We start from the raw sequence: 42,447 nt of genomic DNA on the forward strand, positions 1-42,447 counted from the left end.
AGGTCGAGTACGGCGTGCCGATCCACGAACTCGCCAAGGAGATCCGCGCGCGTGCCGTCGAGGCGGTCGAGTCGATGACCGGGCTCGACGTGACCGAGATCGACATCAACGTCTTCGACGTGCATGTACCGGACGACGACGAGGACGACGCTGGCAGTGGGGGCGGCAGCGGCGCCGGTGCACGTCTGCGCTGACGGGGCGGGCGGTCAGGCGGCTGCCTGCCCGACGGCGTGGGCGCGGACCTGGGCGCAGCTCCGGTTGATGAGCCGGGAGACGTGCATCTGGGAGATGCCGACCCGCTCGGCTATGCCGGCCTGCGTCATGTCCTCGAAGTAGCGCAGGTAAAGGATGGTGCGTTCGCGTTCGGGCAGGGCCCGCAGGCCCTCCTTGGCGGCCTCGCGGTCGGTGATGACGTCGTAGCGGGTCTCCGTGTGGCCGAGGGTGTCGGCGAGGCTGAGTCCGTCGCCGTCGCCCGCGGACCCGGCGGCCGCGGCGTCGAGCGACAGGGAGCAGTAGCTCTCCAGGGCCTCCATGCCGTCGCGTACCTCGTCGAGGGTGAGGCCGGCCTGCGCGGCGATCTCCTCCAGGCCCGCCTCACCCGCGAACCCGGGGCGGTTCATGACCTCTCGGCGTGCGACGCGGACCTTGTTGCGCAGGTCCTGGACCCGGCGCGGGACGCGGACGTCCCAGGTGTGGTCGCGGAAGTGGCGGCGCAGTTCGCCGGTGATGGTGGGGACCGCGTAGGACTCGAAGGCCCCGCGGCCCGGCTCGTAGCGGTCGACGGCCTTGACCAGGCCCATGGCGGCGACCTGCTTCAGGTCGTCCATGTTCTCGCCCCGGTTGCGGAACTTGGCGGCGAGGCGGTGCGCCATGGGCAGCCACGCCTCCACCACCTCCTGGAAGAGCCGGTCGCGTTCGGGTCCGGCGGGAGCGGCGGCGAGGCGGTGGAAGGCCTCAGTGGTCTCGGGCGCGTCGTCGTGCAGGCGGCGTACGGCCATGTGGATGTCCTCCTGTCGCTGCTTCCGGCTGAAGTGACCGTGAGGGAGGCAGCGGGACCGGCTCTGCGGGCACAGCGCCCCTCACAGAGGCCTGTGGTCCCAAGCACTCACGCCCACGTGCCCGAGGCCCCCGGACGCAAACAAGGCCGCCTGCCACGGATCGCGGGAATGCTGAGATCATGGCCGGCATGGACATCCTCCACAGGAACAACGTCACGGTGACCGGGGACCCGGACGGGCGGGCCGTGGTCCTCGCGCACGGGTTCGGGTGCGACCAGAACATGTGGCGGCTGACCGTGCCCGCGCTGGAGCGCGACCACCGGGTGGTGCTGTTCGACTACGTCGGCGCGGGCCGCTCCGACCTGTCGGCGTTCTCGGAGGAGCGCTACGGCTCGCTGGACGGGTACGCCCGTGACGTCGTGGAGGTGTGCGACCGGCTGGAGCTGCGCGACGCGGTGTTCGTCGGCCACTCGGTCAGCTCGATGACCGGTGTGCTGGCCGCGCAGCGCGCCCCCGAGCGGATCGGGGCGCTGGTGATGGTGGCGCCGTCCCCGCGCTCCATCGACGACGAGGGGTACCGGGCGGGTTCAGCGAGAGCGACATCGAGGAGCTCCTTGAGTCCCTGGAGGCGAACTACCTGGGCTGGTCGGCGGCGATGACACCGCTGATCATGGGCAACGCGGACCGGCCGGAACTCGGCGAGGAGCTGCGAAACAGCCCCGAGATGGCGCGGGTGTTCGCGCGGACCACGTTTCTCTCCGACGCCCGCGACGACCTCAAGGGCATAGGTGTGCCGACGCTGATCCTGGAGTGCTCCGAGCACGCGGGCCCCGCCGCGTCCGTCATCGCCGCGCTGAGCGGTCTGCTGAGCGGACTCGGGGAAGGCCTCGACGACGACACCGCCCTGCTCGCGCTGGGCGTGCCCACCACCGCCGCGACCACGAAGGGCGCGCCATGAGCCCGTTGAAGATCACCACGAGGGAGAGCGCCAGGGGACCGGTGGTGGAGGTCGTCGGCGACCTCGATCACGACAGCTCCCCGACGTTGCGCTCGTACCTGCCCACGGTCGTCCTGCGGCCGGGGTCGCTGCTCGTCCTGGACCTGGCCGGGATGCCGTTCTGCGACTCCAGCGGCATCAGCGCGCTGATCGCCGCCCGCAACCACGCCGAGGCCGCGGGCGCCGACATCGCGCTCGCCGCCGTCCCGGCCAACACGCTGCGCATCCTGCGCATCGTCGGCCTCGACCAGGTCTTCGCGCTCCACCCGGACAGCGCGAGCGCGACCCGCGCCTCGTAGAGCCGTTCAGGAGTACGGGGAGAACGGGTCGGGGTCGACCGCGAACATCCCCTCGAACGGGCTGTCCAGCTGGTGGATGAGGAGCACCGTGAAGGTGATGAGCGCGGACAGGCCCATCACCATGACGACGTGGCTGAAGCTGCGCTTCACCCCGAACATGAACATGAACGCGATGGTGAGGACGCCGCCGACGATCAGGCCGAGCCAGATCACCGGTGACAGCTCCTCCCCCGCGTCGGACTCCCGGCCCCGGCGCGCCTCGCTCAGGGTGCTCAGTTGCGCCAGCGTCTCCTGGCCCGTCGCCTGCTGGGCCGGGGTGGCGTCCGCCGGTACCTGACCGGCCGCCCGTACCTGGTCCAGGATCCGCCAGCCGGTGGGGCCGAGCGAGGCGCGCCGGGCCATCGCGGGCCACTCGGTCTCGCTGACGTACCGCATGTACGTGTCGATCTCGCCGCGCATCCGCCGGGCCTGCTCGGGGGGCAGTCCCGCGGCGAGCAGGTGGATCTGGTGGGCGGCGCTCGCCTCCGTGGCGGTGTGGTCCTCGGCGCCGGAGTGGGTGTCCCAGACGGACACCAGAGCGAGGCCGAGGACGAGGGCGTACAGGACGCCGACCATCATCGAGATGTACTCGGCGACGTCCTCGCGGGGTTCGTCGTCGGGGCCGAGCGGCCGGAAGCGGTGTTTGACGAGGACGACCACCCCGGCGAGCAGGGCGACGCCCAGGACGATGGCGAGGGTCTCGATCATCGGTGGTCCCGGTGGAGTGGGGGCGCGGTCAGAGTCGGCGGGAGCCGAAGACGGCGGCCGCGATGGCGGCGGGCAGCAGGATGAGGAAGAGGGCGGTGAGCACGCCCAGGTCGGTGGGGGTGTGGTCCTCGCGCATGAAGCGGCCGAGCAGGGAGCGCTGCGACGGCGTCGTGCTCGGGACGTCGCTGGGGGGCTGGTTCGGCTGCTGGGCGGTCGGCGGCACCGCGGGCGGCTGCTCGGCGGTCGGCTTCTCGGCCGGCGACCTCCCGGCAGGTGATTTCCCAGCAGGTGATTTCCCGGCGGGTGTTTTCCCGGCAGGCGGCTTGGCGGGCGTCGCGGCGGGCCGCTCGGCAGGGGGATTCGCGGGGCGGTCGGCGGACGGGGGCAGCGCGGCCGCGTCGTGTCCCGCCGCGTCCGGGGCGACGGGTCCGGGCGGGACCGCGCCGGGCACGGTTCCCCTCTGAGTCGCGGGCAGGCCCGGGGCGAGGCCCGGCGCGGTGAAGCCGCGCCCGGCCGTGCCCGCAGCCGCGTTGCCGGGCGGCACCTGGGGCGCGAGCGGCGAGCCGGTCAGCGACCCCGCCTGGTGCGGGGCGGTCGCTCCGGAGAGTGGGCCCTTCCCCGGGGACGCGGGAGGCGCGGGCGCGGGCTTCGGCGGCCTCGGCGGCCTGGGCTTCGCGGGGGCGGCCGGGACGGCGGGGGCCGTCGGGGCCGTGGCGCGGATCGTGAAGCGGGCCGCCGCGCGCGCCGTGAGGAGCGGGGCCGGGACCAGTCCGCCGCGCGGGCCGAGGGTGCGGATGCGGTCGCTGCCGTCGGCCCGTCCCCGGCTCTCGTACGTGCCCGGCGCGCGCCGCACCACGGCGGTGCAGGCCGCTCGCGCCCCGGCGGCGAGACGGGCGACGACGGGTGGCCCGCCGGGGCAGACGATGCGGTCGGGGGCGAGCACGGGGTCGGTGAGCCGGACGCCGAGCACGGTGCGGTTGCCGGTGTTGGCGACGACGTAGCGGATCTCGGCCCGCCGGTCCCCGGTGACGCGCGCCGTCTCGGTGAGGCTCAGTCCGGCGCCGACCCCGGCGTAGCCGGCCCGGGCGCTCGCCTGCACGAGGGCGCGCAGGTTGGCCCGGCCCACCGCTCGTACGTCGCCGGTGTGGTTCCCGGGGCGCGCGGTGCCGGTGGCCGTGCAGCGGGCCGAGTGCAGCCCGACGAGCAGCGGGACGCGGCCCGTGGCGCCGGGGCAGTGGATCCGGGCGCCCGGCAGCAGGGGGTCCGACAGGCGTACGTCGTGGAGGTCGGCGCTGCCCCGGTTGACCAGGTGGTACGAGACGACGACGGGGTGGCCGACGCGGATGCCGGGGCGCAGCGCGCCGACGCCGGGCCGGGTGTTCACGGTGACGGTGAGGGTGAGCCCGCGCGTCCCCGCGCCGTCGGCGGCGGAGGGCCCGGCGGACCAGCAGCTTCCGGCGAGCAGGAGACCGGCGAGCAGCCAGCGCGCCGCCCGCCGCGGCCGCCGCCACCTCACCCACTCCGCTCCGATGATCACACCGGCCATGCTGTGCGCGGACGGAGGCCGCCGCGCGGCCCCGCGCGCGTACACGCTCGGTGATTCACCCGAGCAGCGGCAGCGACCCTGCCGAGTGGCGCGGCGCCGGGTCTACTGCTTGCAGATGACGGGCCGGGCGCCGTGCGCCGTGCGGCCTCGCCGGAACGGAGCGGAACGAGGTGGCGGGATGACGGCCGGAACCGTCGACATCGTGGGCGGACAGCGGCCCGCGGGACAGCACCAGCACACGGAGACCGACGCCGAGCTGCTGCTCGCGGCGTCGGTGCTGCTCGCGGACGCCGCGCTCGCCGCCCGGCGCACGGGCGCCGAGCTGACGGCCGCCGCCGGGAGCTGGCGGGTCGGGCTGCAGGCGCTGCGCCGCCCCGCGTGGGCGTTCGGCACCGCGCTCGCGGCGGTCCGCGCGCTGACCAACCCCAGCGGTCTCGGCATCGCCGCCAACGGGGGCATGGTCGGTGAGACGGTCCGCTCCCTCGGCGCCGTGGCGCGCCGCAGGCCCGCCGCCGTGGCGATGGCGGTGGACGCGTTCGCGCTGCGCATCGAGGCGGCGGCCCGCGAGCACCCGAACCTGGCGGCGCCCCTCGCCAAGCGGCTCACCGACGCCGTCGTCGCGGGCCGCAGGATCGAGGTGGTGCGCGCCGCGCGGGACCTGGTGGAGCTGCTCGGCGTCACCCGCACCCTCACCACCATCAGCCCCGTGATCATGGAGCTGCTGGCGCTCGGCGGGCTGCTCGACGAGAACCCGACCAACGACAGCTTCGCGTGGGTGACCCTGGCGGGCGGCGTGCCCACCACCGACCCGCTGTTCGGGCTGCCCGCGGGGCTGATCCGGCATCTGAACCCGGGCGCGGGCCGCGCCGAGCGCACCGAGCCCGACGCGATGCTCTCCCGTGTCCTCGCCCGCTCCGCCAACGACATCGTCCGCTACATCGACGACATCTCGGCGCTCGGCAACCACGGGCTCGCGCTGCTGCGCCGCGTCGCCTGCGCGGACGGCACCGAGCGCTACGTGGTCCTGCTCCCCGGCACCAGCTTCGGCCGCCTCAGCAACTCCACGCCGCAGGACCTCGTCGGCGCGTTCGACGCGCTGCTGCGCACCGACACCACGTACAGCAGGTCCGCGAAGCAGATGCTGCTGCGGGCGGGCGTGCCCGAGGGCGCGGAGCTGATGATCGTCGGGCACAGCCTCGGCGGCATCACCGCCATGAACCTCGCCTCCGACCTGGACTTCGTCTCCCGGTACCGGCTGACGCACGTGGTCACGGTCGGCTCCCCCATCGACACCAAGCGCCCCGCCGACCCCACGACCCGGGTGATCAGCCTCGTCAACCAGCACGACGTCATCCCGGGCCTCGACGGGCGCGGGCCCGCCTCCGCCAACGACATCCCGGAGAGCTGGGTCGAACTGTCCTGGCTCGACGAGACGTACGACTATCCGCTCTCCCACGCCCCGCAGGCGTACGCCGACACCCTGCGCGGCGGCGACGTCCCGCACCGCGCCCGGGTCAACGAGCTGATCACCCGCTACGACGGCGAGATCGTCGCCAACCAGCCCTACCTGCTGCGCGACAAGTGACGCCGCCAGCCCGCACCCGCACGAGAGGGACCGGCGCATGACCGCCACCGACACCACCACGACCGCTCCCCGCCCGCCCGTGACGGCCTGGCCCCTGGAGAACGCGCTGATCAGCGCCGCGCTCGCGGCCCAGCGTGTCTCCTGGATCGACGCCCCGGCGCGCGCCCTCGGCCTGAAGCCGTTCACCCGGCAGCAACTCACCCGGCAGGCCCTCGTGGCGCTGCGACGCACCAAGTCGGGCCGCCCGACGCGGCTGCGCACCGCGTTCGGCACCTTCCTGATGCCGCTCACCGCCGACGACGCGACGAGCCTGGTCGGCCACGCCGACGAGGCCGGGGCGCGCGGCACCGTCACCGCGCTGACCTCGCAGGGCCGCCGTCTGCGGCTCACCCCGCACGCCGGGCTGCCCGTCACGCTCGGCGCGCTGCACGCCCAGGTGCGTACGGCGGCGGAGGAGACGGCCGACGCCCTGCACGCCGCGCGCCGCCCGGACGGCGCCCTCGACCGCGCCGACTGGCGCGACCTCACCGCGCGCCTCGCCCGGCAGCTCGTCCTCGGCGCGGAGGGCGCCCAGGACGCGCTGGTCAGCGGCATCCTCGACGCCGTCGCGCGGGCCGAGGACAGCACCGAGCACGCCGCGCGCGTCGCCGCCCTGCGCCGCAGGCTCGACCCGTACGTGCACGGGGAGCGGCCGGGGCCGCTCGCCGCGGGCCTCGCCGACGACGCCAGGGACACGGTCGTCGAGCACGCCCTGGAGGTCTGCACCCGGGCGCTCGCCGACACGGCGGCGCAGGCGCTGGCGCTGCTGACGGTCGACACCGAGCCGGCCGTGGGCGACCGCGCCGAGCGGGCCGTGAGCGAGGCGCTGCGCCGCTATCCCCCGCTGGCCGCCACCGTGCACGAGGTGACCGCGCCGTTCACCTGGCACGGCATGACCGTCGACGCGGGCACCGACCTGCTGTGCGCGACCGCCTGGCTGCGCGACCTGGACGAAGGCCGCGGGCACGGCGGCGACCCGTCGGTGTCGTTGTGCGCGGCGCCCGCGCCCTGCGCGGCGGCCGAACTGGGCGCGCTCGCCGCCACCGCACTCGTCCGCGCCCTCACCCGGCACGCCGAACCGGTCGTCCTCGTCCCGCGCCTCGACGCCGACGCGCTCCCGGCCGACCTGCCCCCGGACTCGCTGCGCCTCGCGCTCACGGACGCCCGGCACACCCCGGGCTCCGCCGAGGCCCGCCCGACGGCCGACGGGTACGTGCCGCCCGCCGCCGGACAGTCCCCGGCCCGCTACGCCGCGCTCCTCACGGCCGGCGCGCGCGGCCTCGAACAGCACGCCCGCAAGCTCGCCGAGTGCGCGCGCCTGGACGGCTGGAACCACGACGCGTTCGGCGAGCACTGCCGGATGACGCTGCTCGCCCACGCCGAGCGGTGCGCCCGTGCGGCGGGCGACGCGCGGCGCGCCGCCGACTGGCTGGCCAACTGAGCCGCTGTCACCAGAAGGGGGAGGCCCGGCGTTCGCGGTCCCGGTCGACCATGGACTGGACCGTGAACCAGACCTCGTCGCACAGCCGCCGCGCCGCCGCCGAGCGGGCGGCGTAGGACGCGGCGGCGTCCGGCGCGGGGATCGGCTCGCCGACGGCGACGCGCCACTTCGCCGGGAACGGCAGCGGCGTGGTCAGCGGGAAGTAGGGCAGGTCGAACCGGCGGGCCAGCGCCCGTACCTCGCCGAGCTTCGGGTACGACTCCTCGGCGCCCACGATCGACACGGGCACGACCGGCGCCCCGGTCCGTACGGCGGTGGCGGCGAAGCCGGGGTTGAAGGGCCGCAGCCGGTAGCGCCGGGAGAACGGTTTGCCGAGCCCGTCGAGCCCCTCGGGGAAGACGGCGACGAGGTGCCCGGCGCCGAGCCGGTCCCGGCCGAGCGTCGGGTCGTCGCAGAACACCTCGTGCCGACGCGCGTACGCGGCGAGCGGCGGCCACCGGAAGACGAGCGCGGAGGCGTAGACGTGCACCGGCCGTCCGAGGGCCCGGTGCAGCAGCTTGTGCAGGACGAACGCGTCGAGGCCCAGGGCGCCCGAGTGGTTGGCGACGAGCAGCGCGGGCCCGCTCCGTGGCACATGCGCGAGGCCCGTCACCTCCGTGCGGAACCAGGCGTCGGCCAGCCAGCCGAAGAGGCCGTCGAGCAGATCGGTGGCGGTCTCGTCCAGCGGGCTGCGCGGCTCCGCGTTCGCTTCGGTCACGAGATCCCACTTTCTGCTGAACATGGGGGACCGCAAGCCTAAAGATGCCATTGCGGTGGTCTTACTCCCTTGCGCCCGCGTCGCGGGTGCCGCTCGCGCCGTTCACGCCGTTCAGGAAGGGCCCGCCATGAGTACCTCCGCCTCACCCGCGACCACGGAACTGATCACCGGTCTGCTTATTGACCGGTTCGACGTCGATCCGGCCGCCGTCCGCCCGGCCGCCCGGATGACGGACCTGCTGGTCGACTCGCTGATGGTCGTCGAGATGGCGATCACGCTCAAGGACGAACTGGGCGTCGTCGTCTCCGAGGACACGCTGCGGGAACTCACCTTCGCGGAGTTCGCGGCCCGCGTCGACGCGCACCGCGCCGCATGACGCGGGACGTCTCCGCCGTGGTGACCGGCGTCGGCCTGGTCACCGCGGCCGGGCCGGACGCGGCGCGCACCTGGGCGGCGGTCCGCGCGGGCCGCGCCACCGCCGCGCCCGACCCGGAGCTGCGGGACCTCCCGACCTCGCTGAGCTGCCGGGTGGCGGACGTGGCCGCCCTGCGCCCCCGGGTGCCCGGCGCGGCGCACCTCGACCCCTGCGCGCGCATGGGCCTCGCGGCCGTCGCGGAGGCGCTCGACGCGGCCAAGCTGGACCCGGCGGAGTGGGAAGGGGACCGCGTCGCCGTCGTCACCGGCTGCTCCGCCGGCGGGGCGGGCAGTCTGCGGACCGCCGCCGGACGGCTCGCCGCCGACGGGCCGCGCAGCGTCTCCCCGTACTTCCTGACCGGCTATCTGGCCAACATGGTGTGCGGCTCCCTCACCCAGCACTTCGGTGTGACCGGCCCGGCCCTGAACGTGGCGACCGCGTGCGCGTCCGGCGCCACCGCGCTCGGCACGGCCCGCGATCTGCTCGCCTCCGGCCGGTGCGACATCGCCGTGGTCTGCGGCGCGGACGCGGCCGTCACCCCGCTCATGGTCACCGGCTTCTCGCAGCTCCGGGCCTTGTCCGACACGGGCTCGCGCCCCTTCGACAAGGCCCGCGACGGCTTCGTCATCGCCGAGGGCGCGGGCGCGCTGGTCCTGGAGCGCCCCGAGCACGCGGCGGCCCGCTCCGCGCCGCGTTTCGCCCGTCTCCTCGGGTACGGGGCGACGAGCGACGCCCACCACCTGGTGGCCCCGCACCCCGAGGGCCGCCACGCGGAGCGGGCCCTGCGCGCGGCGCTCGCCGAGGCCGGGCTCGCCCCGGCCGAGATCGGCCACGTCAACGCGCACGGCACGTCCACGCCGCGCGGCGACGCGGTGGAGGCGGCGGTCCTCTCCCGCGTCTTCCCCCACCACCCGCCGGTCACCTCCGCGAAGGGAACGCTCGGCCACACCCTGGGCGCGGCCGGAGCGATCGAGGCCGCGCTGACGGCCCTGGCCCTGCAGGCCGAACTCGTCCCGCCAACAGCGGGCTTGAGCGACCTGGACCCGGCGTGCCCCATCGACGCCGTCACCGGCACCCCGCGCCCCGTCTCCTCCCCGTACGCGGTCAGCAACTCCTTCGGCTTCGGCGGGCACAACGCGGTGGTGGTCCTGGCCCGGGACTGAACAGACGGTCGATACTGGCGTCGGACCAGCACGCGGGAGCCGCTCCGCGCGTGCCAAGCCTTGCCCACGTCACCCGGAGGCACCCGTGAAAATGTTGATCAATGTGGCCGAGTCCGTCGTCGCCGACGCGCTGCGCGGGATGGCTGCGGCCCACCCGGAGCTGACCGTGGACGTCGACAACCGGGTCATCGTGCGCAGGGACGCGCCGGTCGCCGGGAAGGTGGCGCTGGTGTCGGGCGGCGGCTCGGGGCACGAGCCGTTGCACGGCGGGTTCGTGGGGCCCGGGATGCTCTCCGCGGCCTGTCCCGGTGAGGTGTTCACGTCGCCGGTGCCGGACCAGATGGTGCGGGCGGCGGCGGCCGTGGACAGCGGCGCGGGCGTCCTGTTCATCGTGAAGAACTACACCGGCGACGTGCTCAACTTCGACATGGCGGCCGAACTCGCCGAGGACGAGGGCATCCAGGTCGCCAAGGTGCTCGTCAACGACGACATCGCCGTGGTCGACAGCCTCTACACCGCCGGGCGGCGCGGCACCGGCGCGACCCTGTTCGTGGAGAAGATCGCGGGCGCCGCCGCCGAGGAGGGCCAGCCCCTGGAGCGGGTCGAGGCGCTGGCCCGGCAGGTCAACGAGAGTTCGCGGAGCTTCGGCGTGGCACTCAGCGCGTGCACGACCCCGGCGAAGGGCTCGCCGACGTTCGACCTGCCGCCCGGCGAACTGGAGCTGGGCATCGGCATCCACGGCGAGCCGGGCCGCGAGCGGCGCCCCATGATGACGTCCGGGGAGATCGCGGACTTCGCCGTCGACGCGATTCTGGAGGACTTGAACCCGACGAGCCCAGTGCTCGCGCTCGTCAACGGCATGGGCGCGACGCCCCTGTTGGAGCTGTACGGGTTCAACGCCGAGGTGCAGCGGGTGCTCGCCGAGCGCGGGGTGCCCGTCGCCCGCACCCTCGTCGGCAACTACGTCACCTCCCTCGACATGGCCGGCGCCTCCGTCACGCTCTGCCAGGCCGACGAGGAGCTGCTGCGCCTGTGGGACGCGCCGGTCAGCACGGCGGGCCTGCGCTGGGGCATGTGACCGGCCCCGCCCCGCTTCCCGTACCTCTCACGCAAGGAGACCCTGTGCTCGACGCCGACTTCTTCCGGCGCTGGATGGCGGCGGCCGCCGCCGCCGTGGACCGCGAGGCCGCCCGCCTCACCGACCTCGACTCCCCCATCGGCGACGCCGACCACGGCAGCAACCTTCAGCGCGGCTTCACCGCCGTGCGGACCGCCCTCGACAAGGACGCGCCGGACACGCCCGGCGCCGTACTGGCCCTCGCCGGGCGGCAGTTGATCTCGACGGTGGGCGGTGCGTCCGGACCGCTGTACGGAACCCTGCTGCGCCGCACCGGCAAGGCGCTCGGCGACGCGGCTGAGGTCAGCGAGGCCGAGTTCGCGCAGGCGTTGCGCGCCGGGGTGGACGCCGTGGCGGCGCTCGGCGGGGCCGCGCCCGGCGACAAGACGATGCTGGACGCGCTGGTCCCGGCGGTGGACGCGCTGAACGGCGGCGACTTCGGCGCGGCGCGGACCGCCGCCGAGCAGGGCGCGGAGGCGACGACGCCGCTCCAGGCCCGCAAGGGCCGGGCGAGTTACCTGGGCGAGCGCAGCATCGGCCACCAGGACCCGGGGGCCACGTCGTCGGCGCTGCTGATCGGCGCGCTGGCCGAGACCGCGGAGGCCGCCGCGTGAGCGCCCCGGACCAGCCCGTCGGCGTCGTGCTCGTGTCGCACAGCCGGGAGGTCGCGGAGTCCGTGGCGCGCCTGGCGGCAGGGCTCGCCGGGGGCGGCGCCACGGCGCCCGTGGCCCCGGCGGGCGGCACGGAGGACGGCGGTCTCGGGACGAGCGCGGAGCGGATCTCGGCGGCCGCTGCCCAGGTCGACCGCGGCTCGGGCGTCGCGGTCCTCGTCGACCTGGGCAGCGCGGTGCTCACCGTGAAGGCGCTGCTCGCCGAGGGCGACGAACTCCCCGAGAACACCCGGCTCGTGGACGCCCCGTTCGTGGAGGGCGCGGTCGCCGCCGTGGTCTCCGCGTCGGCGGGGGCGGACCTGGAGGCGGTGGTGGCGTCGGCGCAGGAGGCGTACACGTATCGCAAGCAGTGAGCACGGCAAGAGGTGGACCCCTGCCTCTTGATGGGGGCGCGTCACTCGTGCCATACAGGTTCCGTACAGGTCTGTACCAATGCGGTCCCGAGTGGAAGGCATGCCCGTGCGACGCGTCCCCCCACGCACCCTGCTCCCCCAGGCGGTCTGGGCCGCCGCGCTGGCGGCGGCCCTGACCGGCTGCGGGCCGTTCTCGGGCGACGACGCCGAGGCCGGCGGGCCCGCCCTGACCGCGCCGGCCGGCGTCACGGCGCAGGCGGGCAGCGCCACCTCCGTGCACGTCATGTGGAACCGGCCCGCGTCCACCACGGACGTCACCGGGTACGAGGTGTACCGGGGCTCGGTGCGGGTCAAGGAGCTGACCGCCGAGCAGCACATGGTGGACGTCACCGGGCTGCGCGCCAGGACGCGCTACGAGTTCACGGTCCGGGCGCGCGGAAAGGACGGCTCCCTCGGCCCGGCGAGCCGCCGCGTCAGCGTGCGGACCCCGGCCGCCGTCGCGGCGGACCGCTCGGCGCCCGGGCGGCCCGAGGGCTTGCGCGGGCACGTGGACGGCGCCCGGGCGGTCACCCTGACGTGGCGGAAGGCGGCCGATGACAAGGGCGTCGTCTCGTACGACGTCTACCAGGGCACGACGAAGATCCACAGCGTCGACGGGACCCGGACGCGGGCCCTGCTCACGGGGTTGCGGCCCGGCACCGACTACCGGTTCAGCGTCCGGGCGCGGGACGCCGCCGACAACGTCTCCCCCGCGAGCGACGCGGTGCCGCTGACCACGGCGCGGGGCAAGGACGAGGGGCCGGGGACCGCGCCGGGCGACTTCCGTGCCGCGACGCGACGGGCGGACGGCGCGTACTACATCGACCTGAGGTGGACGCCGCCCGAGACCGGCGGCGAGGTCCCCGCGTACCAGGTGTACCTCGACGGGGAGCAGGCGACGACCGTGATGTGGGGCGAGAGCGCGCCCCGGGACGGGTCCGCGTACAGCTTCTACATCGGCAAGGAGGCGGGCACCCGGCACCGGGTGAAGCTCCGCGCCCAGTTGCCGGACGGCACATGGGGCGCCTTCTCGCCGGAGCGGACGGTGACGACCGGCCGGTGACCGCGCGGGCGGGGCCGGACGGCGGAGCCCGTCACCTGCCCGGCGGCGGTGCGCATGCGTCGGCCCGCGTCCGCGCGGTTGGCTGGGCCTCATGCGCACCGCCTCCCTTCTCGTCCGCCGCGTCCTCGCCGTCGCGGCGCCGGCCGCGCTGTCCTGGACGCTCGCCGCTGCCGCCCCCGCCCTCGCGGACGGGGTCGACGTCACCGCCGAGGGTCGGGCGGTGACGGCCGCCACGGACGCCTGCCCGCGCGACGGCACCGCCGTGCTCCTGTCCTCGGGCCAGGCCGACGCCGCCCGGGGCCGCCGGGCGCCGCTCCGCGCGGGCAAGGCGGTCTGGCGCGGCCTCGCCCCGGGGACGTACCAGGTGGTGATCGTCTGCCCCGACGGGACGACCCAGGGCCCGGTCCCGGTGACCGTCACGGCGGCCCCGGCCGCCACCACGCCCTCCTCCCCCGCGTCGTCCACCGCGCCCTCGGCCGCGCCCTCGGCCCCGGCCGCCGCCACGCCCTCCGCGTTCGCGACGCCGCGCCCCGTCGGTGGCGTCCGGGGCGGGCTCGGTGGCTCCCTCAGGGACCCCCTGCCCTACCGGTACGCGGTCGGCGGCGCGCTGCTGGTCACCGCCGCGGCGGCCGGGGCCCTCTACCTGCGCGGCCGGTAGCCCTCCCGCCGCTGCCGGGCGCCCTCTTGTGGGCGCGGGCCGCCCCGGCTTACCGTCCCCGGAGCCGAGTGATCGTCCGCGAACATCCGTGGGGGCAGCGTGGGTGCAGGTCCGGTGGGGGTCGCCGTCGTCGGGGCGGGCGTGATCAGCAAGCAGTACCTCGGCGCCCTGTCCGGCTTCCCGGACGTACGGGTCCTCGCCGTCGCCGATCTCGACGTGCGCCGCGCCGAGGCCGCCGCGCGGACCCACGGCGTTCCGCTCGCCGGGGACGTGGACACCGTCCTCGCCGTGCCCGAGGTGGAGATCGTCGTCAACCTGACCGTTCCGGCCGCGCATGTCGAGGTGGCTCGGGCGGCGCTGGGCGCGGGCAAGCACGTGTACGGCGAGAAGCCGCTCGCGCTGCTCCCGGCCGAGGGCGAGAAGCTGCTCGCGGAGGCGTCGGAGCGGGGGCTGCTGGTGGGCAGCGCGCCCGACACGTTCCTCGGGGCGGGCCTTCAGTCGGCGCTGCGGGCGGTCGCCGCCGGGCGGATCGGCGCGCCGGTCGCCGCGTCGACGGCGCTGCGCAGCCTGGGCCCGAGCGCTGGCACCCGGACCCGGCGTTCTTCTACCAGCCGGGAGCCGGGCCGCTGTTCGACCTCGGCCCGTACTACCTGACGGCCCTGGTCGCGCTGTTCGGCGGCGTGGAGCGGGTCGCGGCGTCGGTGCGCCGGGCCCGCGACATCCGCTCGGCCGGGTCGGGGCCGACCGCCGGGCCGGCGTTCCCCGTCGCCGTGCCCACCCATGTCTCGGCGCTGCTCGACTTCGCCTCCGGGCCGACCGCGACGTCCGTGTTCAGCTGGGACTCGGCGCATCCGCACATCCACTTCGAGATAGTCGGCACGGAGGGCACCCTGTCGGTGCCGGACCCCAACACGTTCGGCGGGCCGCTGCGGGTGCGCCGCAACGAGGCGTCCGACTGGGCCGAACTGCCCGTGACCGGCCGCACCGACGGGCGCGGTCTCGGCGTCGTCGACATGGCGCGGGCGCTCCGCTCCGGGGCCCTGCCCCGGGCCTCAGGGGCGCTCGCGCTGCATGTCCTGCGGACGATGGCGGCGGTCACGGACTCCGCGTCGCGCGGGGAGTTCACGCGCCCCGCGGAGCAGGTGGTGCGGCCGGCCGCGCTCCCGGCCGACTGGGACCCGACCCGTCCGACGCTGTAGCGGTCCGGACCGCTCAGGGCCGGAGATCGGCGAGCGTCCGCTCCAGCCACTCCACCCAGAACGTCTCCAGGTCGATCCCGGCGCGCAGGACCGCGTGCTGGAGCCGGTCCGGCATCGTGTCCTTCCCGGGCGGGAAGTCCCGCTTCTCGATCTCCCGGTACGTCGCCAACTGCCGCTGGTGCAGGTCGAGGTGGCGCCGCAGTTCGGCCTCGATCCCGGCCGTGCCGACGACCGCGGCGGAGCGCAGCCGCAGCAGGAGCGGGTCCCGCATGGCCTTGGGGTCCTGCGGCGTGGCCGTCCAGCGGGCGAGTTCGGCGCGGCCGCCGGGCAGGACCTCGTACTCCTTCTTCTGTCCGCGCGCGGGGAGCGGCGCGGGCAGGACGCGGATGAGACCGTCGCGTTCCAGTCTGCCCAGCTCACGGTAGATCTGCTGGTGCGTGGCCGACCAGAAGTAGCCGAACGACTTGTCGAAGCGACGGGTCAGTTCGAGCCCCGACGACGGCTTCTCCAGGAGGGCCGTGAGGATCGCGTGCGGCAGTGACATGAAGGAAGCGTAGTGGCAGGAGGATGGTCACGCGGCCGGCGGGCCCGGCCACGTGACCACCCGGTTCAGAGGGCCGCGGCGATCTCGGTGCCCTGCTTGATGGCGCGCTTCGCGTCCAGTTCGGCGGCGACGTCGGCGCCGCCGATCAGGTGCGGGGTGCGGCCCGCCGCGACGAGGTCGTCGTAGAGGGAGCGCTCCGGCTCCTGACCCGCGCACAGGACCACCGTGTCGACGGGGATCAGCGTGGGCTCGCCGTCGAGCGTGAGGTGCAGGCCCGCGTCGTCGATCCGGTCGTACGTGGCGCCCGCGATCATGGTGACGCCCCGGTGGCGCAGCTCGGTGCGGTGGATCCAGCCGGTGGTCTTGCCGAGGCCCGCGCCGACCTTGGAGGTCTTGCGCTGGACGAGGTGGACCTGGCGCGGCGGCGCGGGCCGCTCGGGGCGGGTGAGGCCGCCTCGGTCGGCGTAGTCCATGTCGACGCCCCAGAGCCGGAAGTACGTGGCCGGGTCCTGGCTCGCCTTCTCGCCGCCGTCGGTGAGGTACTCGGCGACGTCGAAGCCGATGCCGCCCGCCCCGATGATCGCCACGCGGTCGCCGACGGGCGCGCCGTCGCGCAGCACGTCGAGGTAGCCGACGACGCTCGGGTGGTCGATGCCGTCGATGGCCGGGGTGCGCGGCCCGACCCCGGTGGCGACGACGACCTCGTCGTATCCGTCCAGGTCGGCGGCGCTCACGCGGGTGCCCAGCTCGACCCGTACGCCGTGCAGGGCGAGCTGTGTGCGGAAGTAGCGGAGCGTCTCGTCGAACTCCTCCTTGCCGGGGACGCGGCGGGCGACGTTCAGCTGGCCGCCGATCTCGGCGGCGCCGTCGTAGAGGGTGACGTCGTGGCCGCGTTCGGCGGCGGTGGTGGCGCAGGCGAGACCGGCCGGGCCCGCGCCGACGACGGCGACGCGCTTGCGCAGCCGGGTCGGCGAGAGGACCAGCTCGGTCTCGTGGCAGGCGCGCGGGTTGACGAGGCAGGAGGTGATCTTGCCGCTGAACGTGTGGTCGAGGCAGGCCTGGTTGCAGCCGATGCAGGTGTTGATCCGCTCGGGGTGCCCGGCGGCGGCCTTGTTCACGAAGTCCGGGTCGGCGAGCATCGGCCGCGCGAGCGAGACCATGTCGGCGGCGCCGTCGGCCAGCAGCTCCTCGGCCAGCTCGGGGGTGTTGATGCGGTTGGTGGTGACGAGGGGCACGGAGACCTCGCCCATGACCTTCTTGGTGACCCAGGTGTAGGCGCCGCGCGGCACCGACGTGGCGATGGTGGGGATGCGGGCCTCGTGCCAGCCGATGCCGGTGTTGATGATCGTCGCGCCCGCCGCCTCAATCGCCTTGGCGAGGTGCACGACCTCCTCCAGGGTCGAGCCGCCGGGCACCAGGTCCAGCATGGAGAGCCGGTAGATGACGATGAAGTCGGTGCCGACGCGCTCGCGGACGCGGCGCACGATCTCGACGGGGAAGCGGATGCGGTTCTCGTAGGAGCCGCCCCAGCGGTCGGTGCGCCGGTTGGTGGGGGCGGCGATGAACTCGTTGATGAGGTAGCCCTCGGAGCCCATCACCTCGACGCCGTCGTACCCGGCCGCCTTGGCCAGTTCGGCGGCGCGCGCGAAGTCCTCGATGGTCTGCTCGACCTCGGCGTCGGTCAGCTCGTGCGGGACGAACGGGCTGATGGGCGCCTGGAGCGGGCTCGGCGCGACGAGGTTCTCGTGGTAGGCGTAGCGGCCGAAGTGCAGGATCTGCATCGCGATCCTGCCGCCCGCCGCGTGCACGGCGTCGGTGACCTCGCGGTGCTGCTCGGCCTCCGCCTCGGTGGTGAGCTTGGCGCCGCCGTCGTAGGGGCGTCCGGCCTCGTTCGGGGCGATGCCGCCGGTGACCATGAGGCCGACGCCGCCGCGGGCGCGGGTCGCGTAGAACTCGGCCATGCGGGCGAAGCCGTTCTCCGCCTCCTCCAGACCCACGTGCATCGAGCCCATCAGGACGCGGTTGGGCAGGGTGGTGAAGCCCAGGTCGAGCGGGGCGAGCAGGTGCGGGTAACGGGTCATGGGGCCCTCCGAGCGCGGCGAACGTCGTCACTGTTGTAGACGACACCGCGCTTCTTTTGCAACAAGTTGCATGAGAGAGCTGCGCCACGGAAGGCGACCCTTACCCGGGCCTGCCCTGCCCTGCCCTGCCCTGCCCTGCGGCCGCCTACGCGTCCGCGACCTCCGCCACCCATCCGATCGGCAGCTCCTCGCCGTCGACGGTCACCGCCTCGACCGTGCGGGTGCGCGGGTCGATGTCGGCCTGGACGCCCTCGCCCGCGTACCGCGGGTAGCCGGACGCGCCCTCCTCGCCCGTGGCGGTCACCGGCACGGTCCGCAGCGGGTTGCCGTGGTCGGGGCGGCCCTCTTCGTCGGCGACCCTCGGCTTGAGCACGACGGTGTACCGGGTGGGCGCTTCGGACGTCTCGCTGATGTGACTCATGCTCCGGAGGCTAGTGCGCGGGGCACCGCCGCGCCCGCCGTCCGGGCCGGAACCCGTCTGGGTTGTAGAGTGCAACCAGCGCCCCGCGCCGTGAGCGTCTGAAAGGAACCGCACGTGGCAGACCCCGACCGTGGAGCCGACCGCGCGTCGGCCGTGGAGACCATCCAGCGGGAGCTGACGTCCTTCGCCCGCCGCGCCCGCGCGACGGCGGCCCGGATGCACCCCGAGCTGTCCCTCGTCTCGTTCACGCTGCTCAGCCATCTCGACGAGCGGGGCGGCTGCCGCGCCACCGACCTCGCCGCGCACTACGCGCTCGACAAGTCCACCGTCAGCCGGCAGGTCGCGGCCCTGGAGCGGGCCGGGCTCGTCATGCGCCGCGTCGACCCGGACGACCACCGCGTCCAGGTCCTGCTCCCGACCCCCGCGGGCGCGGAGATCCTGGAACAGGTGACGGTCAGCCGCCGGAAGATGTTCGGCGAACGGCTCGCGGACTGGTCGGAGGAGGACCTGACCCGGTTCGCGGCGTACCTCACGCGCTACAACGAGGCGTCGCGCGAGGACTGAACTCTCAGCCCTGGCTCACGAGCCGGGGCACGCGCGCCGCGCGGAAGCGGGTCCTGCGGCGCAGCGCGAAGCCGAGGGACTCGTAGAGGCGGATCGCCGTCGTGTTGCCCTCGCCGGTGTGCAGGAACGGGGTCTCGCCGCGCTCCCTGATCCCGGCGGCGACGGCCCGCACGAGCCGCCCGGCGAGCCCCTGGCCGCGCTGGCCCGCGTCGGTGCAGACGGCGCTGATCTCGGTCCAGCCCGGCGGGTGCAGCCGCTCCCCCGCCATCGCCACGAGGACGCCGTCGCGCCGGATGCCGAGGTAGGTGCCCAGCTCGATGGTGCGCGGCAGGAACGGTCCCGGCCGGGTGCGGGCGACCAGGTCGAGCATCTCCGGCACGTCGGCCGGGGTCAGCCGGACCGCCTCGGGGTCGTGCGCCGCGTCCACCGCCACGTCGACGAGCTGCACGCCGGGGATGTCCTGCGTCAGCTCCCAGCGGTCCGGCAGGTCACGGGTGGTGCCGGGCAGCGGCACCTCCGCGCCGGGTCCGGCGAACGCGGCGAGGTCCGCCCAGTCCCCGGGGCCCGGGTCGTCGGGCAGCGCCAGCCACGGCGAGACGTCGAGGGGGTAGCGCAGCACCCGGCCGCGCCGCTCGGCGAAGCGGGCGTGCGGTCCGGTGAGCGACGCGTACGCCGGATTGTCGAGCGGGTGCGGCGCGCTGTCCGCCGTACCCGGCCCGTCGTAGGTCTGCGTCTCGGTCATCCGGACCCTTCTCCCATATCCTCGGCCTCGCTGTACCGAGCCATGAAACCCCCAGGTCAGGGCCGACATTCCCGGGCACACGCAGTGTTCATGAGGCCGCAACGTGTTCACACGTGCGCAACACACCCGTACGCGTCCGGCGGCGGGCCCGCGTTGCCGGGCGACGCCCGCTGTTGGCATGCTGGCGCGATGCCGTCCACGTCACTGACCGACCACGTCGAGGCCCTGCTCGCCGACGAGGCCCCGCTGCCGATCGTCTTCGCGGGCGACCCCGTCCTGCGCCGCCCCGCCGAGCCGTACGACGGCCAGCTCCCCGACGCCCTCCTCGACCGCCTGGTCGAGGCGATGCGGCGCACCATGCACGCCGCGCCCGGCGTCGGGCTCGCCGCGCCGCAGATCGGCCTGCCGCTGCGGATCGCGGTGATCGAGGACGCGGCGACCGTGCCGGACGAGGTGCGCGAGGCGCGCGGCCGCACCCCGCAGCCGTTCCGGGTGCTGGTCAATCCGGTGTACGAGGACGCGGGCGGACGCCAGGTCGCATTCTACGAGGGGTGTTTGAGCGTGCCGGGCTACCAGGCCGTGGCCGCCCGGCACGAGCGCGTGCGGCTGCGCGCCCTCGACGAGCGGGGGCGCGCGGTGGACGAGGAGGTCACCGGCTGGCCGGCCCGGATCGTCCAGCACGAGACCGACCATCTGAACGGCACGCTCTACCTGGATCGCGCCGAGCTGCGCTCCCTGTCGCACACCTTGACCCAGGAGGCGGTGGAGCGCTGGGCGCAGCCCACGCCCGCGCTCGCCGCGAAGGAACTGGGTTTCGCCCTGCCCGGCCAGGACTGACGGCGGCCGTCAGCCGTCACGCCTGGGCGAGCTGCGGTTCCGGGAGCGGGGCGGGGGCGGTCTTCGGCTGCCACCGCCTGGTCGTCCGGACGTAGCCGTAGATCACGGAGCCCATCGCGAGCAGGAGCAGCGGGCCGAAGATCCAGCGGTGCTCGGCCATCCGCAGCGGCAGATAGCGGTACGCGGCCAGGAGCAGCGCGAAGACGAGTGTGCCGTGGCAGACCAGGCGGACGGCGCCGGCGTCCCAGCCGCGTTCGAAGGCCCGCATCGCCGCCTCGATGGTGAGGGCGAAGACGACGCCGGCGACGAGGTCCGCGCCGTAGTGGTAGCCGAAGCCGAGGGTGGCGGTGAGCGTGGCGACCAGCCAGAACGTGCCGGCGTACCGCAGCCGGCGGGAGCCCTGGCGGGAGTGGATGAAGAGGGTGACGGCCCAGGCGGTGTGCAGGCTGGGCATGCAGTTGCGCGGGGTGACCGTGTCGAACGGGATCGGGTGCGGGGCGGCGATCGTCGTCACCGTGCCCGGCCACAGGTCGGCGACGGCCCACCGCCCGCCTTCGGCACCGTAGGCGAAGACCGGGCCGACCACGGGGAAGAGCATGTAGACGGCGGGGCCGAGCAGGCCGATGACCAGGAACGTACGGACGAGGTGGTGGCCCGGGAAGCGGCGCTCGACCGCCACGTTGCGCAGTTGGTACAGGGCGATGAGCGCCGCCGCGAGCGGGAGCTGTCCGTAGACCAGGTGCAGGGCGACCGACCCGACGGGGCCCGTGGCGTCGACGAACTGCCCGACGAGCCAGGACGGATTGCCGAGGGCGTGGTCGGCGGTGGCCACGTACGGGTCGAGGACCGTCGGGCGCTCCTTCGACGTGATCAGCAGCCAGGTGTCGCCGGTCTTGTGCCCGGCGATGAGGAGCAGGCCGAGGCCGACGCCCTTGAGGAGCAGGGTGCGTTCCGGGCCCGTGCGGCGGGTGACGGCGATGACGGCGCAGCCGAGGATCACCCACAGCGCGCCGTTGCCGAACTCCAGGCTGGCGCCCGCCAGCCACCGTACGAGGAGGAAGACCAGGTCGATGCCGACGGCCGCGCCGACGGCGATGAACCGCTGCCGCCAGGTGAGCACCACCAGCATCAGCGCCATACCGGCGTACAGCAGCGGCCCCGACTGGGGGGCGAAGATCACTTCGCGGGCCTGGTGGGTGAGCGGGCCCGTCATGCCGTAGCGGCGGGCGGCGATCTCCAGGGCGACGAGGAAGGCGATGGTCACCGCGCCCGCCGCGCTCCACAGCAGGACCCGCGGCCGGTGCCACCTGGACGGCGAGGGTGTCTCTTTCGGACGCGAAGGTATTCGCGGGGTCTTCGTGTTCACGTGTCTGGCCGTCTGGTGAGAGGTGGCTTGGCGTAGCCTGTGCGGCCGATCATGCTATCCGAGCGGTTCGGTCACCCCTGCCGGACGGTCGACGACGGCCTTGTCGCCCGGCCGAGGAGGCGCCACACCGGTCCGGTTCCGGCGCTCACCGACGGCACCGGGGCGCGTTAGTCTGCAAAGGTGCAGACAGGCGCGTCAGAGAAGACCGGGGACCCGTGCGCGGCGGTCCTGATCGCGTCGTCGGCCGGCGGTGTCCAGGGCCTCACCGCACTCCTGCGCGGCCTCGACGCCACCCTTCCGGTGCCGGTCCTGGTCGCCCAGCACCTCAACCGGTCCCGCGAGACGAGCATCGTGGCCATCCTGTCCCGCGCCACCTGTCTGAAGGTCAAGCTCGCCGAGGACGGGGAGCGCCCCCGTCCCGCGACCGTGTACATCGCCCCGCCCGACCGGCATCTGTGCGTGCGCGACGACAGGACGCTGGTCCTCACCCGCGAGGACCGGGTCAACTTCGCGCGCCCCGCCGCCGACCCCCTCTTCGAGTCGGCGGCCGAGGCGTTCGGGCCGGTCGTCGGCTGCGTGCTCACCGGTTCGGACAGTGACGGCGCGCGGGGCGTCGAGGCCGTCAAGGCGCGCGGCGGGACGGTCCTCGTGCAGGACCCGGAGACCGCGGAGTTCCGCGGCATGCCCAAGTCGGCGATCAGCACCGGCAAGGCGGACCTCGTCCTCACCCTGGAGGCCATGGGGTCGGCCATCGACCGTCTGGTCCGCGGCCGCCCCCTCCCCCGTCACCGGTGAGGGTGGCCCTGGTCGGGGTCGTCCCCGGGGGTCTGCCAGGTGGTGCCGCGCTGCGCCTCCGCGCCCTCGGCCGGTGTCCCCGGCGCGGGCCTGCTGGGCTGTGTGCGCCGGGCCGCGCGGCGGCGTCCCGTGATGAACATGGCGAGCAGGCCGAGGACCACGACGAGGCCGACGACGATGAAGACGAGCGAGCCCCCGCCCTCGGCGGCCAGAACGATTTGGCTGTGAGTGTGCATGCGGCTCCTTTACCCCGTTCCGCGCCGAAACCGCACACGGGCAGTGATCGTTTCGTGTGGCCGCCCGCGGGAACCTGACGCAGGGTGATCATCATGAACGTACGCGACAAGGCCCAGCGGTGACGGCCCCGGCCGGCGCGTCCACGGACGCGGGCGCGAGACAGGGCGGCGGACTGAAGAAGAGGCTGACGACGTCGCTGCTCTACTTCTTCATCCTCGGCGACGTGCTCGGGGCGGGCGTCTACGTGCTCGTCGGGCAGGTCGCCGCGAAGTCCGGCGGCGCCGTGTGGGTGCCGCTGGTCTGCGCGCTGCTGCTGTCGCTGCTCACTGCGGCCTCCTACGCCGAACTCGCCACCAAGTACCCGAGGGCCGGAGGCGCCTCCCACTACACGACGCTCGCCTACGGGCCCTTCGCCGGGTTCCTCGCCGGGTTCTGCATGCTGGCCGCCGGGATCGTCTCGGTGGCCGCGCTGGCCCGCGGCTTCGCCGGTGACTATCTGACGGCCTTCGTCAGCCTGCCCGTCGTCCTCGTCGCCGCCGTCTTCCTGTGCGCGCTCGCCCTGCTCAACGCGCGCGGGATCAGCGAGTCCACCCGCGCCAACGTCGCCGCGACCGTCATCGAGGTGGGCGGGCTCCTCATCGTGGTCGCGCTCGGCGTGGTGCTCTTCGTGCGCGGCGACGGTGACGCGGGGCGGCTCGTGCACCTCGGCACCTCCGAGACCGGCGCCGCCGCCGGGGTCCTCAGCGGGACCGTGCTCGCCTACTACTCCTTCGTCGGCTTCGAGACCTCCGTCAACGTCGCCGAGGAGACCCGCGACCCGCGCCGCTCCTACCCGCGCGCCCTGTTCGGCGCGCTGATCACGGCGGGCGCCGTCTACGCCCTCGTCGGGATCGTCGCCTCGGCCGCCGTCCCCACCGACACCCTCGCCCACTCCAGCGGGCCGCTGCTCGAAGTGGTGAAGGAGGCGGGCGGGGTGCCGCCGAAGCTGTTCAGCGCGATCGCGCTGGTCGCCGTCGCCAACGGGGCGCTGCTCACCGGGATCATGAGTTCGCGGCTCGCCTTCGGCATGGCGCGGGACGGTCTGCTGCCGCGGGTCCTCACCCATGTGCTGCCCGGCCGCGGCACCCCGTGGGTCGCGATCGCCGTGACGACCCTGCTGTCCTTCCTCCTCGCCCTCACCGGCGACGTGGAGACCCTCGCCTCCACCCTCGTCCTGCTGCTGCTCGTGGTGTTCTTCCTCGTCAACACGGCCGTGCTCGTCCTGCGGCGCGACACCTCGACACCGCCCCACTTCCGCGCGTGGACGGTGATCCCCGTGCTCGGCGCGGCCTCCTGCGTGGTCCTCGCCACCCAGGTCGAGGGCGAGGTCTGGATCCGCGGCCTGATCGTCCTCGCGGTCGGCGTGGTGCTCGGGGCGGTCGCCGCGACGCACCGCCGCCGGGACACCCGGTCCAAAGCCAACTGAACAGCCGCGTGGTATCTGTGCGGATTCGGGTACTCCTGTTCCGTTCGCCCACGCAGTCCGGCCCCGCATCAGCACGCGCGGCGCAATCGAAGGAGAGACCCAGATGGACGACGGCCACCCGTTCCGGGACGCGGCGGAGAAGGTGAAGGAGACGGTGACCGGCGCGATGGCCCCCGAGGGCCCCGAGGACGGCGTCCCCGGCAAGCCCAACGTCGAGTCGCCGACGCTCGCCGAGCCGACCGAGCCCCGCGGCCCCCTGCCGCCCAAGCCGGACCAGAGCGGACCCCGGCCGACCAGCCCCACCGGCGCCCCCTCGCGCGACAGCCAGGACGCCGCCGCCCAGCAGGGTGAATACCTCACCACCGCCCAGGGCGACCGCCTCTACGACACGGACCACTCGCTGAAGGCGGGCCCGCGCGGGCCGGTCCTGCTCCAGGACCACCACTTCCGGGAGAAGATCACCCACTTCGACCACGAGCGGATCCCGGAGCGCGTCGTCCACGCGCGCGGCGCCGCCGCCCACGGCGTGTTCAAGGGCTACGGCAACGCGGCGAGCGTCACCAAGGCGGCGTTCCTCGGCAAGGACGTCGAGACCGACGTCTTCGTGCGGTTCTCCACCGTGCTCGGCTCGCGCGGCTCGGCGGACACGGTCCGCGACACCCGCGGCTTCGCGACGAAGTTCTACACCTCCGAGGGCACCTTCGACCTCGTCGGCAACAACATCCCGGTCTTCTTCATCCAGGACGCCATCAAGTTCCCGGACGTCATCCACGCGGGCAAGCCGCACCCGGACCGGGAGATCCCGCAGGCGCAGAGCGCCCACGACACGTTCTGGGACTTCGTCACCCTGCACACCGAGGCCACGCACCACACGCTGTGGAACATGTCCGACCGCGGCATCCCGCGCTCCTACCGGATGATGGAGGGCTTCGGCGTCCACACCTTCCGCCTGGAGAACGCGGCCGGTGAGACGACGCTGGTGAAGTTCCACTGGAAGCCGAAGCTCGGCGTGCACTCCCTCGTCTGGGAGGAGGCGCAGATCGCGGGCGGCGTCGACCCCGACTTCCACCGCCGCGACCTCGCCGACGCGATCGAGGCGGGCGCCTACCCGCAGTGGGAGCTGGGCATCCAGACCTTCCCCGACAACCCCGAGCAGACCTTCATGGGCATCGACCTGCTCGACTCGACGAAGATCGTGCCGGAGGAGCTGGCCCCGGTGCAGCCGATCGGGCTGCTCACCCTCAACCGCAACCCGTCGAACTACTTCGCCGAGACCGAGCAGGTCGCCTTCCACCTCGGGCACCTCGTCCCCGGCATCGACGTCACCGACGACCCGCTGTTCCAGGGCCGCCTCTTCTCCTACCTGGACACCCAGATCAGCCGGCTCGGCGGCCCCAACTTCCACCAGCTCCCGATCAACCGGCCGCACGCCCCCGTCAACGACATGCTGCGCGACGGCATGCACCAGACGGCCGTGCACCGGGGCGTCGCGCCCTACCAGCCGAACTCGCTCGACGGCGGCTGCCCGTTCATGGCGGGCGCGGCGAACGGCGCGGACATCGAGGTCCCCGTCGAGCTGCCCGCGTCCCGCAAGGTCCGCGAGGCGCCCGCCTCCTACGACGACCACTTCAGCCAGGCGCGGCTGTTCTGGCTGAGCATGACGCCGCCCGAGCGCGAGCACATCGTCAACGCCTACTCGTTCGAGCTGGGCAAGTGCTACGAGCAGGCGGTCAAGGAGCGCGGCCTCCAGGTCCTCGCCAACATCGACCCGGAGCTGTGCGCGCAGGTCGCCGCCTCGCTCGGCCTGCCCGCGCCCCAGCCGACCGTGCCGCTCACGGACCCGGAGCCGAGCCCCGCGCTCTCCCAGATCGGGCAGGCGTGGCCGACGGACGGCCGGCTCATCGGCATCGTGACCGACGGGACGGGCGACCTGGAGGGTGTGCGCACGGTCCGTCAGACGCTGCTCGACGGCGGGATGGTGCCGCTGGTCATCGCCCCGGCGGGCGGCAAGCTCGACCCGGACGGCGACCCCGTCACCGTCCAGCGGACCTTCGCCACGGCCCGCTCCATCGAGTTCGACGCCCTCCTGGTGGTCGGCGTGCCCGCCGCGGGCGCCGACGCCATCCCGGCGCGCGACGCCAAGGCCGACAGCGCCACCGCGACGCTCGACCCGCGCGTGCGGCTCCTCCTTGAGGAGGCGTACCGCCACGGCAAGGCCATCGGTGGCTGGGCGGGCGCCGAGCAGACCATCGAGGCCGCTGGCCTGCCGGCCGCCGACCCGGGCATCGTGCTCGGTGACAGCGGCCCGGCGGTCCTCACCCAGATGAAGGAACTGCTCTCCAAGCACCGCGTCTGGGAGCGGTTCGGCACCACCGTGTGACGGTGCGCCGCCCATGACAGGGGCCGGGCCCCGCGGATCGGATTCCGCGGGGCCCGGCCCCTGTACGCCCGGCGTCGACGGCTCAGCGGCCGACGGCCTTCGCCAGCTGCTCCTTGTTCATCGAGGAGCGGCCCTCGATGTTCTTCTTCTTCGCCTCCGCGTAGAGCTGGTCCTTCGTCGGCCCCTGGGACCCGCTGTGGGAACGCTCGCCGCCCCGCTGCGGCGCGGACTTCTTGTCCTGGGTCGAGACCTTGCTCGCCTGCTTCGACTCGCCGGAACGCGCCCGCTCCTTGTTGACGGTGCGCGCCGCGATCTCCTTCGCGCGCCCCTCGGAGGTGCCGCGCTTCTCCGCGCCCTCCTTGATGTGCTCGTACTGGCGCTCACGCTTCGGGCTGGAACCTCGGGGCATTGCTGCTCTCCTTTCCCTCCGGACCGGGCACGGCCCACTCGGCCGCCCCGCTTCTGCGATGACCTTCCGCGTACCCTCCGGCGGGTTTCCCACCCGGATCCGGATTGCTCTCATCTGACGCGCGGCACGGCAACTGTGCGAGCGGACGGTGACCGAAAGGATGACCCCCAGCGGAGGCGGGAGAGCGAGCCGCCAGTGTCTAATGGATGTGGTCCGGGTGGCCGCGCGCGGGGCGCCGGTGGCCGGAGCACGGGTGGGGGCCTCCTTCGACCTCGGAACGGTACGTACATGAGCAGCGAGAACACACCCGTGAGCGAGATCCCGGCCAGCAGGTCGGTGTTCGGCGCCCCCTGCTGGGTCAGCCTCTCCACCTACGACCTGCGGGTCGCCGAGGACTTCTACAGCGCCGTGCTCGACTGGGAGTGGCACACCGGGGACATGGGCGAGAACTACCGGTTCGCGAGCGTGCGCGGGGTGCCGGTGGCGGGCGTGTCCGAGGCGAGCAGCATGGGGCAGACGTCCGTCGCCTGGACCCCGTTCTTCGCCTCGGCCAGCGCCGACGAGACCGTCGCGCGCAGCCACGAGCGCGGCGGGACCACGGCGATCGGGCCGATCTCCTTCCCGCCGGGCCGCGCCGCGCTGCTCGCCGACCGGGACGGGGCGGTCTTCGGCGTCTGGGAGGGCGCGCTCCTCGCGGGCTGGGAGGAGTGGCGCCGCGTCGCGCCCGCCTTCGTGGCGCTCTACACCCGCAACGCCTTCGACGCGGCGATCTTCTACGGCGAGGTGCTCGGCTGGGCCTCCGACGCCCCGGACTCCTGCGACGTGCGGTACGAGGACGAGGAGGTCGTCCTGCGCAGCCGGGGCGACGTCGTGGCCCGGATCCACTCGGGGGCCGTGGAGGCCGCGCCCGACCCCTCGATCCGGCCGCGCTGGCAGGTCCACTTCTCGGTGCCCGACGTGGCCGCGTGCGCCGAGGCCGCGCGCGCCCGGGGCGGCAGCGTCCTGCGGATCGCCGACGACGGGACGGAAGCCGTGCTGTGCGACCCCGACGGGGCCCAGTTCGCCGTCAACGCCGACTGGCGGCCGGCACGCTGAGCCGGAGCGCCCGCGCGGTGGCCTGGACGGCGCCGACCACCGGCTTGCCGAGGCGCTCGCGCAGGCGGGGCAGCACGTCGTAGGTGGGCAGCGCGGTACAGGCCACGAACACGGCGTCCGCCTCGCCCCTGTCCCCCGCGACAACCGCGTCCACCACCTGCTCCTCCGCCACGGTGTAGACGTCCTCGACGGAGCCGAGCCCCAGCGCGGTGAGCCCCACGGCGAGGTAGGCGTCGACCGGCGCCTGATAGGGGTGGACGACCGCGACACGCCGTGCGCCCTCGGCACGCAGCGCGCCGACGGCCGCACCACTGGTCGTGAGCACACGCGGCGCCCCGTACACACACATCGCCTCGCACAGCGCCCCGCCGCCGACGAAGCTGCATGTCACGCAGAGCTAGGCCACGGCCCCGGGCCCGAGCCAGCGGCGCAGCTCCTCGCGCCGGTCGAAGTCGTAGGAGGCGAGCACGCCGACGGCAGGAGGTGATGACCGGGTCATGCTCCGAGGCTAACGGTGGGCGCTCGGCACCGTCCCGGGATGCGGTGGGCCGTCGCGCGGGGTGCCATGTAGGGGAACGGTACGGCGCGGAGCAGGAAGGGTCTCGTCCATGGCGCGTCCGGTGTGGAGCGGCACGCTGACCTTCGGTCTGGTGTCCTTGCCCGTCCAGATGTACACCGCCACGGAGAACCACACCGTGCGCTTCCACCAAGTGCAGCGCGGCACCTCCGACCGCGTGCGCAACAAGCGGGTGAACGAGCGCACCGGCGAGGAGGTCCCGCTGGACGAGGTCGTGAAGGCGTACGAGGAGGGCGGTGAGTACGTGGTCGTCGAGCCGGACGAGCTGGACGACATCGCGCCCGGCCGCTCCAAGTCCCTGGAGATCACGGGCTTCGTGGACCTGGAGGACGTCGAGCCGGTCTTCTTCGACAAGACGTACTACCTCGGCCCGAAGGGCGAGCAGTACACGAAGGTGTACGCGCTGCTCGAGAAGACGCTCGCAGAGGCGGGCCGGGCGGGGATCGCCACGTTCGTCATGCGCAACCACCAGTACCTGGTCGCGGTGAAGGCGGAGGCGGGGCTCCTGACACTGCACACGCTGCACTGGGCGGACGAGATCCGCGACCCGCGCAAGGAGATCGACAATCTGCCGGGCCGGACGAAGGTCACCGACCGCGAGCTGAAGATGGCGCGGCAGCTCGTCGACACGCTGGGCATGGAGTGGCGGCCGGAGGACTTCCACGACACGTACCAGGAGCGGGTGAACGCCCTCATCGAGGCCAAGCGCGGCGGCGAGGAGGTCGAGAAGGCGGAGCCGCCGGCCGAGTCGACCAATGTGGTCGACCTGATGGACGCGCTGCGGGCGAGCGTCGACCGTGCGAAGAAGCCCGGCAAGCGCGGCGGCTCCTCCGCGAAGTCCAAGTCGAAGACGAACGCGAAGACGAACGCGAAGGCCACGGAGAAAGGCAAGGGGAAGCGAGCCGCCAAGGGCCAGTCCAGGGCCTCGCTCGATCGGCTCACCAAAGCCGAGCTGTACCGCCGCGCCACCGAGGCGGGCGTCCCGGGCCGCTCCTCCATGACCCGGGACGAACTCCTCGACGCCCTGACGCGGAAGGAGAAGGGGGCGGCCTGACGGCGTGAAGCAGCGTCAGGACAGCTTCTCCAGGCGCCGCGCGGCCGCCGCCACCCCACTGCCGTGGCGCGCGAGCCCCGCCCATGGGTCCTTGTCCAGCCGGTCGCCGAGGTCGGCGACCGTCCAGCGGCGCGCGGTCAGTGCGGGGTCGTCGAGCTCGTCCCAGTCGAGGGGCGCGGCCACGGGGGCGCCCGGCCGGGTCCGGACGGCGAACGGGGCGACGACGGTCTGGGCGTAGCCGTTGCGGGCGACGTCCAGGTAGAGGCGGCCCTTGCGGGCGTCCTTGCGGGGCTCGACGGTCAGCTCCTCGGGGTGGCGCCCGGCGAGTTGCCGGGCGGCGGCGCGGGCGAACGCGAGCACGTCGTCGGCGTCGTCGCGCCGGTTGAGCGGCACCACGACGTGCAGGCCGCGCGAGCCCGTCGTCATCAGACCGGCGGAGAGTTCGAGTTCGTCGAGGAGTTCGCGCAGGCGGTGGGCCGCGCGGCGCACCGGCTCGAAGTCGTCGGCGGGCGGGTCGAGGTCGAAGACGAGCCGGTCCGGACGGCGTGGTTCGTCGGCACGGCTGAGCCAGCGGTGCGGGGTGATGCACGCCTGGCTGGCGAGGTAGACGAGCGTCGCCGCGTCCTCGCAGACCACATGTGTGACCTCGCCGCCTTCCTTGGGCACCGACGCGCGGTGGATCCAGTCGGGGAAGTAGTCGCTGACTTCCTTCTGGTAGAAGCGCTGCCCGTCGATGCCGTCCGGCATCCGCTCCAGCATGAGGGGCCGGCCGCGCAGCTCGGGCACCATGCGGGAGGCGACCCGGCGGTAGTGCTCGACGAGGTCGGCCTTGGTGATGCCGTCCTCGGGGAACAGCTCCTTGTCGGGCCGCTTCATCGTGATGGTGCGGCGGCCGACCCGCAGCTCGGTGTCGGAACTCAAGACCGTCTCCTCCCACTGATGCCGGTGGCTGTGGCGCCCGGCCCCTTCCCCGCGGCGTCTACGGGAGCGGGGTGCCGCCGGTCGCGTTCATGATCTCCGCGGTGATGAAACTGGCATGCTCCGACGCGAGGAACACATACGCGGGCGCCATCTCCGCGGGCTGCGCCGGGCGGCCGAGCGGCGCCTGCTTGCCGAACTCCTCGGTGTCCGGGAGCGTCGCCGGGATGAGCGGGGTCCACACGGGCCCGGGGGCGACCGCGTTGACCCGGATGCCCTTCTCGGCCAGCATCTGCGCGAGGCCCTGCGTGAAGGTGACGATGGCGCCCTTGGTCGTCGCGTAGTCGAGCAGGTGGGGGCTCGGCTGGTACGCCTGCACCGAGGTGGTGTTGATGATGGAGCCGCCCGCCGGGATGTGCGGCACCGCCATCTTGGACAGCCAGAACATGCCGTACAGGTTGGTGCGCACGACGCGGTCGAACTGCTCGGTCGTGATGTCCTCGATGCCGCCCGGCTGCGACATCTGGTAGGCCGCATTGTTGACGAGGACGTCGATCCGGCCGAACTCGGCGACAGCCCGCTCGATGAGCCGCCGGCACTGCTCCTCCTCGCGGATGTCGCACTCCACGGGGACGGCCTTGCGCCCCGCCTCCTCGACGAGGCGGGCCGTCTCCTTCGCGTCCTCCGCCTCCTCGGGCAGGTGGGTGAAGAGGATGTCGGCGCCTTCGCGGGCGTAGGCGAGGACGACGGCGCGGCCGATCCCGGAGTCGCCGCCGGTGACGACCGCGGCCCGGTCGCGCAGCAGGCCGCTGCCCCGGTAGGAGTCCTCGCCGTGGTCCGGCTTCGGGTCCATCTCCCGGCCGGTGCCGGGGTGCTCCTGGTCCTGCTGGGGGAAGTCCGGCTGCGGGTGCTTCGTCGTGGGGTCCTGCGGGGTGCCGCCCATCGGTGCTGATCCTTTCGTGCTTCACATCCGGTCCGGGATGCGCGGCGCCGCTCGCCTCGGTCGGCCGCGCGCGCATCTCCGGACATCGGGTGTCCCGCAGACCTTGCCCCCACACCTCGCGTACACCGACACATGCGAACTCCGCCCGGCCGGAACGCCACCGGAGGCGGGCCGTACGCGGCGGTGCGAGACTGCCCGGGGAGTCGTCCGCGCGGCCGGAACGCCGAACAGGAGGTGATGAGGTGACGTCACCCGAGGCCCCGAGGTCGGGGGACAGCGTGCTCGGCGAGTTCCTGGCCGACCCCCGCAACCTGCCGCTCGACCTGACGACGACGGTGGCCCGCTGCTCCAAGGCGCTGGGTCTGCAGGGCGCCGTGATCTACCTCGCCGATCTGCAGCAGCGCCAGTTGGCGCCGCTGAACGAGGTGGCGCCGACCCTTCCCATCGACGGTTCGCTGGCCGGCTGGACGTACCGCACGGAGTCCCTGCGCGTGGAGGAGTCCGACCTCGGCGGGATGACGGCCTGGCTGCCGCTGGTGGACGGGGCGGAACGGATCGGCGTCCTCGCGGTGCGCTCCCCCGCCATCGAGCCGCTCACCCTGCGGCGCGGGCGGACCCTGGCCCATCTGTGCGCCATGATGATCACCTCGAAGCGGGCGTTCAAGGACACCTACGTCCGCAGGGCCCGCACGAAGCCCATGCAACTCCCCGCCGAACTGCTGCGCGCCTACCTGCCGCCCCGCACGATCGGCACGACCGACGCCGTCTCCACCGCCGTCATGGAACCGGCGTACGAGCTGGGGGGCGACGCCTTCGACCACGCGCTGACGGAGTCGGCCCTGCACGTCGGGATCATGGACGCCATGGGGCACGACCTGGCCTCGGGCCTCACCACGGTGGTGTCGCTCGCGGCCTGCCGCAACGCCCGGCGCACCGGCGCCGACCTGCCCGATCTCCTGGAGTCCGTGGACGCGGCCCTGTCGCGGTGGCTGCCCGAGCAGTTCTGCACCGCGGTCCTCGCCCAGCTCGACCTCGCCACGGGCGGCCTGCGCTGGGTCAACTGCGGGCACCCCGCGCCGCTGCTCATCCGCGACGAGCGCGTGGTGCCGCACGCGATGGAGCGCGACACCGATCCGCCGCTCGGCTCCCCGGCCGCCTTCTCGTCCACGCCGCGCCGGGTGCACGAGATGGACCTGCAGCCCGGCGACCGGGTCCTGATGTACACCGACGGGGTGACGGCGGCACGCACGCGCGGCGGAGGCGAGCTCGGTCTCGACCGGTTCGCCGACTACGTCATCCGCGCGACCGCCGCGGGCGAACTGGCGGCGGAGACGCTGCGCCGTCTCATCCACTCCATCGTCGACGTCCCGGACAACCGGCTGCGCGACGACGCGACCATCCTCATGTTCGAGTGGCGCCCGGCGGCCCGCTGAGCCCCGGGTCCGCCCTCGCCTTCTGTCAGGAGGCCGAGATGTCGCGGTCGGAGGCGGGCCAGAAGTAGGGCAGGTCGTCGGGGACGTCGGGGAAGACCGGGGCGTAGATCTCCGGGGCCTTGCGCAGGAGCGCGGACTGGTGGCTGATGTGGAAGGCGGGCTCCCCGAGCCAGGGCGGCAGCTCCCCGTCGGCGGCGAGCTGGTCCTGGTCGCGCACGGGGACGCCGGGCCGGTGCCGGGTGAAGTCGGTGACCAGGGTGGTGGCGCAGGTGTCGGCCCGCCCCTGTGCGACCCAGGTCGCGCAGACGTCCAGGCCGTAGCGGACCAGGGCCTCCTCGTAGCCGAACCACATGCGGACGGCGGGGTGGTGGCGCCATCCGTAGCCGGGCACGGTGAGGCCACGCAGCACCTGGAGCGCCTCGACGCGCTGCTTGCCCAGGCGGGAGCGGTCCAGTACGGCGGCGGACCGGGTGAACTCGGGGTACGGGAGAAAGGTCTGCACGCACCATGCCTACCGCGCCGCGCGGGTTCCCTCACGACGGTCCGGCGCAGATGGCGGCCGATGTACCCCGGCCCCCGAGGGCGGTGTCCGTAGGGCGCCCCTACCTCGGCCCGCCGCCCTGGTCGTCGGCGGAGGTGCCGGACAGGCCCGCGGCGACCGTCGCCGGGGTGGGCTCACCGGCGCCGCCCCAGTCCCACGTCTCGGTGTCGACCGGGTCCACCGGAGCGACCGGACCGGCCGGGGTGTCCGTGCGGGCGGACCTGGCCTCCAGACGGGCGATCACGGCGGAGAGCTGGCTCTGCACGGTCTTCGGCAGGGGGCGGTCGCCCGACGTGGAGTCGACCAGGTGCTGCGCGACCAGGTGCAGCTTCATGTTGGTGCGCTGCGAGACGTCGACCAGCGCCTCCCAGGCGTCCTGGGGGCTGATCCCGAAGGCGGCCACGAGGACGCCCCGGGCCATGTCGATGGTGCCGCGGCTCTGCATCGCCCGCCGCAGTTGGGCGACCTCGCGGCCGAGATCCGCGTGGTGCCCGTCGGCGGACTCGCAGGCCGGGGTCTCGGCCAGGGGGTCGACGCTCAGGAACACGTGGACACCGGAGCAGTCGCAGGGTTCGACGCGGCTCACGTCCAGGCCGACACTGCCGTCCGAGGCGAGCAGCAGAGGGCGCAGGACACCGTTGAGCCCCTGGTCCTCGTCCAGGTGAAGATCGCCGCGCACGCTGACGACCATCTGCTCGCCGTCCCAGTGGTGGAAGAGCGTGAGTCCGGTCAGCCGGTGCGCTCCGGCCGGGGTGGCCGGTTCCGCGCAGGTGGCTGCCGCACCGCTCCCGGGCTGTGCAGACTCTGGCATGGCCTCTCCCTCACTGCGGCCCGGCGGTCCGCTCTCAGATTCCCGCCCTGCGGCAACGTACGTCAAGCGATACCTGAAACGAGGTTCAGGGGTTCTTGGACACGAAACGTTGGGCCTACGATTCGGGTATGGATGGAGTGCCGGAACCGCACGCTGGATGGACGTTCATCACCAATCACGCACGGGTGCTGGCCACGATCGCCGACGATCAGAACGCGCGGATCCGCGACATCGCCGCGCATTGCAGGCTGACCGAGCGGGCCGTCCAGAAGATCATCGCGGATCTGGAGGCGAGCAGTTTCCTCTCCCACACACGGGAGGGGCGGGGCAACGTCTACCGCATCACGCCGGGCAAGACCCTGCGCCATCCCGTCGAGGCCGAGGCGGGCCTGACCGTCGCCTCGCTCCTCGCCATGCTGGCCCAGGACGAGGCGCACCGCGCCGACCGGCGGCAGAGCGCCGACCAGGGCTGAGACCGGCTCAGGCGCCCGGCAGGAAGAGGCAGAACGGGTGGCCGTGCGGGTCGCGCAGGACGCGTACGTCGTCCTGCGGCTGGTGCTCCTCCAGCGTCGCTCCGAGTGCGCGGGCGCGCTCCGTCTCCGCTCGTAGGTCCTCGACCTGGAGGTCGAGGTGGGCCTGCATCTGCTGGGTGCCGGGGGCCTGCGGCCACACCGGGGGCGTGTGGTCCTTCTCCAGTTGGAAGCTGAGGCTGGGCCGCTCGCTCTCGGGGGCGCGCAGCCGGACCCACTCCGGTGAGCGGTCGACCTCTTCCCAGCCGAGCAGGGCGCGGTAGAAGTCGGCCAGCGCGGGCGGGTCGGGCGTACCGAGGACGAAGGCGCCGAGTGTCGCGGTCATGCCCCTACGGTTGCCCCTGCGCACCCTTCTTACGCGCCCGCCCCACCGGCCACTCACCCGAACCCCCTACGGAAACGGACGGACAGCACATGAGCAGCACGCCCGCCGACGAGAGCCGCGAAGCCCGCTTCGAGCGGGGCATGGAGGTGCTGAACGGCGTCAACGCCGAGGTCGGCCCGCGGCTCGCCGAGTCGCTCGCCGACGTCAGCCCCGAACTCGCCCACCAGGTCGTGGCCTGGGGGTTCGGGGAGATCTACCGGCGCCCCGCCCTGCCCCCGCGCGACCGGCAACTGGTCACGCTCGGCATCCTGACCGCCCTCGGCGGCTGCGAGGCCCAGTTGGAGGTGCATGTGCACACCTCACTCAACGTGGGCCTCACCCCCGAGGTGATCGTGGAGACGCTGTTGCACGCGGCCGGTTACTGCGGCTTCCCGAAGGCCCTGAACGCCACGGCCGTGGCGAAGAAGGTGTTCGCCGAGCGCGGCCTGCTGCCGGTGACGCCGGACCAGCCGTCCGCCTGAGGACGCACGTGCCGGGGGCTGCCCCGTGGGCGGCGCCGGGCGCGCGAGCAGGTGGCACAGCACCCGACAGCGGCGGACCGGCACCCGTGGAGCCGGTCCGCCGCTGTGCGGTGCGTTCGTCCCCGCCGTCCGGTCAGCCGTAGGACAGCTTGGAGCAGAGGTTCTCGTCGGCCGAGCGGGCGTCGTCGGCGACACCGGACGGCACGCCCGTGGGGGTCGGGGAGGCCGCCACCGACGGTTCGGCGCCGGTGTAGTCCGCCCCGAGGACGACGGCCACGCCCGCGGTGGTGACGGCGCGCAGTTCCGCGCCGGGGAAGAGGCGGGCGACCTTGGCGGCGTCGGCCTCGCGCCCCGCGCCGTACTCGACGGCGGTGGTGGCGTGGTCCTGCGACTTGGCGTTGCCGGTGCTGGTGACGACGAAGTCGTGGCCGGTCAGCGTCCTGGCGGCGGCGGAGGCCAGCCCCTTGGTCAGGGTGCCGTTGTAGACGGCGACGGCCACGCCCGTGCCGGAGACCGCCGGGGTCTCCTGCGCGGAGGGCGAGGCGGAAGCTTTCTTCCCGTCCTTCTTGCCGCCCGCGTCCTTGCCGTCGAGGGTGCGGTCGCTCTTGAGCGCGGCCCACAGCGCCCCGGCGTCCGGCTCCACGATGGCGACGCGGCTGCCCTCGTAGCGCCACGGGACGGTGACGAACTTGGTGTTGTGCAGGTCGACGTTCTTCAGCCCCATGGCGAACTTCAGGAGCTTGTCCGCCGAGCCGAGCCCGGGGTCGACGGTCATCGACTTGGTGGCGGCGTCGGCGAGCGGGAGCAGCTTGGTCGGGGTGAAGCCGTCGTCCTTGACCTTCTTGATGAGGCTGGAGACGAACGCCTGCTGGCGCTTGATGCGGCCGATGTCGGAGCCGTCGCCGATGCCGTGGCGGAGACGGACGTAGTCCAGGGCCTGCTGTCCGGAGACCTTCTGCTCGCCCTTCTTGAAGATGCGCTCGCCGCGCGTGGGGCGCTTGGGGTTGAGGTCCTGCTGGTAGACGTCGTTCGGGACGCAGACCTCCACGCCGTTGACCACCTTGGTCAGTTCCGCGAAGCCCTTGAAGTCGACGACGACCGTGTGGTCGACGCGGAGGCCGGTCAGCTTCTCCACGGTGTTCTGCGTGCAGGCCGGGTTGCCCTCGGCGGTCTCGCCCGTCGAGTAGGCGGCGTTGAACATCGTGTTCGTCCGCGTCTCGCTCCACGATCCGTCGGGGAGCTTGCACGGCGGGATGGTGACCAGGGTGTCGCGCGGGATGGAGACGCCGACCGCGTGCCTGTGGTCGGCGTAGACGTGCAGGAGGAAGGCGGTGTCGGAGCGGCCGATGTCGTCCTTGTCGCCGCCGCCGAGTTCGCTGTTGCCGCCCGTGCGCGCGTCCGTGCCGATGACCAGGACGTTCTCACCCTTGGAGGCTTCGGCGTCGGGCCGGTTCTTGGACAGGCCGTCCGAGGAGAAGGTGTCGATGTTCCCGTTGAGGCGCAGGTAGAGCCAGCCCGCGCCCGCCCCGAGCAGGACGAGGAACGACAAACCTATGGCGAGGCCGACGCGCAGCTTGCCGCGTTTGCGCCGGCGGCGGCGCCCGTCACGGCGGGGCGTGTCGCCCTGCGGCGTCCGGCCCCTGTGGCGGGTGCGCCCGGCCGGCGCCTCGGGAGTCTGCGTCATCGACGTGCCCTCATCCTCTGCGTGCCTGTCTCTGCCCAAAGGGTTGTACGGTTGCGCAATGTAGCAAGTAATGCGGACGGCGCGGTACCTGCGTCCCGCACCTCTCCATGGCAACGAAAAGGAAGGCCCACCATGTTCCGCAACGCGCTGGAGCCCTGGCACCTGCTCATCCTGGGGCTCGTCATCATCCTGCTGTTCGGCTCGAAGAAGCTTCCCGACACCGCACGCTCCCTGGGCAAGTCGCTGCGCATCCTCAAGAGCGAGACGCGGGCGATGAAGGACGAGGAGAGGTGAGCAGGCGCAACGCGACCGCGTACAGCGCGAGGACGACGGCGAGCAGCACGTAATACAGGACGGGCAGGCCCGTCATACCGAGGAGGGGGCCCGCCGGGGTCAGCGGCAGCAGGACGCCGATGACCGCGAGACCGGTGGCGGCCCAGCGCACGGGGCCCGGGGCGCGGCCCTCGGCCGCGTGGCGGCCGGTGCGCAGCAGGAGCATGACGAGCGCCTGGGTGAGCAGGTTCTCGGTGAACCAGCCGCCGTGGAAGGCGGCCTCGTCGCGCGGGCCGAGGGCGCCCGGCAGACACAGGGCGAGCACCGCGAAGGTGGCGAGGTCCGCGAGGGCGCCGAGCGCGCCGAAGCCGGTGATGCGGCGCAGGAAGGCGCGCGGCCGCAGGACGGTCGGACGGCGCAGCGCGGCCGGGTCGGGGCGGTCGTGGGCGAGGGCGAGTTGCGCGCCGTCGAAGCAGAGGTTCTGCACGAGGACCTGTGCGGGGAGCATCGGCAGGAACGGCAGCAGGAGCGCGGCGGCGAGCATCGCGATCACGTTGCCGAGGTTGCTGGAGAGCGTGATGCGCAGGTACGAGGCGATGTTGGCGCTGCTGTGCCGCCCGGCGACGACGGCGTGCTCGATGGCCGTGAGGTCCTTGCCCGCGAGGACGACGTCGGCGCTCTCGCGGGCCACGTCGACGCCTCCCACGGGGCAGATGCCGACGTCGGCGGCGTGCAGGGCGGGCAGGTCGTTGACGCCGTCGCCGAGGTAGCCGGTGGTGCGGCCGCCCGCGCGGAGGGCCGCGACGACGCGGGCCTTGTCCTCGGGGGTGCAGCGGGCGAAGACGGTCGTACGGGCCGCGAGCGCGCCGAGCCGTCCGTCGCCGAGGTCCGCGATCAGCTCGCCCGGGACCGGCTCGCCGGGATCGATGCCCAGGTCGCGGCAGACGCGGGCGGCGGTCGCCGGGTCGTCGCCGGTGACCACCTTGACCTCGACGCCCCGCGCGGCGAGGGCGCGTACGGCGTCCCGCGCGGTGTCGGCCGGGGCGTCGTGGAAGGCGACGAAGCCGCGGAAGGTGAGGCCGCGCTCGTCGGCGGGCGTGTACGCGCGCGTGCGCGCGGTGCGGCGGGCCGTGGCGACGGCCAGGAGGCGGACGCCGTCGCCCGCGCGGTCGGCCGCCCGGCGCAGCAGCTCGGTCCGCTCGTCCGCGCCGAGGACGCACCGCTTCAGGACGTCGGGGACCGCGCCCTTCACGGCGAGGGTGTGTGTGCCGAGGGCGCCGGGCTCCCGGACGACGGCGGTGGCGAGGCGGCGCACCGGGTCGAAGGGGAGCGCGTCGACGCCGTCGTACGCCTCCCAGTCCGCGGGTCCTGTGGCCGCGAGGAGCGCCTCGTCGAGCGGGTCGGGGTCGGCGGGCCCCGCCGTCTGCAGCGTCCACCAGGCCGAGGCGCCCGCCCAGTGCAGGGCCTCGGCGTCGGTGCGGGCCGGGTCGACGACGGGGCGGTCCTGGGTGAGGGTGCCGGTCTTGTCGACGCACAGGACGTCGACGGCGCCGAGGTCGTGCAGGGCGGGCAGCCGCCGGACGATCACGCCGTGGGCGCGGGCGAGCAGGGCCGCGCCCCGCGCCAGGCACGTGGTGACGATGACCGGGAGCATCTCCGGGGTGAGCCCGACGGCGACCGCGACCGCGAACGGTAGGGTCTCCAGGCCCCGGCCGCGCAGCGCCGCGTCGGCCATGAGGACCAGCGGCGGGGTGAGCAGCATGAAGCGGATGAGCACCCAGGAGATGCCGTGCACCGAGCGGTCGAAGGCGCTCGGTACCGTGCGGCGGCGCCGCGCGCTGCGGACCGCGGCGAAGCGGGTGTCGGGGCCGGTCGCGACCACGATGCCGGTGGCGGCGCCGGAGGCGACGCTGCTGCCCTGGAAGAGCAGGTGCCCGCTGTCGCCCGCGCCCGGCAGGTCCGCCGGCGCCTTGGGCACGGGCGCCGACTCGCCGGTCAGGGCCGCCTGGTGCACGGTCAGGCCGCGCGCCTTGAGCAGCCGTACGTCGGCGGGGACCAGGTCGCCGGGGGCGAGGCGGATCACGTCGCCGGGGACGAGGTCGTCGACGGGGATCTCACGGACCCGGGGCGCCGCGTCGGGCGCGGTGCGGCGCTGCACGCTCGCGGTGGTGGCGACGAGTCCGCGCAGCCGGTCCATGGAGCGGTCGGCGCGGTGCTCGCCCTGTGCGCGCAGCACACAGCTCACGGCGACCAGGGCGAGGATCACACAGGCGGTGCCCCACGCGGCGACCAGCGCCGAGACGAGTCCCAGCGTGAACAGGACGGCGGTGAACGGGTCGCGCAGGCCGCGCCACAGCCGGGCGGCCCTGGACGGCGGCCGGTGGCGGGGCAGCGCGTTCGAGCCGTGGCGCGCGAGCCGCTCCCCCGCCTCCGCCTCGGTGAGGCCGCGCGGGGAGCCGTCCAGGGCGCGCAGCACCTGGAGGGCGGACAGATCGCCCGGGGCGGGGCCCAGCGCGGGCGCCCCGGTCGTGCGGGAGACAGCGGGGTCGTGGAGGGACACGGGTCGCTCAGGTCCCGGTGCCGCGCAGCTTGCGTACGGTCGCGTCGGCCTGTTCCGCCTGCTCCGCGCGTTCGGTGAGCTGGCCGACCATGAGCCGGACCACGGTCACGACGTCCGGGTCGTCCACGTAGTACACCTGGCGGCGGCCCTCGCGGCGGGCCCGGACAAGACCGGCGAGCTTGAGCTTGGACAGGTGCTGGCTGACGGCGGGCAGCGCGCCGCCGACCCGCTCGGCGAGCCCGGTCACATCGCACTCGCCCTCGGCGAGCGCCCACATCATGTGCAGCCGGGCGGGGGCGGCGAGCAGCCCGAACGCCTCGGCCGCACGGTCGAGGACCTCGGCGGAGGGATCGCTGTAACCGGCCTGGGCCGACCCTCCTGCACCTGCCGCCACTGTGGTTCTCCGTCCCTTCCGCGCTGACCGACGCCCCAGTTTAGAGCCTGGGTCCGACACCGGCGGAAGACGTCGTTCCGGGCAGCAGGGCGTGCTCGGTGACGTGGCCGAAGGCGCGGAAGCCGAGGCGCCGGTAGACGGGTTCGCCCTCGGCGGAGGCCTGGAGGACGGCGAGCGGATGGCCGGCGCGGCGGGCGGTGTGCAGGGCGGCGAGCGTCATGGCGCCGCCGTAGCCGCGGCGGCGGTGGGCGGCCAGGGTGCTGATGTTGTAGATCCCGGCGACGTCGGCGTGCAGGAAGACCTCGGCCGTGCCGACGGGGCGGCCGTCCGCGTACCCGACGAGGAGGCGGGCCGGGCAGTCGGCGGCCAGGGCTCGCTCCCCGACGAGGTCGAAGAAGCGCCGGACGGTCGCGGCGGGCGGCTCCCAGTTGGCGGCGAGGACGGCGGCGTAGTCGCGCAGTCGCTCCGGTGCGGTCACGGGGAGGATGTCCAGGCCGGCCACGTAGGGCTGCGGCAGGGCGTCGGTCAGCCGGGCCCACATGGCCGTGGAGATCTCGGCGGGCGGCAGCCCCGCGGACGCGAGCCGGGCCGACAGGTCGGGCGGCGTCGAGGCGGGCCCCACCCACCAGCTGAAGGGGCGGCCGGTGGCGGCCAGGGCGGCGGTCGTCGCCGCGATCCGGGCGGAGGCGGTGTCGGGGGTGAAGCGGGCCGCGGCGACGATGTTGAAGGTGTCGTCGTCGAGACCGCTGTCCGCGACCACCAGGTCGTCGGCCGCTGCGACGGCCGCGCCCCGGAGGCCGCGGTGCAGATGGGCGGCGTGCTCGGCGAGGTTGCGCTCCGCCCTGGCCGCCAGGTCGGTCATGTCAGGTGTGTCTAGCTGCGCGCTCATGGTGGTCGATGACATCACATCCGGACGAATCGACCACTTCGTTTTCCGCGCCCGCCCGGCCTCCGGTCAGCAGCTCAGGTTCGCGCCCGGGTCGACGCCGAGGATCTGCGCGAACCTCTTGTAGGTGTCGACGCGGCTCTGGACCTGCGCCGGGTTGCCGCCGTTGCACTCTATGGAGCCGTTGATGCTGCGGATGGTCTCACCGAAGCCCGCACCGTTGACCATGGCGTTGTGCGGGGTCATCGTGCCGGGGCCGGTCTGGGTGTTCCAGTACCACAGGCCGGTCTTCCAGGCGACCGCCGCGTCGTTCTGGACGAGGTCGGGGTTGTTGAGCAGGTCAATGCCGAGGGCGTCACCGGCCGACTTGTAGTTGAAGTTCCAGCTGAGCTGGATGGGGCCGCGTCCGTAGTACTTGTCGTTGCCCGCGGGACAGCCGTAGGGCTGCGACGTGTCGCAGTAGTGGGGGTAGTTCGCGGTGTTCTGCTCGACGACGTACACGAGGCCGCCGGTCTCGTGGCCGACGTTGGCGAGGAAGGCGGCGGCCTCCTGCTTCTTCACGGTGTCGCTGCCGGTGCCGGTGAACTCCGGGTAGGCGCCGAGGACGGCGTTCAGGCCCTCGTACGTGTAGAAGCTGTTGCGGCCCGGGAACATCTGGTCGAACTGGGCCTGGCTGACCACGAAGTCCGCCTCGGCGTCGGCCTTCTGGGCGGAGGCGGGCGCGGCCAGGGTGAGCAGGCCGAGCGTGGCGGCGGACGCCGTGGCGGTCAGCAGGGCGAGGATGCGGCGGCGCATGGGGTGCTCCTAACAAGTGGGGGGTGTGGGGGGTTGCGGGGCGCCGCGGGCCGGGGGGGGGGGGGGCGGCGGGGGGGGGGGGGGGGGGGGGGCCCCCGGGGGGGGGTGGTGTTGGTTAATACCGCCGGCCGCCCGCCGGGGGGGGGCCCGCGGGGGGCGGGGGGGGGGGGGGGAAGGCG

The 42,447-nt window shown here is 73.9% G+C and carries 48 protein-coding genes (1 of these 48 running past the window's edge); 26 read left to right on the plus strand and 22 right to left on the minus strand.

Annotated elements, in window-relative coordinates; translation table 11 throughout:
* On the plus strand, positions 1–194 hold the 3' portion of the coding sequence (locus ABZ877_RS32785; RefSeq protein WP_361078808.1) for an Asp23/Gls24 family envelope stress response protein. Its footprint begins 286 nt before the window's first position; the window shows 194 of its 480 coding nt (coding positions 287–480); its start codon lies beyond the left edge, outside the window; its stop codon occupies positions 192–194.
* Positions 195–206: 12 nt separating this feature from the next.
* Here ABZ877_RS32785 and ABZ877_RS32790 read toward each other — a convergent pair whose 3' ends face one another.
* Complete coding sequence (locus ABZ877_RS32790; RefSeq protein WP_361078810.1) at positions 207–998, minus strand: SigB/SigF/SigG family RNA polymerase sigma factor; 792 nt, start codon at positions 996–998, stop codon at positions 207–209.
* 188 nt (positions 999–1,186) lie between these two features.
* Here ABZ877_RS32790 and ABZ877_RS32795 point away from each other — a divergent pair, with 188 nt between their 5' ends.
* The 3 genes from ABZ877_RS32795 to ABZ877_RS32805 are packed head-to-tail and all read left to right on the plus strand — an operon-like array spanning position 1,187 to position 2,294.
* A complete protein-coding gene (locus ABZ877_RS32795) occupies positions 1,187–1,657 on the plus strand; it encodes an alpha/beta fold hydrolase (RefSeq protein WP_361078811.1) in 471 nt (156 codons plus the stop codon).
* Positions 1,654–1,956: a hypothetical protein gene (locus ABZ877_RS32800; protein ID WP_361078813.1), complete on the plus strand. Its 303-nt coding sequence runs from the start codon at positions 1,654–1,656 to the stop codon at positions 1,954–1,956. The genes ABZ877_RS32795 and ABZ877_RS32800 overlap by 4 nt, the downstream gene beginning before the upstream one ends.
* Positions 1,953–2,294 carry an STAS domain-containing protein gene (locus ABZ877_RS32805; RefSeq protein WP_361078816.1) on the plus strand — a complete coding sequence of 114 codons (342 nt, stop codon included), beginning with the start codon at positions 1,953–1,955 and terminating at the stop codon, positions 2,292–2,294. Before ABZ877_RS32800 ends, ABZ877_RS32805 begins: the two co-directional genes overlap by 4 nt.
* A 6-nt stretch (positions 2,295–2,300) precedes the next feature.
* On the opposite strand, the gene ABZ877_RS32810 is transcribed toward ABZ877_RS32805, so the two are convergent.
* Positions 2,301–3,041 (minus strand): hypothetical protein, encoded by a 741-nt coding sequence (locus tag ABZ877_RS32810; RefSeq protein ID WP_361078819.1) that lies wholly within the window; start codon positions 3,039–3,041, stop codon positions 2,301–2,303.
* 28 nt (positions 3,042–3,069) lie between these two features.
* Positions 3,070–4,578, minus strand: coding sequence for a hypothetical protein (locus tag ABZ877_RS32815; RefSeq protein WP_361078822.1), 1,509 nt, complete (start codon positions 4,576–4,578; stop codon positions 3,070–3,072).
* Positions 4,579–4,765: 187 nt separating this feature from the next.
* Here ABZ877_RS32815 and ABZ877_RS32820 point away from each other — a divergent pair, with 187 nt between their 5' ends.
* Both ABZ877_RS32820 and ABZ877_RS32825 read left to right on the plus strand, forming a co-directional pair.
* On the plus strand, positions 4,766–6,172 hold the full coding sequence (locus ABZ877_RS32820; protein WP_361078825.1) for a hypothetical protein: 1,407 nt from the start codon (positions 4,766–4,768) through the stop codon (positions 6,170–6,172).
* A gap of 37 nt (positions 6,173–6,209) precedes the next feature.
* Positions 6,210–7,652 carry a hypothetical protein gene (locus ABZ877_RS32825; RefSeq protein WP_361078827.1) on the plus strand — a complete coding sequence of 481 codons (1,443 nt, stop codon included), beginning with the start codon at positions 6,210–6,212 and terminating at the stop codon, positions 7,650–7,652.
* A gap of 7 nt (positions 7,653–7,659) precedes the next feature.
* Here the strand turns inward: ABZ877_RS32825 and ABZ877_RS32830 are convergent, their stop codons facing one another.
* On the minus strand, positions 7,660–8,409 hold the full coding sequence (locus tag ABZ877_RS32830) for a 1-acyl-sn-glycerol-3-phosphate acyltransferase (RefSeq protein ID WP_361078830.1): 750 nt from the start codon (positions 8,407–8,409) through the stop codon (positions 7,660–7,662).
* A gap of 127 nt (positions 8,410–8,536) precedes the next feature.
* Here ABZ877_RS32830 and ABZ877_RS32835 point away from each other — a divergent pair, with 127 nt between their 5' ends.
* From ABZ877_RS32835 to ABZ877_RS32875, 9 genes are all read left to right on the plus strand, one after another.
* Entirely contained in the window at positions 8,537–8,785 is a 249-nt protein-coding gene (locus tag ABZ877_RS32835) for an acyl carrier protein (protein WP_361078833.1), read from the plus strand.
* Entirely contained in the window at positions 8,782–9,987 is a 1,206-nt protein-coding gene (locus ABZ877_RS32840; RefSeq protein ID WP_361078836.1) for a beta-ketoacyl-[acyl-carrier-protein] synthase family protein, read from the plus strand. Before ABZ877_RS32835 ends, ABZ877_RS32840 begins: the two co-directional genes overlap by 4 nt.
* Before the next feature lie 85 nt (positions 9,988–10,072).
* On the plus strand, positions 10,073–11,065 hold the full coding sequence (dhaK, locus tag ABZ877_RS32845; RefSeq protein ID WP_361078839.1) for a dihydroxyacetone kinase subunit DhaK: 993 nt from the start codon (positions 10,073–10,075) through the stop codon (positions 11,063–11,065).
* A 44-nt stretch (positions 11,066–11,109) separates the two neighbouring features.
* A complete protein-coding gene (dhaL, locus tag ABZ877_RS32850; protein ID WP_361078842.1) occupies positions 11,110–11,718 on the plus strand; it encodes a dihydroxyacetone kinase subunit DhaL in 609 nt (202 codons plus the stop codon).
* On the plus strand, positions 11,715–12,128 hold the full coding sequence (gene dhaM / locus ABZ877_RS32855; protein ID WP_361078844.1) for a dihydroxyacetone kinase phosphoryl donor subunit DhaM: 414 nt from the start codon (positions 11,715–11,717) through the stop codon (positions 12,126–12,128). Before dhaL ends, dhaM begins: the two co-directional genes overlap by 4 nt.
* 100 nt (positions 12,129–12,228) lie before the next feature.
* On the plus strand, positions 12,229–13,230 hold the full coding sequence (locus tag ABZ877_RS32860; RefSeq protein WP_361078846.1) for a fibronectin type III domain-containing protein: 1,002 nt from the start codon (positions 12,229–12,231) through the stop codon (positions 13,228–13,230).
* A 91-nt stretch (positions 13,231–13,321) separates the two neighbouring features.
* Positions 13,322–13,888, plus strand: a complete 567-nt coding sequence (locus tag ABZ877_RS32865) for a hypothetical protein (RefSeq protein WP_361078848.1) — start codon at positions 13,322–13,324, stop codon at positions 13,886–13,888.
* A gap of 99 nt (positions 13,889–13,987) precedes the next feature.
* Entirely contained in the window at positions 13,988–14,542 is a 555-nt protein-coding gene (locus ABZ877_RS32870) for a Gfo/Idh/MocA family oxidoreductase (protein WP_361078851.1), read from the plus strand.
* Positions 14,543–14,568: 26 nt separating this feature from the next.
* Positions 14,569–15,087, plus strand: coding sequence for a hypothetical protein (locus ABZ877_RS32875; protein ID WP_361078854.1), 519 nt, complete (start codon positions 14,569–14,571; stop codon positions 15,085–15,087).
* Positions 15,088–15,100: 13 nt separating this feature from the next.
* Here the strand turns inward: ABZ877_RS32875 and ABZ877_RS32880 are convergent, their stop codons facing one another.
* The 3 genes from ABZ877_RS32880 to ABZ877_RS32890 form a co-directional block, all read right to left on the minus strand.
* Positions 15,101–15,631, minus strand: a complete 531-nt coding sequence (locus ABZ877_RS32880) for a PadR family transcriptional regulator (RefSeq protein ID WP_361078857.1) — start codon at positions 15,629–15,631, stop codon at positions 15,101–15,103.
* A gap of 65 nt (positions 15,632–15,696) precedes the next feature.
* Positions 15,697–17,712, minus strand: coding sequence for an NADPH-dependent 2,4-dienoyl-CoA reductase (locus ABZ877_RS32885; protein ID WP_361078860.1), 2,016 nt, complete (start codon positions 17,710–17,712; stop codon positions 15,697–15,699).
* A 145-nt stretch (positions 17,713–17,857) separates the two neighbouring features.
* On the minus strand, positions 17,858–18,133 hold the full coding sequence (locus tag ABZ877_RS32890; protein WP_361078863.1) for a hypothetical protein: 276 nt from the start codon (positions 18,131–18,133) through the stop codon (positions 17,858–17,860).
* Positions 18,134–18,247: 114 nt separating this feature from the next.
* On the opposite strand from ABZ877_RS32890, the gene ABZ877_RS32895 reads away from it, so the two are divergent.
* On the plus strand, positions 18,248–18,697 hold the full coding sequence (locus ABZ877_RS32895; RefSeq protein WP_361078866.1) for a MarR family transcriptional regulator: 450 nt from the start codon (positions 18,248–18,250) through the stop codon (positions 18,695–18,697).
* Between the two features lie 4 nt (positions 18,698–18,701).
* On the opposite strand, the gene ABZ877_RS32900 is transcribed toward ABZ877_RS32895, so the two are convergent.
* On the minus strand, positions 18,702–19,439 hold the full coding sequence (locus ABZ877_RS32900) for a GNAT family N-acetyltransferase (RefSeq protein WP_361078869.1): 738 nt from the start codon (positions 19,437–19,439) through the stop codon (positions 18,702–18,704).
* A 189-nt stretch (positions 19,440–19,628) separates the two neighbouring features.
* Between ABZ877_RS32900 and def the strand changes: the two genes are divergently transcribed.
* Positions 19,629–20,276, plus strand: coding sequence for a peptide deformylase (gene def, locus ABZ877_RS32905; protein WP_361078872.1), 648 nt, complete (start codon positions 19,629–19,631; stop codon positions 20,274–20,276).
* A gap of 16 nt (positions 20,277–20,292) precedes the next feature.
* On the opposite strand, the gene ABZ877_RS32910 is transcribed toward def, so the two are convergent.
* Entirely contained in the window at positions 20,293–21,564 is a 1,272-nt protein-coding gene (locus ABZ877_RS32910; protein WP_361078936.1) for a phosphatase PAP2 family protein, read from the minus strand.
* A gap of 258 nt (positions 21,565–21,822) precedes the next feature.
* Here ABZ877_RS32910 and ABZ877_RS32915 point away from each other — a divergent pair, with 258 nt between their 5' ends.
* On the plus strand, positions 21,823–22,437 hold the full coding sequence (locus tag ABZ877_RS32915; protein WP_361078875.1) for a chemotaxis protein CheB: 615 nt from the start codon (positions 21,823–21,825) through the stop codon (positions 22,435–22,437).
* Here the strand turns inward: ABZ877_RS32915 and ABZ877_RS32920 are convergent.
* Positions 22,428–22,673, minus strand: coding sequence for a DUF6479 family protein (locus tag ABZ877_RS32920; protein WP_361078878.1), 246 nt, complete (start codon positions 22,671–22,673; stop codon positions 22,428–22,430). The genes ABZ877_RS32915 and ABZ877_RS32920 overlap by 10 nt on opposite strands.
* A 119-nt stretch (positions 22,674–22,792) precedes the next feature.
* On the opposite strand from ABZ877_RS32920, the gene ABZ877_RS32925 reads away from it, so the two are divergent.
* A complete protein-coding gene (locus ABZ877_RS32925; RefSeq protein WP_361078880.1) occupies positions 22,793–24,139 on the plus strand; it encodes an APC family permease in 1,347 nt (448 codons plus the stop codon).
* A gap of 103 nt (positions 24,140–24,242) precedes the next feature.
* Positions 24,243–26,519, plus strand: a complete 2,277-nt coding sequence (locus tag ABZ877_RS32930) for a catalase (protein WP_361078883.1) — start codon at positions 24,243–24,245, stop codon at positions 26,517–26,519.
* 82 nt (positions 26,520–26,601) lie between these two features.
* On the opposite strand, the gene ABZ877_RS32935 is transcribed toward ABZ877_RS32930, so the two are convergent.
* Positions 26,602–26,928 (minus strand): plasmid stabilization protein, encoded by a 327-nt coding sequence (locus ABZ877_RS32935; protein ID WP_361078886.1) that lies wholly within the window; start codon positions 26,926–26,928, stop codon positions 26,602–26,604.
* A 288-nt stretch (positions 26,929–27,216) separates the two neighbouring features.
* Here ABZ877_RS32935 and ABZ877_RS32940 point away from each other — a divergent pair, with 288 nt between their 5' ends.
* On the plus strand, positions 27,217–28,023 hold the full coding sequence (locus ABZ877_RS32940; RefSeq protein WP_361078889.1) for a VOC family protein: 807 nt from the start codon (positions 27,217–27,219) through the stop codon (positions 28,021–28,023).
* On the opposite strand, the gene ABZ877_RS32945 is transcribed toward ABZ877_RS32940, so the two are convergent.
* A complete protein-coding gene (locus ABZ877_RS32945; protein ID WP_361078892.1) occupies positions 27,995–28,414 on the minus strand; it encodes a hypothetical protein in 420 nt (139 codons plus the stop codon). The two genes, ABZ877_RS32940 and ABZ877_RS32945, sit on opposite strands and share 29 nt — an antisense overlap.
* 217 nt (positions 28,415–28,631) lie before the next feature.
* Here ABZ877_RS32945 and ABZ877_RS32950 point away from each other — a divergent pair, with 217 nt between their 5' ends.
* Positions 28,632–29,654 (plus strand): Ku protein, encoded by a 1,023-nt coding sequence (locus ABZ877_RS32950; protein WP_361078894.1) that lies wholly within the window; start codon positions 28,632–28,634, stop codon positions 29,652–29,654.
* Positions 29,655–29,669: 15 nt separating this feature from the next.
* On the opposite strand, the gene ligD is transcribed toward ABZ877_RS32950, so the two are convergent.
* The gene (gene ligD / locus ABZ877_RS32955) at positions 29,670–30,530 is read right to left on the minus strand and encodes a non-homologous end-joining DNA ligase (RefSeq protein ID WP_361078939.1); all 861 of its coding nucleotides are present in this window, start codon (positions 30,528–30,530) and stop codon (positions 29,670–29,672) included.
* Between the two features lie 103 nt (positions 30,531–30,633).
* Positions 30,634–31,515: an SDR family oxidoreductase gene (locus tag ABZ877_RS32960; RefSeq protein ID WP_361078897.1), complete on the minus strand. Its 882-nt coding sequence runs from the start codon at positions 31,513–31,515 to the stop codon at positions 30,634–30,636.
* A 242-nt stretch (positions 31,516–31,757) separates the two neighbouring features.
* Here ABZ877_RS32960 and ABZ877_RS32965 point away from each other — a divergent pair, with 242 nt between their 5' ends.
* The gene (locus tag ABZ877_RS32965) at positions 31,758–32,948 is read left to right on the plus strand and encodes a SpoIIE family protein phosphatase (protein WP_361078900.1); all 1,191 of its coding nucleotides are present in this window, start codon (positions 31,758–31,760) and stop codon (positions 32,946–32,948) included.
* A gap of 25 nt (positions 32,949–32,973) precedes the next feature.
* On the opposite strand, the gene ABZ877_RS32970 is transcribed toward ABZ877_RS32965, so the two are convergent.
* Both ABZ877_RS32970 and ABZ877_RS32975 read right to left on the minus strand, forming a co-directional pair.
* Positions 32,974–33,450 (minus strand): MSMEG_6728 family protein, encoded by a 477-nt coding sequence (locus ABZ877_RS32970; protein ID WP_361078903.1) that lies wholly within the window; start codon positions 33,448–33,450, stop codon positions 32,974–32,976.
* A 100-nt stretch (positions 33,451–33,550) separates the two neighbouring features.
* Positions 33,551–34,300, minus strand: coding sequence for an ANTAR domain-containing protein (locus ABZ877_RS32975; protein WP_361078906.1), 750 nt, complete (start codon positions 34,298–34,300; stop codon positions 33,551–33,553).
* Positions 34,301–34,428: 128 nt separating this feature from the next.
* Here ABZ877_RS32975 and ABZ877_RS32980 point away from each other — a divergent pair, with 128 nt between their 5' ends.
* Positions 34,429–34,773, plus strand: coding sequence for an ArsR family transcriptional regulator (locus ABZ877_RS32980; RefSeq protein ID WP_361078908.1), 345 nt, complete (start codon positions 34,429–34,431; stop codon positions 34,771–34,773).
* A gap of 7 nt (positions 34,774–34,780) precedes the next feature.
* Here ABZ877_RS32980 and ABZ877_RS32985 read toward each other — a convergent pair whose 3' ends face one another.
* The gene (locus tag ABZ877_RS32985) at positions 34,781–35,155 is read right to left on the minus strand and encodes a VOC family protein (RefSeq protein ID WP_361078909.1); all 375 of its coding nucleotides are present in this window, start codon (positions 35,153–35,155) and stop codon (positions 34,781–34,783) included.
* A gap of 89 nt (positions 35,156–35,244) precedes the next feature.
* On the opposite strand from ABZ877_RS32985, the gene ABZ877_RS32990 reads away from it, so the two are divergent.
* Positions 35,245–35,676 (plus strand): carboxymuconolactone decarboxylase family protein, encoded by a 432-nt coding sequence (locus ABZ877_RS32990; RefSeq protein WP_361078911.1) that lies wholly within the window; start codon positions 35,245–35,247, stop codon positions 35,674–35,676.
* Positions 35,677–35,809: 133 nt separating this feature from the next.
* Here the strand turns inward: ABZ877_RS32990 and ABZ877_RS32995 are convergent, their stop codons facing one another.
* Positions 35,810–37,360: an LCP family protein gene (locus tag ABZ877_RS32995; protein ID WP_361078914.1), complete on the minus strand. Its 1,551-nt coding sequence runs from the start codon at positions 37,358–37,360 to the stop codon at positions 35,810–35,812.
* Positions 37,361–37,492: 132 nt separating this feature from the next.
* On the opposite strand from ABZ877_RS32995, the gene tatA reads away from it, so the two are divergent.
* Positions 37,493–37,654 (plus strand): Sec-independent protein translocase subunit TatA, encoded by a 162-nt coding sequence (tatA, locus tag ABZ877_RS33000; protein WP_361078916.1) that lies wholly within the window; start codon positions 37,493–37,495, stop codon positions 37,652–37,654.
* Here tatA and mgtA read toward each other — a convergent pair.
* The 4 genes from mgtA to ABZ877_RS33020 form a co-directional block, all read right to left on the minus strand.
* Positions 37,614–40,193: a magnesium-translocating P-type ATPase gene (gene mgtA / locus ABZ877_RS33005; protein WP_361078918.1), complete on the minus strand. Its 2,580-nt coding sequence runs from the start codon at positions 40,191–40,193 to the stop codon at positions 37,614–37,616. The two genes, tatA and mgtA, sit on opposite strands and share 41 nt — an antisense overlap.
* 7 nt (positions 40,194–40,200) lie before the next feature.
* A complete protein-coding gene (locus ABZ877_RS33010; RefSeq protein ID WP_361078920.1) occupies positions 40,201–40,587 on the minus strand; it encodes a metalloregulator ArsR/SmtB family transcription factor in 387 nt (128 codons plus the stop codon).
* A 40-nt stretch (positions 40,588–40,627) separates the two neighbouring features.
* Complete coding sequence (locus ABZ877_RS33015; protein WP_361078923.1) at positions 40,628–41,449, minus strand: GNAT family N-acetyltransferase; 822 nt, start codon at positions 41,447–41,449, stop codon at positions 40,628–40,630.
* A 93-nt stretch (positions 41,450–41,542) separates the two neighbouring features.
* Positions 41,543–42,268 carry a chitinase gene (locus ABZ877_RS33020; RefSeq protein ID WP_361078926.1) on the minus strand — a complete coding sequence of 242 codons (726 nt, stop codon included), beginning with the start codon at positions 42,266–42,268 and terminating at the stop codon, positions 41,543–41,545.
* Between the last annotated feature and the right edge of the window lie 179 nt (positions 42,269–42,447).

This window comes from Streptomyces sp. NPDC046939 (assembly GCF_040644575.1).
In the GTDB taxonomy this organism is placed as follows: domain Bacteria; phylum Actinomycetota; class Actinomycetes; order Streptomycetales; family Streptomycetaceae; genus Streptomyces.

Coding starts and splice junctions, on each gene's coding strand:
- ABZ877_RS32790 (WP_361078810.1), bottom strand. CDS start 998: ATGGCCGTACGCCGCCTGCACGACGACGCGCCCGAGACCACTGAGGCC.
- ABZ877_RS32840 (WP_361078836.1), top strand. CDS start 8,782: ATGACGCGGGACGTCTCCGCCGTGGTGACCGGCGTCGGCCTGGTCACC.
- ABZ877_RS32795 (WP_361078811.1), top strand. CDS start 1,187: ATGGACATCCTCCACAGGAACAACGTCACGGTGACCGGGGACCCGGAC.
- ABZ877_RS33020 (WP_361078926.1), bottom strand. CDS start 42,268: ATGCGCCGCCGCATCCTCGCCCTGCTGACCGCCACGGCGTCCGCCGCC.
- ABZ877_RS32800 (WP_361078813.1), top strand. CDS start 1,654: ATGACACCGCTGATCATGGGCAACGCGGACCGGCCGGAACTCGGCGAG.
- ABZ877_RS32880 (WP_361078857.1), bottom strand. CDS start 15,631: ATGTCACTGCCGCACGCGATCCTCACGGCCCTCCTGGAGAAGCCGTCG.
- def (WP_361078872.1), top strand. CDS start 19,629: ATGCCGTCCACGTCACTGACCGACCACGTCGAGGCCCTGCTCGCCGAC.
- ABZ877_RS32860 (WP_361078846.1), top strand. CDS start 12,229: ATGCCCGTGCGACGCGTCCCCCCACGCACCCTGCTCCCCCAGGCGGTC.
- ABZ877_RS32960 (WP_361078897.1), bottom strand. CDS start 31,515: ATGGGCGGCACCCCGCAGGACCCCACGACGAAGCACCCGCAGCCGGAC.
- ABZ877_RS32820 (WP_361078825.1), top strand. CDS start 4,766: ATGACGGCCGGAACCGTCGACATCGTGGGCGGACAGCGGCCCGCGGGA.
- ABZ877_RS32920 (WP_361078878.1), bottom strand. CDS start 22,673: ATGCACACTCACAGCCAAATCGTTCTGGCCGCCGAGGGCGGGGGCTCG.
- ABZ877_RS32865 (WP_361078848.1), top strand. CDS start 13,322: ATGCGCACCGCCTCCCTTCTCGTCCGCCGCGTCCTCGCCGTCGCGGCG.
- ABZ877_RS32835 (WP_361078833.1), top strand. CDS start 8,537: ATGAGTACCTCCGCCTCACCCGCGACCACGGAACTGATCACCGGTCTG.
- ABZ877_RS32980 (WP_361078908.1), top strand. CDS start 34,429: ATGGATGGAGTGCCGGAACCGCACGCTGGATGGACGTTCATCACCAAT.
- ABZ877_RS32885 (WP_361078860.1), bottom strand. CDS start 17,712: ATGACCCGTTACCCGCACCTGCTCGCCCCGCTCGACCTGGGCTTCACC.
- ABZ877_RS32810 (WP_361078819.1), bottom strand. CDS start 3,041: ATGATCGAGACCCTCGCCATCGTCCTGGGCGTCGCCCTGCTCGCCGGG.
- ABZ877_RS32975 (WP_361078906.1), bottom strand. CDS start 34,300: ATGCCAGAGTCTGCACAGCCCGGGAGCGGTGCGGCAGCCACCTGCGCG.
- ABZ877_RS32950 (WP_361078894.1), top strand. CDS start 28,632: ATGGCGCGTCCGGTGTGGAGCGGCACGCTGACCTTCGGTCTGGTGTCC.
- ABZ877_RS32825 (WP_361078827.1), top strand. CDS start 6,210: ATGACCGCCACCGACACCACCACGACCGCTCCCCGCCCGCCCGTGACG.
- ABZ877_RS32990 (WP_361078911.1), top strand. CDS start 35,245: ATGAGCAGCACGCCCGCCGACGAGAGCCGCGAAGCCCGCTTCGAGCGG.
- ligD (WP_361078939.1), bottom strand. CDS start 30,530: ATGAAGCGGCCCGACAAGGAGCTGTTCCCCGAGGACGGCATCACCAAG.
- ABZ877_RS32995 (WP_361078914.1), bottom strand. CDS start 37,360: ATGACGCAGACTCCCGAGGCGCCGGCCGGGCGCACCCGCCACAGGGGC.
- tatA (WP_361078916.1), top strand. CDS start 37,493: ATGTTCCGCAACGCGCTGGAGCCCTGGCACCTGCTCATCCTGGGGCTC.
- ABZ877_RS32805 (WP_361078816.1), top strand. CDS start 1,953: ATGAGCCCGTTGAAGATCACCACGAGGGAGAGCGCCAGGGGACCGGTG.
- ABZ877_RS32930 (WP_361078883.1), top strand. CDS start 24,243: ATGGACGACGGCCACCCGTTCCGGGACGCGGCGGAGAAGGTGAAGGAG.
- ABZ877_RS32985 (WP_361078909.1), bottom strand. CDS start 35,155: ATGACCGCGACACTCGGCGCCTTCGTCCTCGGTACGCCCGACCCGCCC.
- ABZ877_RS33015 (WP_361078923.1), bottom strand. CDS start 41,449: ATGACCGACCTGGCGGCCAGGGCGGAGCGCAACCTCGCCGAGCACGCC.
- ABZ877_RS32935 (WP_361078886.1), bottom strand. CDS start 26,928: ATGCCCCGAGGTTCCAGCCCGAAGCGTGAGCGCCAGTACGAGCACATC.
- ABZ877_RS32900 (WP_361078869.1), bottom strand. CDS start 19,439: ATGACCGAGACGCAGACCTACGACGGGCCGGGTACGGCGGACAGCGCG.
- ABZ877_RS32890 (WP_361078863.1), bottom strand. CDS start 18,133: ATGAGTCACATCAGCGAGACGTCCGAAGCGCCCACCCGGTACACCGTC.
- ABZ877_RS32940 (WP_361078889.1), top strand. CDS start 27,217: ATGAGCAGCGAGAACACACCCGTGAGCGAGATCCCGGCCAGCAGGTCG.